At 75.0% G+C, this 44,501-nt stretch carries 47 protein-coding genes and 1 pseudogene; 25 read left to right on the forward strand and 23 right to left on the reverse strand.

Annotated features, from left to right (window positions below):
* Positions 1-71 precede the first annotated feature (71 nt).
* Positions 72-893 carry a sugar phosphate isomerase/epimerase gene (locus tag MN205_RS02660; RefSeq protein WP_242123770.1) on the forward strand — a complete coding sequence of 274 codons (822 nt, stop codon included), beginning with the start codon at positions 72-74 and terminating at the stop codon, positions 891-893.
* A 174-nt stretch (positions 894-1,067) separates the two neighbouring features.
* On the opposite strand, the gene MN205_RS02665 is transcribed toward MN205_RS02660, so the two are convergent.
* Both MN205_RS02665 and MN205_RS02670 read right to left on the reverse strand, forming a co-directional pair.
* The gene (locus tag MN205_RS02665; RefSeq protein WP_242124055.1) at positions 1,068-1,712 is read right to left on the reverse strand and encodes a hypothetical protein; all 645 of its coding nucleotides are present in this window, start codon (positions 1,710-1,712) and stop codon (positions 1,068-1,070) included.
* 255 nt (positions 1,713-1,967) lie between these two features.
* Positions 1,968-2,519, reverse strand: a complete 552-nt coding sequence (locus tag MN205_RS02670) for an HXXEE domain-containing protein (protein WP_242124056.1) — start codon at positions 2,517-2,519, stop codon at positions 1,968-1,970.
* Between the two features lie 335 nt (positions 2,520-2,854).
* Here MN205_RS02670 and MN205_RS02675 point away from each other — a divergent pair, with 335 nt between their 5' ends.
* From MN205_RS02675 to MN205_RS02705, 7 genes and pseudogenes are all read left to right on the forward strand, one after another.
* Positions 2,855-3,124, forward strand: a complete 270-nt coding sequence (locus tag MN205_RS02675; RefSeq protein ID WP_242124058.1) for a hypothetical protein — start codon at positions 2,855-2,857, stop codon at positions 3,122-3,124.
* A 384-nt stretch (positions 3,125-3,508) separates the two neighbouring features.
* On the forward strand, positions 3,509-4,075 hold the full coding sequence (locus MN205_RS02680) for a hypothetical protein (protein ID WP_242124060.1): 567 nt from the start codon (positions 3,509-3,511) through the stop codon (positions 4,073-4,075).
* Positions 4,076-4,246: 171 nt separating this feature from the next.
* Positions 4,247-5,230, forward strand: a complete 984-nt coding sequence (locus MN205_RS02685) for a hypothetical protein (RefSeq protein ID WP_242124062.1) — start codon at positions 4,247-4,249, stop codon at positions 5,228-5,230.
* Positions 5,231-5,674: 444 nt separating this feature from the next.
* Positions 5,675-6,115, forward strand: a complete 441-nt coding sequence (locus MN205_RS02690; protein WP_242124064.1) for a DUF6157 family protein — start codon at positions 5,675-5,677, stop codon at positions 6,113-6,115.
* A gap of 80 nt (positions 6,116-6,195) precedes the next feature.
* Positions 6,196-6,636, forward strand: coding sequence for a hypothetical protein (locus tag MN205_RS02695; protein ID WP_242124066.1), 441 nt, complete (start codon positions 6,196-6,198; stop codon positions 6,634-6,636).
* Between the two features lie 122 nt (positions 6,637-6,758).
* Positions 6,759-7,274: a cold shock domain-containing protein gene (locus MN205_RS02700; protein WP_242124068.1), complete on the forward strand. Its 516-nt coding sequence runs from the start codon at positions 6,759-6,761 to the stop codon at positions 7,272-7,274.
* A 101-nt stretch (positions 7,275-7,375) separates the two neighbouring features.
* Positions 7,376-7,762: pseudogene (locus MN205_RS02705) on the forward strand (DUF664 domain-containing protein); the annotation flags it as partial.
* A 358-nt stretch (positions 7,763-8,120) separates the two neighbouring features.
* Here the strand turns inward: MN205_RS02705 and MN205_RS02710 are convergent.
* The 4 genes from MN205_RS02710 to MN205_RS02725 all read right to left on the reverse strand — a co-directional run bounded on the left by MN205_RS02710 (position 8,121) and on the right by MN205_RS02725 (position 10,604).
* On the reverse strand, positions 8,121-8,546 hold the full coding sequence (locus tag MN205_RS02710) for a hypothetical protein (RefSeq protein ID WP_242124072.1): 426 nt from the start codon (positions 8,544-8,546) through the stop codon (positions 8,121-8,123).
* 261 nt (positions 8,547-8,807) lie between these two features.
* The gene (locus MN205_RS02715) at positions 8,808-9,596 is read right to left on the reverse strand and encodes a cell envelope integrity protein TolA (RefSeq protein WP_242124074.1); all 789 of its coding nucleotides are present in this window, start codon (positions 9,594-9,596) and stop codon (positions 8,808-8,810) included.
* Between the two features lie 388 nt (positions 9,597-9,984).
* Positions 9,985-10,356, reverse strand: coding sequence for a type II toxin-antitoxin system VapC family toxin (locus MN205_RS02720; protein ID WP_242124076.1), 372 nt, complete (start codon positions 10,354-10,356; stop codon positions 9,985-9,987).
* Positions 10,353-10,604, reverse strand: coding sequence for a type II toxin-antitoxin system Phd/YefM family antitoxin (locus MN205_RS02725; RefSeq protein WP_242124078.1), 252 nt, complete (start codon positions 10,602-10,604; stop codon positions 10,353-10,355). The genes MN205_RS02720 and MN205_RS02725 overlap by 4 nt, the downstream gene beginning before the upstream one ends.
* Before the next feature lie 250 nt (positions 10,605-10,854).
* Between MN205_RS02725 and MN205_RS02730 the strand changes: the two genes are divergently transcribed.
* Positions 10,855-11,025 carry a hypothetical protein gene (locus MN205_RS02730; protein WP_242124080.1) on the forward strand — a complete coding sequence of 57 codons (171 nt, stop codon included), beginning with the start codon at positions 10,855-10,857 and terminating at the stop codon, positions 11,023-11,025.
* A gap of 156 nt (positions 11,026-11,181) precedes the next feature.
* On the opposite strand, the gene MN205_RS02735 is transcribed toward MN205_RS02730, so the two are convergent.
* The 3 genes from MN205_RS02735 to MN205_RS02745 all read right to left on the reverse strand — a co-directional run bounded on the left by MN205_RS02735 (position 11,182) and on the right by MN205_RS02745 (position 14,875).
* Positions 11,182-11,595: an ester cyclase gene (locus tag MN205_RS02735; protein WP_242124082.1), complete on the reverse strand. Its 414-nt coding sequence runs from the start codon at positions 11,593-11,595 to the stop codon at positions 11,182-11,184.
* 181 nt (positions 11,596-11,776) lie between these two features.
* Positions 11,777-12,319 carry a hypothetical protein gene (locus MN205_RS02740; protein ID WP_242124084.1) on the reverse strand — a complete coding sequence of 181 codons (543 nt, stop codon included), beginning with the start codon at positions 12,317-12,319 and terminating at the stop codon, positions 11,777-11,779.
* Positions 12,320-13,657: 1,338 nt separating this feature from the next.
* Positions 13,658-14,875 carry an NAD(P)/FAD-dependent oxidoreductase gene (locus tag MN205_RS02745; RefSeq protein WP_242124086.1) on the reverse strand — a complete coding sequence of 406 codons (1,218 nt, stop codon included), beginning with the start codon at positions 14,873-14,875 and terminating at the stop codon, positions 13,658-13,660.
* Positions 14,876-15,009: 134 nt separating this feature from the next.
* Between MN205_RS02745 and MN205_RS02750 the strand changes: the two genes are divergently transcribed.
* Together MN205_RS02750 and MN205_RS02755 are read left to right on the forward strand one after the other, a co-directional pair.
* Positions 15,010-15,630 carry a pyridoxamine 5'-phosphate oxidase family protein gene (locus MN205_RS02750; RefSeq protein WP_242124088.1) on the forward strand — a complete coding sequence of 207 codons (621 nt, stop codon included), beginning with the start codon at positions 15,010-15,012 and terminating at the stop codon, positions 15,628-15,630.
* Positions 15,627-16,898, forward strand: coding sequence for a hypothetical protein (locus MN205_RS02755; RefSeq protein WP_242124090.1), 1,272 nt, complete (start codon positions 15,627-15,629; stop codon positions 16,896-16,898). Before MN205_RS02750 ends, MN205_RS02755 begins: the two co-directional genes overlap by 4 nt.
* A gap of 48 nt (positions 16,899-16,946) precedes the next feature.
* On the opposite strand, the gene MN205_RS02760 is transcribed toward MN205_RS02755, so the two are convergent.
* The 3 genes from MN205_RS02760 to MN205_RS02770 form a co-directional block, all read right to left on the reverse strand.
* A complete protein-coding gene (locus tag MN205_RS02760) occupies positions 16,947-18,017 on the reverse strand; it encodes a winged helix DNA-binding domain-containing protein (RefSeq protein ID WP_242124091.1) in 1,071 nt (356 codons plus the stop codon).
* Positions 18,018-18,021: 4 nt separating this feature from the next.
* Positions 18,022-18,771, reverse strand: coding sequence for a sulfite exporter TauE/SafE family protein (locus MN205_RS02765; RefSeq protein ID WP_242124093.1), 750 nt, complete (start codon positions 18,769-18,771; stop codon positions 18,022-18,024).
* 67 nt (positions 18,772-18,838) lie between these two features.
* Complete coding sequence (locus MN205_RS02770) at positions 18,839-19,762, reverse strand: SigB/SigF/SigG family RNA polymerase sigma factor (RefSeq protein WP_242124095.1); 924 nt, start codon at positions 19,760-19,762, stop codon at positions 18,839-18,841.
* Between the two features lie 189 nt (positions 19,763-19,951).
* Here MN205_RS02770 and MN205_RS02775 point away from each other — a divergent pair, with 189 nt between their 5' ends.
* The 4 genes from MN205_RS02775 to MN205_RS02790 all read left to right on the forward strand — a co-directional run bounded on the left by MN205_RS02775 (position 19,952) and on the right by MN205_RS02790 (position 24,255).
* On the forward strand, positions 19,952-21,373 hold the full coding sequence (locus MN205_RS02775) for a DNA polymerase IV (protein ID WP_242124097.1): 1,422 nt from the start codon (positions 19,952-19,954) through the stop codon (positions 21,371-21,373).
* Between the two features lie 26 nt (positions 21,374-21,399).
* Entirely contained in the window at positions 21,400-22,287 is an 888-nt protein-coding gene (locus MN205_RS02780) for a DNA-3-methyladenine glycosylase 2 (RefSeq protein ID WP_374115818.1), read from the forward strand.
* A gap of 26 nt (positions 22,288-22,313) precedes the next feature.
* Entirely contained in the window at positions 22,314-23,057 is a 744-nt protein-coding gene (locus tag MN205_RS02785; protein ID WP_242124101.1) for an SDR family oxidoreductase, read from the forward strand.
* Positions 23,058-23,196: 139 nt separating this feature from the next.
* Positions 23,197-24,255 carry a GGDEF domain-containing protein gene (locus MN205_RS02790; protein ID WP_242124103.1) on the forward strand — a complete coding sequence of 353 codons (1,059 nt, stop codon included), beginning with the start codon at positions 23,197-23,199 and terminating at the stop codon, positions 24,253-24,255.
* Positions 24,256-24,278: 23 nt separating this feature from the next.
* Here the strand turns inward: MN205_RS02790 and MN205_RS02795 are convergent, their stop codons facing one another.
* Genes MN205_RS02795 through MN205_RS02805 form a run of 3 tightly spaced genes read right to left on the reverse strand, consistent with a single transcriptional unit; the run spans position 24,279 to position 28,023 of the window.
* Positions 24,279-25,157, reverse strand: coding sequence for a GGDEF domain-containing protein (locus tag MN205_RS02795; protein WP_242124105.1), 879 nt, complete (start codon positions 25,155-25,157; stop codon positions 24,279-24,281).
* Positions 25,158-25,186: 29 nt separating this feature from the next.
* A complete protein-coding gene (locus MN205_RS02800) occupies positions 25,187-27,430 on the reverse strand; it encodes a bifunctional diguanylate cyclase/phosphodiesterase (protein ID WP_242124107.1) in 2,244 nt (747 codons plus the stop codon).
* Positions 27,427-28,023: a LysR substrate-binding domain-containing protein gene (locus tag MN205_RS02805; protein ID WP_242124109.1), complete on the reverse strand. Its 597-nt coding sequence runs from the start codon at positions 28,021-28,023 to the stop codon at positions 27,427-27,429. The genes MN205_RS02800 and MN205_RS02805 overlap by 4 nt, the downstream gene beginning before the upstream one ends.
* Before the next feature lie 25 nt (positions 28,024-28,048).
* Here MN205_RS02805 and MN205_RS02810 point away from each other — a divergent pair, with 25 nt between their 5' ends.
* The 3 genes from MN205_RS02810 to MN205_RS02820 are packed head-to-tail and all read left to right on the forward strand — an operon-like array spanning position 28,049 to position 29,665.
* Positions 28,049-28,195 carry a hypothetical protein gene (locus tag MN205_RS02810; protein WP_242124111.1) on the forward strand — a complete coding sequence of 49 codons (147 nt, stop codon included), beginning with the start codon at positions 28,049-28,051 and terminating at the stop codon, positions 28,193-28,195.
* The gene (locus MN205_RS02815; protein ID WP_242124113.1) at positions 28,192-29,040 is read left to right on the forward strand and encodes an NAD-dependent protein deacetylase; all 849 of its coding nucleotides are present in this window, start codon (positions 28,192-28,194) and stop codon (positions 29,038-29,040) included. The genes MN205_RS02810 and MN205_RS02815 overlap by 4 nt, the downstream gene beginning before the upstream one ends.
* A gap of 10 nt (positions 29,041-29,050) precedes the next feature.
* Complete coding sequence (locus MN205_RS02820) at positions 29,051-29,665, forward strand: hypothetical protein (RefSeq protein ID WP_242124116.1); 615 nt, start codon at positions 29,051-29,053, stop codon at positions 29,663-29,665.
* 114 nt (positions 29,666-29,779) lie between these two features.
* On the opposite strand, the gene MN205_RS02825 is transcribed toward MN205_RS02820, so the two are convergent.
* Both MN205_RS02825 and MN205_RS02830 read right to left on the reverse strand, forming a co-directional pair.
* Positions 29,780-30,349 carry a hypothetical protein gene (locus MN205_RS02825; RefSeq protein ID WP_242124118.1) on the reverse strand — a complete coding sequence of 190 codons (570 nt, stop codon included), beginning with the start codon at positions 30,347-30,349 and terminating at the stop codon, positions 29,780-29,782.
* 37 nt (positions 30,350-30,386) lie between these two features.
* Complete coding sequence (locus MN205_RS02830; RefSeq protein WP_242124120.1) at positions 30,387-30,932, reverse strand: DinB family protein; 546 nt, start codon at positions 30,930-30,932, stop codon at positions 30,387-30,389.
* A 76-nt stretch (positions 30,933-31,008) separates the two neighbouring features.
* On the opposite strand from MN205_RS02830, the gene MN205_RS02835 reads away from it, so the two are divergent.
* From MN205_RS02835 to MN205_RS02850, 4 genes are all read left to right on the forward strand, one after another.
* The gene (locus tag MN205_RS02835) at positions 31,009-32,010 is read left to right on the forward strand and encodes a YafY family protein (protein ID WP_242124121.1); all 1,002 of its coding nucleotides are present in this window, start codon (positions 31,009-31,011) and stop codon (positions 32,008-32,010) included.
* Between the two features lie 95 nt (positions 32,011-32,105).
* Positions 32,106-32,681, forward strand: a complete 576-nt coding sequence (locus MN205_RS02840) for an NYN domain-containing protein (RefSeq protein ID WP_242124123.1) — start codon at positions 32,106-32,108, stop codon at positions 32,679-32,681.
* Positions 32,682-32,801: 120 nt separating this feature from the next.
* Positions 32,802-33,830 carry an NAD(P)/FAD-dependent oxidoreductase gene (locus tag MN205_RS02845; protein WP_374115819.1) on the forward strand — a complete coding sequence of 343 codons (1,029 nt, stop codon included), beginning with the start codon at positions 32,802-32,804 and terminating at the stop codon, positions 33,828-33,830.
* A gap of 244 nt (positions 33,831-34,074) precedes the next feature.
* Positions 34,075-35,394, forward strand: a complete 1,320-nt coding sequence (locus MN205_RS02850; protein ID WP_242124128.1) for a reverse transcriptase family protein — start codon at positions 34,075-34,077, stop codon at positions 35,392-35,394.
* On the opposite strand, the gene MN205_RS02855 is transcribed toward MN205_RS02850, so the two are convergent.
* Positions 35,339-35,698, reverse strand: a complete 360-nt coding sequence (locus tag MN205_RS02855; protein ID WP_242124129.1) for a DUF3817 domain-containing protein — start codon at positions 35,696-35,698, stop codon at positions 35,339-35,341. The two genes, MN205_RS02850 and MN205_RS02855, sit on opposite strands and share 56 nt — an antisense overlap.
* A 142-nt stretch (positions 35,699-35,840) precedes the next feature.
* Between MN205_RS02855 and MN205_RS02860 the strand changes: the two genes are divergently transcribed.
* Entirely contained in the window at positions 35,841-36,749 is a 909-nt protein-coding gene (locus MN205_RS02860) for a TIGR03620 family F420-dependent LLM class oxidoreductase (RefSeq protein ID WP_242124131.1), read from the forward strand.
* Positions 36,750-36,768: 19 nt separating this feature from the next.
* On the opposite strand, the gene MN205_RS02865 is transcribed toward MN205_RS02860, so the two are convergent.
* The 5 genes from MN205_RS02865 to MN205_RS02885 form a co-directional block, all read right to left on the reverse strand.
* Positions 36,769-37,692: a cation diffusion facilitator family transporter gene (locus MN205_RS02865; RefSeq protein ID WP_242124133.1), complete on the reverse strand. Its 924-nt coding sequence runs from the start codon at positions 37,690-37,692 to the stop codon at positions 36,769-36,771.
* Complete coding sequence (locus MN205_RS02870; RefSeq protein WP_242124135.1) at positions 37,689-38,075, reverse strand: helix-turn-helix transcriptional regulator; 387 nt, start codon at positions 38,073-38,075, stop codon at positions 37,689-37,691. Before MN205_RS02870 ends, MN205_RS02865 begins: the two co-directional genes overlap by 4 nt.
* 125 nt (positions 38,076-38,200) lie before the next feature.
* Positions 38,201-39,163 (reverse strand): PfkB family carbohydrate kinase, encoded by a 963-nt coding sequence (locus MN205_RS02875; protein WP_242124137.1) that lies wholly within the window; start codon positions 39,161-39,163, stop codon positions 38,201-38,203.
* Between the two features lie 81 nt (positions 39,164-39,244).
* On the reverse strand, positions 39,245-39,625 hold the full coding sequence (locus MN205_RS02880; protein ID WP_255817720.1) for a VOC family protein: 381 nt from the start codon (positions 39,623-39,625) through the stop codon (positions 39,245-39,247).
* A 135-nt stretch (positions 39,626-39,760) separates the two neighbouring features.
* The gene (locus MN205_RS02885) at positions 39,761-41,905 is read right to left on the reverse strand and encodes a RecQ family ATP-dependent DNA helicase (protein ID WP_242124141.1); all 2,145 of its coding nucleotides are present in this window, start codon (positions 41,903-41,905) and stop codon (positions 39,761-39,763) included.
* 98 nt (positions 41,906-42,003) lie between these two features.
* On the opposite strand from MN205_RS02885, the gene MN205_RS02890 reads away from it, so the two are divergent.
* The gene (locus MN205_RS02890; RefSeq protein ID WP_242124143.1) at positions 42,004-42,651 is read left to right on the forward strand and encodes a VOC family protein; all 648 of its coding nucleotides are present in this window, start codon (positions 42,004-42,006) and stop codon (positions 42,649-42,651) included.
* 5 nt (positions 42,652-42,656) lie between these two features.
* Positions 42,657-44,135 (forward strand): cardiolipin synthase, encoded by a 1,479-nt coding sequence (cls, locus tag MN205_RS02895; RefSeq protein WP_242124145.1) that lies wholly within the window; start codon positions 42,657-42,659, stop codon positions 44,133-44,135.
* Positions 44,136-44,501: the final 366 nt, after the last annotated feature.

Raw genomic sequence — 44,501 nt, forward strand, 5'->3', positions numbered from 1 at the left:
CATGACCGCGATGCCCGGGGGCGTGAGGTCCGGCCGAGGGCGGGGAGGTGCGCGTGCGGGATGCTGGGGACATGACGGTCAGCGATGACACCAATCCCGGCCCCGGCCACGACCTGCTGCGGGCCGCGGCGGTCCACGCCTGGTCCCTGGACCGCACCCTGGGCCGCTTCCGGGCCGGAACCACCACCGAACCCGCCGGGCTGCCGCTGCTCGAGCTGCCCGCGGCGCTGCGCGACCACGGCTACCGCACGGTGCAGGTGTGCCACTTCCACCTCCCGCACCGCGACGCCGGCTACCTCGCCGAACTGCGCGCGGCGCTGGCCGAGGCCGGTGTCGTGCTGGACGCGTTGCTGGTGGACGACGGTGACCTGACCCACCCGAGCGAGGCCGCGCGCGAGGAGGCGTGGATCTCCTCCTACCTCGCCGACGCCACCGCTCTGGGAGCCACCCGGATCCGAGTGGTGGCCGGCCAGACCCGCACCGGCACCGCGCAAGCCGACAGCTCCGCGGCGCTGGGGCGCATCGCCGCCCGTGCCGGGGACCTGCGCGTCGTCACCGAGAACTGGGGTGACGTGACGCGCGACGCCGCGGACGTGCGGGCTGTCCTCGACCCCCTCGAGGGGGCGGTGGGACTGCTGGTGGACCTGGGGAACTGGAGCGGTCCGGGCAAGTACGCCGACCTGGCCGAGGTCGCCCCCTACGCGGAGACCTGCCACGCCAAGGCGCACTGGGACGGGGGCGACGTCGACGAGGTGGACTACCGCGAGAGCCTGTCCTCGATCCTCGACGCCGGGTACAGCGGTCCGCTGGCCCTGGTCTACGACGCGGTCGGCGACGACGAGTGGGCGGGGCTGGCCGTCCAGCGCGCGATCGTGGAGGACCTCCTCAGCTGAGCGCTCGACTGAACGGCCGCGTTTCGGACGTGGCCGCTCGGCGACGACCGCGCGGATCGGGGGAGCCGTGACCGCGACGTCGTCGACGTCCACGACAGCGGGATGACCGTGCGTCTGGCGAAGGCGGCTTCAGTGCCCGCTTCGGTGGTTGGAGATGCTGCGCGTGCGTCTGGTTCAGGTCGTCTCGGTGGCCCAGTCCGGCACCGCGGTGGTGAAGGGCACCGTGGCCCAGTACTGCTGCTGCTCGGCGGTCAACTCACCGGTGGTGCCCGGCTCGGCCGGTGGCTTGCGCAGGACCTGGAAAGGGGTGGAGTCCACCTCTCCGCTGCGCACCAGCACCACCGGCGCATCGCCGAGGGCGGCCTGGCACGCGGGCAACTGGTCGGCGCACACGATGACGCCGGAACCGTTCGACATCACATCGAGCACCGGGTGCTCCCACCAGGTGCTGGTGAAGGCCATGGAGATGTCGGCGGGCAGCTGAGAGGGCACCACGAAGGTGCCGGGGTGGCGCTGGATGGACTCGCGCACCTGCCGGCGCCAGTCGACCTGGTCGTCACCGGGGCGGTCCGGGGTGTCGAGCGGCAGTTCGACGAAGGGCGGCTGGACGTAGCCGTCCGCGGTGGCGGGGCCGTCCAGCGCTGCAGGGGTCGTGGTGGTGGCGGTGCTGGGGGACTCAGGGGTGCTGGGGGTGGGGGATGACCCGGCGTCCTGGGTGCCGCAGGCGGTGAGCAGCACCGCGGTGGCGCAGGCGGTGATCACCGGCGCGAGGAGGCGCTGCGGTCGCCGTGCACGGGTGGGGGTACGCGGGGTGTCCACTGCTCGAGCGTGGCGCATCGCGGGGGCGGGTGCGGGGTGATGCGCGTGATCGCCGCTGGGGGCTTCGCTGCGGGTGGGGGGCGACGGGGGCCGGCCCACCGTTTCGCGCTGGTGGCGGAGTTGGCCGTGAGTCCGAACTTCGACAGACGCGCGAAGTCAGCGGGATGACCGTGCGTGTCGGCGAAGCGATCTCCAACGCCCTCCTCCGTAAAGGAGGGGGAATGGCCTTAGCGGCGACGAGATCGAGCTGCACCCTCAATCGGTCGCGGAGTCGACCCTGCGCCTGCTGCGTCGCTGGAGCGCGCGGGCGAGGCCTTGGCAGGCGAAGGTCGCCGGCAGCAGGAGGAGGGCTCCTCGCACGTAGGGCACGGGCCCTTCGATCAGCGTTCCGGTGGACCGTAGCGATTGACGTGCGCGACGCGTGTGGGGAAGCAGGACGGTCACGGCGGTGAGGACTCCCGTGGAGTAGCCCCCCAGCCAGCAGCTGGCGGCGAGGTGGGTGAGGACATGGCCCTGCAGGCCGGCCAGCACGTACTGGTAGAGGGGATCGCCTCCTGCCGAGCGGCGGCCTCGCTCGGTGGCGAAGGCCACCAGCACTCCCATCAGGGCGATGGCCGTGGCGGCTTCGACGGTGCTCACCTCCACCCGCTCGGCGGCGCGGCGGGCGGTCGGTGACGGCGAGCCGCGCAGGCGGGTGGCGAGGCGTCGTGAGGTCGCGGCCATGGTCAGGGCTTCTTCGAGGTCGTGGACGAGCCAGGTGAGGAAGAGTTCCGCGGCCAGCGCACGCTCACGGCTGCTGGGCGTCACCACCGCTGCCAGCGGCCGGCGTCGGTTCGCGCATGGGGAGGGGCGCACCGGGTCAGCATGCCGTTGGTCACCTCGTTGCGTGCGCACGAGCCCACTCGCAGCCGCCCGCACTTCGACAGAAGCGTGAAGTGGATCGGCCATGATCGCGCCCGGAGGGCGGGATGAGCGGATGCCACGCAAGGTGACGAGCAGGACGGATCATGGAAGCTTGTGAGCATGACGGGCGAAGTGGCGCGGCATGAGTCGGTCAATCCGCTGCAGCGCGAGGGCAGCCTGCTGGGACGGCGGAACCGATGGGGGTGGGAGCTGTGAGGCGTTGCGGAGCCCTTGCTGGTGTGGTCCTGGTGGTCGGCCTTGCAGCGTGCAGCGGCTCCGACGTGCCTGACCCGCGCGATGTCGCCCTCGACACCTGTCAGGACATGGCGGTGCGGCAGTACGAGCTGTCCAGTGCTGGAGACGACGTACAGGTGCGCGAGGTATCGGTGGAGGCGGGTGACGCCTTCGAGGTGACGGGCGCGTCTGACGGTGTGGAGTGGATCTGCACCTGGACGTCCACGCGCACCGACGACGGTGCGCGGACCGAGGCCACGCTCGACCGGCGCTGACTCGCCGCTCGTGCGGCGTGCTGGTGCGTGAGGGGCCCTGCTGGTGGGCTCAACGGCTGTGGCGGTCGGCGTGAACGCCTGTGTGGTGTGACACGAGGGTGCGTCTAGACCGCCCGCTTCTCGACACGACCGCGAAGTCGAAGGCGACCCGCCGGCAGTCAGGCACGCCTTCCCACCCGCAGACCCGAAGAGCCGTCAAGTGGGTGGACATCGACGGCGCCTTCCAGCACGAGGGCATCACGTGGCCGGAGTGGCTGGAAGCCATCACCGAAGAGGACTGCCAGCGCAGTGCCCGAGCTCTACGGCGTTCCGGCCGGCGCGGCTTCGAGGCCTACGGCCGGAACGGCACGAGACGCCCCGGGTAGGGCCCCGAGAAGACACGTGATGGCCGTCCTCGACCTCCTTCGCTCCGACGCGCAGAACGAACCACTACGGCGCGTCGCGGGCGAGACCATGCCGATGGCCGAACTCGCGGTCGGGCATCCTGGACGGGTGGGTGAACGCCGCCGCTACCGCCTCCGGAGCCACGGGACACTACGCCCGTGGTGGCGCGCGCAGGTCAACACCACCCCCTTGGCCAGCCGGCGCGAACCCCGTCCAGGCCCCGTCACCGATGCCGACGACGAACGCCTGGCCGAGCTGCGCCGGCGGGTCGTCGAACCGGTGGCCACCAGCGTGCTGGGGTCGACAGAGCTCGAAGCCCTGAGCGTGCACTGGGGCGTCGACGGGCGTGAAGGGGACGTGTGGGTGCGCATCGACGTCCCCGACGAGCGGCACGAGGAGGTGCTGCTGTCGCCCTGGTGGATTCTCGGCCCTGAGGACGGGCACCCGCCCGCATCCGAGACCGAGATCGCCGCCCACCTGGGTGACCGCCTGGAGGACTGGGTGTGTGAGACGGCTTTCGCGTGGGGCCAGCGGCGTCGAGCTCGCTACGAGCTACCCGAGGACTAGGTGTACTGACCACTGAGGTTGGTGACGCGCGAGGCGGGTGGTAGCCCACTGAGAGCGGTGTGGTGCCGTGGCGAAGAGGCGGTGGGTGCCGGCGAAGCCGTGGGAGGTGCTCACCCGCCACCCACCGAGTGCCGCAGGAGTCTCCCGAGGCTCCTCGTGAGACCGTGGGCCGTGGTCAGCGACAACCGCGAGCACGACGCCTTCGGACCGTGGGTCGACGAGGTCCACACCCCGCAAGACGTTCCGCGCCTCTACCGCGACCACCCGCTGAACCTCGACGACACCCGGCTGGTGCTGAAGGTGCCCCGCAACATCACCCGACGCGAGGCCACCGCCGAGACGGACCTCTACGAGCACCTGCTGGTGGTGCAGGCTGAGCTGTTGACCGTGCTGAGTCGCCACCAGAGCGCACACGAGACACCCACGGGCAGGCCCGGTGGGTACCGGACTCGGCAAGTAGCGCTCCACGACATCGTCGCCGTCCGCGACGAGGTGGACCTGCTCGATGGCCACCTCCACGTCCACACCCGGGATGGAGGTGTCTTGTCGTTGAGCTACAACGGTTCAGCTCGAGAACGCGTGCAGCGCCTCATCGACGAGCTGCGCACCGGCCCTCACGGTCATCACGCAGGGGCTCCCCGCCCGATCGCCTCGGCGCAACGCACCGCGCCCGGTGCGGGCGCTGAGGAACTGACGATCGCCGCCCTGAGCCCTGACGACGTCGCAGACGTCGCCGTCGTCGCGGACTACCTCCAGGTGGCTCGCCAGCGCCCTGACCTGATCGCCCTGGCCTGGCACGGACGGCAGGTCCTGCGCCCGCGCCTCACCGGCCTGGTAGGGGCACTGCACCACCTGCCCCACCCGCGGTCACCGGTGACGCTGCAGGCGGCACTCCTCGCCCGCGACGGCACGCACCTGGAGGTGTTCGGACGCCGGGAACGGTTGGTCCGCGGCCAACGACCCGTCCACTCCAGTTCCCGGCTGCTCCTTCCCCTGCGCACCCTCGACCGGGTGCGTGCGCGCCCGAACCCCCGGTACCGACGAGCCACCGACGTCACGTTGCAGGCGGGCGATGCTCACCTGCACCTCACCGTCCCCACGGGGTCCCTAGCGGAGAGACTGTTGAGGGTCAGCGCCACCTGGCCGTCGAGCTGACCGCGCACCCGTTCCCACTCCCCACTGGAGCGCTGGAGCGCTCCGCCGCGCCAGCGAGGACGCCCAGGCCCGACTGGGCGCTGTCCGCGATCGGCTCGCGCACCCGGAGGTGAACAACCGTCTGATCACGAGCGGCGCGCGGTGGGCGACGGCTGCGAGGTGCCCTCACGGCGGGGACGTGGATCGCCGGCACCAGGGCAGGAGAGGCCCCCGGGGCGCGTGGCGCGGCCGCTCGGACGGATCCACGTCCTGGCGAGGTGATCTGCTGCGCTCGTGCGACGAGCGCGCCCGCACCCTCGGCTGCTCGTCGAGTGCGGCACGAACCTGCGGCCCTCCGACCTGGCGGTCACGGCGCTGCGCCTGCCTCGTGGTCTTGACGCTGACTTCACACGTCTGGCGATGTCCGACCTGTCGCGGTGTCGGCGCAGCGCGGTAGGAAGAGGCATGGGCTACCGCGACACCTTCATCTCCGTGGCCGAGGACTGCCGGGCGTCCACCGGCGAAGCACCGCCGGCACGGGCCAAGCCCACGGTGGCCGGTGTGCAGCACGCGATGCTCACCGCACGTCCCGGGCACTACACGCAGGAGGACGTGCTGCTGGCCTCCTCACCCGAGGTGCGCGCCCGCGAAGCCGTCGGCGGCCGACCCGCGGGCCTGGAGCAGCTACCGGCGGAGGAGCTGCAGCAGTTGATGGCCGAGTACTTCGCCTCTCCCCGCGCGTGCCTGCGGGCCTCCCCGCTGCCCAAGACCTACGGCTGGGGCCTGCACCACGACGAGGCCGGCCGCATCACCGCCCACGCGGTGGACTCGCCCGGGTACGCCCGCCTGAGCACCGACCCCTCCTTGACCCAGCTGAAGGCGATGCGCTCACGCCGCGCCGGTTGAGCTCACCGCGACACCAGCACCCGATCCACCAGCCAATTCACCACCGCCGCCACCACCACCGACGCCGATCAGGAGCACCCGTGAGCCCCACCCTGCAGGACCGACGACCACCTCAGTGGCTCGTCGACCGCATCGCCAACCCCGTGGTGCGTCGGCTGGCTCCCGGCCCGCTGGGCCGGCACCTGCCGGTGGCGGTGCTCACGGTCACCGGCCGGCGCAGCGGCCGCCGCTTCGACGTGCCCGTGGGGGTGCACGAGGTCGCCGGGCAGCGCCTGGTCTTCACCAGTGCGCCGTGGCGGGTCAACTTCCGCGGTGGCGCGAGCGCCGAGCTGCTCAGCGCCGGACAGCGCAGCACGGTGCACGGGGAGCTGGTGGAGGGCCCCGAGCAGGTGGGTGCCCTCTTCCGCGGCGCGTTCGCCGCGGGCATCACCCCGGCGCAGATCGCGCTGCGCATCCCCGCCGGCCACGAACCCAGCGACGAGGAGCTCGCCGCGCAGCGCAACGTCCTGCTGCTGCACTGAGGTGCGCCGCTCGCGCCGTCGCAGCCGTGCGCGGTCACGGCTACGGGCTCGTGAGGTCGAAGGGCGGGCGGGTCAGGAGCAGCGATCAGCCGCCACCCCGGCCTGAGCACCATGATGTGATCGTGAACGTGAGGGGGGTCGTCCGGGACTGGCACGACGAGGAAGGGTGGGGCGTGATCGACAGCTCCCACACGCCGGGCGGTTGCTGGGTGCACTCCTCCGCCGCCACGACCACCCAGGACGGGCTTCGCCCCGGCCAGGACGTCGCCTTCACCTACGAGCAGGGCGAGCAGGACGGGTACCAGTACCGCGCCCTGCGCGCCTGGCCCTGGGACGAGCAACCGGCTCAGCGGCCCGGCACCACGGTGTTCAACGACCGCAGCGGAGCCTTCACCAGCAGCCTCATCCTCACCTACGACGACCCCGCAGCCGCCGAGGCTGCAGGAGCGCCACCGGCCGGGACGACGCACTGGCCGCCACCGCCGGCACCGGTCCTGGGCACGGTGACCGTCACCGTCTTCGAGGCGACGCCGGGACGCAACGAGGTCCGCATCCACAGTCGCGGCACGCTGAACGAGCACCTGGTGGACGCAGCCATCGGTGAACTGCAGCGGATCCGCCGACAACTGCCCCGCTGAGCCGACTCCCGCAGGAAGGGATCGGCCGCGGCCGCATCGATGTCACGCTCGTGACGCGATCTGCGCGCTTCTGACGCACCCGCAGTGACAGGGTGACCAGCATGTCGAAACGGCTACCTCTGGCCGGGGACGAGAAGACCAGCTTGCACATCAGCCTGGACCGTCACCGCGACGCCGTCCTGTGGAAGCTGGAAGGCCTCAACGACGAACAACTCCGCCGCCCCATGACGCCGTCAGGGACCAACCTGCTCGGCCTGGTCAAGCACCTCGCCGGCGTGGAGCACGAGTGGCTCCCCAAGACGTACGGCCGGTCGACCGAGCCGCTGGAGACCGACGTCGTCGCCGACATGAACGCTGGGCCGCACGAGTGGACCGCCGGCATCGTCGCCTTCTACGGGCGAGCCCGGGCGGCGTCGGACGCGGTGATCGACGAGCACGGCATCGAGGACCTGGGCACCGCCTGGTGCCACTCGGAGTGGGAGCGCTGGGCTTCGTAGGCCACCAGCGCACCACAGCGCCGACACACCGGAAGCCTGACCCCGCGTGAGCTCTTAGCAAAGCCCTCCAGCACAGGCACTGGATCCACCCTGAAGTGCTTCTGGACTCCTCGCGGCACTCCCATGACCACCACCCTGCCAGTAGCCCAACCACAGGGTCCGCCTCGACCCGCAAGGCCCCCGCCGATCGGCCTGGGACGTTCGACCCCTTCTTCTCAACACGCGCGGTCACGACGCGTCAGGTGCGCGATCACGAGCAGCCGTCGGTGCCCGCTCGTGTCGATGTGTGCGACATCACGAACACCGCCTCGACGCTCCACGTGTGGTTCGACGCGGTCTCCTGCGGCGGTCAGGACGGCATGGTCTCCGGGGCGATCTCGTGCAGGCGGGCGGCCACCGCCGCCTCCAGCCGGTCAAGGGTGGCGATCTCGAAGAACGCCGAGTCGAGCTGGTCCCACAACACGGCGTCCTCGTCGGAGAGCTCCTCCCGGCCGGTGGGTCGGAACCGCAGGTACTCGTCACGGGCGCGGGCGACGAGCGCAGCGACGTCGACCAGACCGAGCCAGCGGTACCCCGCGATGGCGTCATCGACCGACTGCATCCTCTCGCTGAAGAAGATGTTCTCGATGCCTCCGCCGACCAGTCCGCCGTTCTCGGCGATGCCGTGCAGGGCCAGAACCGCTCCCAGGGACCGCAGCCCAGGAAGGACCGTGGTGTCCTCGCGCTCGTAGGCGTCGATGGCGCGGACGTTCAACGCCTCGATCAGCGGGGTCATCGTCTGCGGCCTCCGGTCGCGAGCAGGTCGGGTTCAAACGCTAGTGCTCACCTCAGACGCTTCGGTGGAGGAGGACTGGGCGGGCGGCATCTGCGACCGAGTCCCGACCCTGGGCACCGTCGTGCGCAGAGATCGCCGAGACGCAGACCCTCGCTGCACCTCCACGGTCATGGCGCGTTGTTCGCGGTGCCCCTGTGCGACGGAGCGGATCTCGCAGTGCCTGGCTGCGACACCACCCCGCCCACTGCCGGCGATCAGCGTTCAGGCGAAGCCGCGGAAGACCCCGTCAGGACCGGTGGAGCCCTCGAAGTCCTCCCAGTCCATGTTGGCGATCGACAGGTTGTTCTCCACCGACGCCAGAGCCTGCGGCGCCACGCGCAACTGCTGGGCGTCACCACCGCGCACCTGCAGAACCAGCAGCGGCATCTCCGGCGAGGACAGCGCCGTCGCATCAGCGAGCACGAGCAGCACGTACGGCGGAGCAGCCGCCGCCAGGTCGGCGACGGACGCACCCGCCCACCGCTGGTGCTCGACGGTGCTCAGGGAGGGCGTGAACCCGTCCGGGCCCGGCGTCTGCAGAGCGCTGACCAACGCCCCCCACTGCGGCTGACGGGTGAAGTCGGTGCGGATCAGCAGCGACCCCCGATCCGCAGGCAAGTCCCCGGTCGCCGCCAGCGCCTCGTCCTCAGCAGTCAGCTCGGGGTGCTCGGCCTCGTGCTCGGCCATCACCTGCCGCAGCCGTTCCTCATCGGCCCGCCGGGCGTCCTCCTGCGACCACCCCTGCGCCTCCTGCGCCAGGGCCGCCAGCCGCTCCTGCTCAGCCTGCGGGTCCGGAGCGGTCTGCTCCGCGCACAACCCGATGCCGCCCTCCGCCGCGTCCTGCGGCGGTTCGCACCCCGACCCGGGATCGTCGGCCCAGAAGGAGTCCGAGCTCACCGCCGGGGTCTCAGGCTCACCCTGGTCAGCGGTGGAGGTCCTCACCGGGTCGGTCGGGGAGCTGCAGGCGGTGATGGCCACCAGCAGGGCGCTCAGGAGCGGGACGCGACGCACACCTCGAGTCTGCTCGACGACCGCTGACCGAAGACGACGAACCCTCAGGCTCGCCCCGCTCGGAGCAGCGGGCGCCCATCGCGGGGCCACCTCGATCAGGGCCGCTGACGATCTCGCGGTCACGGCGCACTGGTGTGCGTCCCCGGTGCCGCACCGCACCGCCACACTCGTGGTCCGCGGGTTCGTGCGGTCGAAGCCGCCGGACCGCACCAGCACCCCGAGAGCGCGGAGGCCGTAGCGCACCCGATCGCGACCCCGTCCACCCCTCGCACGGGTCCTCGACCGGTCGCCACGCTGCCCGCCGTCACCGCCGCGCTGCCCGCGACGGCCGTGGCGACAGTGCGCGGCGCAGGCACCCCCTCTCGGCGGGTGCGTGCTTCGCGACCGGCTACAGGAGCCGGACGTCGTAGTCGCTGAACCGTCGATCGACGGTGAGCAGCTGCAGCCCCCGCCGAACCGCCTGCGCGATGAGCATCCGGTCGAAGGGGTCGTCGTGGTGACGCGGCAGGGCGCCGGCGACCAGACCGTCTTCCACGGTGACCGGCAGCTCGGTGAACCCCTGCTGCTGCAACTCCGCACGCAGGCCGTCCGGCACGGTCAGCTCGCCCGGCGCCGCCTCGATCGACATCTCCCACGCCGAGGCCGCCGAGACGAGCACCTCGTTCTCGTCGTCGGCCACGGCGTCGCGCATGCGCTCCGGCAGGCGCTCGTCGTCGGTCAGCCACCACAGCAGCACGTGGGTGTCGAGCAGGAGGCTCACCGGACGTGCGGCTCGACGTCGTCGTGGAAGGCCGCCACCAGCTCGTCGGGGATCTGGTCGAAGTCGGCGGCGACGGCCACCTGCCCCTTCCAGGACCCGGGACGGCGCGCTCCGCGGGAGCGGGCCGGCACCAGGCGGGCGACGGGCTTGCCCGAGCGGGCGATCACCACGTCCTCGCCCCGCTCGACCGCTTCGAGCAGTCGCGACAGGTGCGTCTTCACCTCGTGCACGTTCACCGTCTGCGTCACAGCTCCACGGTGTGGACTAAGTCGGACCGAGTTCATGCAGAAGCCACCGTCCTCGTCGGCTGCCACGACTTCACGCACACGGCGCCGATCACGTGAACTGCGCCAGTGCAGTCGACGCCTGCGCGCCCGGGCAGGTCCCCGCCGCGACTGCCACCCTGGCCCCACGGCCGACCGTGACGACACCCGGCCGCTGCGACGGCGGCACCTGCTGCGCTCCCGGCGCGGCACCGCCCCCGAGCACCCGGCCCCGGTGGCTCTGGACTGCCTCGTGGCGCTGGCGGCCCTGCACCTGGCCTTCACCGCCCTCGTCGGCTTTCCCGTGTGGTCGGCGGCAGCGTTCGTGCTGCTGGCCGGCGCTGCCGCCTTCTGCGACACCCGGGAGCTGTACCTGTGGTGGCAGCGCCTGGGGCTGAGCCGCTGAGGGCTCGACTTCACGGCCTCGCCGTTGGACGCGCGCTCTTGTCGATGTCGTGGCGTTCGGCGTGACCACTGGGGATGACCAGCGACTGCCCACGGCGTGCAGGATCGATGCACTCCTCCCCGAGCACTTCGAGGACCAGGCGCAGACCCCTCCGCCTCAGGCCGTGACGTGGGCGGAGGCCGTCAAGGCGTCGCGGACCACGGGAAAGAGGTCTCCCCAGCACTGGACGATCCTGCCGTCGGCGACTCGGTACATGACCAACTCCTGGGTGCTGATCCTGCGGCCGGTGGGAGCGATGCCGCTGAAGGCTCCGGTGTGCGTACCCCGACCGATCAACCGTGCGGCGATCGTGTCCTGCTCGACGACCAGGTGCTGCACCTCCCAGCGGTAGTCGGGGAAGGCGACGCACACCGCTTCGACCCCGTCGATGTAGGCGGCCAGGCCATCGACGGGCCCGGACCCGCTCACCTGCTCGGAGACGAACTCGCCCAACTGGTCGAAGCGGTGCTCGTTGCAGCAGGTGAGGTAGCGCTCGTACAGGGCGACGACATCAGCGCGTTCGAGTCCCATGAGGCCATGCTCACACTGCGCAGTGCTGGTGCACCACGCCCGCGGCCTGTGATCACGGAGGTGTCGATCGCGTGGTCACGACGCTGTCGTGGACGTCGTCGACCGTCCGGATCTGTCGATCTACGCGCAGCGTCCACAGCGGCTCCCGGTGCGATGGCGCTCGAGTGGAGGCCCAGCCTGCCTACTCGGTCTTCGATGCCGCCGGTCGCCAGTGCGCGGTACCGGAGGCCACGTCCACGACCACGGCCCCCACCGGCCGCGACGAGGCCCACACTCGGCTGCCCTGCGCATCCAGCACCGCGAACAGCTCGAAGGACACCTGCTCGGCCTCCGGCGGCAGCGGGTACGGCCCGCACTGCCCGATGGCCTTGACCTGCCCGGGCGGTGTCTCGAAGCTGGCCATGCCGCCGTGCTCACCGCCGGTGCTCCAGGCCAGGGGCGCGTCGGTGCGGTAGACGGCATCGACGATCGGCACGTTCTCCCAGGGGGCGGCGTCGATCTGCTCGTCGGTGAAGCCGGGCACCAGCTCGTACTCCAGGCTGACCATCTGCCACGTGCCTCCTGCTTCGGCCGGTGGCTCGTTGCCCAGCGCGTCGGGCCAGGTGCCCTCGTCGGTCAGGCCACGGGCGATGACGCGCTGGCCGGGGACGAGTTCACCGCAGTCGACGTCGAAGCTGGCCAGGAGCTGAGCGGACAGCCGCTCGGAGCGAGGTGGCAAGGTCACCTCATCGATCATGCCGACCCAGCGGGTCCTGTGGAAGTGCTCGACGCATCCGCTCACGGCGCTGACCAGGACGTCCGCAATCGCGACGTGTCGATGGTCGAATGCACGCTGAACACCTACATGCTCGTTGGGCCTCTTCCGACCTTCTCCGCTCACCGCGCACGGCTGGGCCAGCACCTCCCAGACGGCAAGCAGGTCATTGGGTGACTATGAGTCACCAACGTCCGTCTCGGAGGCCACCACGCGGCAGTACGAGTCCTACTCGGAGCGGCGTCGGCTCGAGCAGTACGAAGATGATCTAGCCGCATGGGCGGCCGACGTGGCCGCGCTCCGTCACGAAAGAGCTGACTACCGCGCTAGGCGGTCCCACTGGCGGCGCACCTCGCTCGCCTCCTACCTGGTCCACCGAGTCCTTCCACTCGTGGCGGTAGTCGTGCTCACTGTCGTGCTGGCTGCGGGCCTGCTGCTGTTCGCCATCACTGCTGCCATCTCTGGCGGATACGGCTTCACGGTCGGCTGCACCGTGCTCCTCGTTGGCATCCTCGTAGGCGGAGCTGTCGTCCACGTACGTCTTGAGCGCACCCGGCCCGACTTCGAGCGTCCGGTCGCTCCTCCGAGGGTATCCCCGCCCATGAAGCCGGTGCGGCCTCTGACGGACCGGGAACAGCGACAGGTGAGGGCTCAAGAAGCAGCTGCGGCTCGTGCTCATGCCAAGCACATGAACCGAGTGGCTGGCGAGACGGCCCTTCGAGCGCAGAAGGGACACTGAAGCCGCCGCTGCGCAACGGATCGGACGGACGACCGCTCCACTGCGTGGCTTCCTGCTCCCGCCAGCGCGGGGGGTGGAGCTTTCTGCCGTCAGGTGTTCCTCCACACCGCCCGGGCTTCGACTGCGCTCCCCGGGTAGTGAGTGCACTAGCAGCGTGCGAGGCGCTGCAAAGCGCCTCAACCACTTCGCGGTCACGACGCCCTCGGCGCGCGATCACGGACGGCTGCTGTCGTCCGCTCGTGCCGACGAGCGAGGACCGACTGCGCCAGGCACCCTGGCTCGCACGGCCGCCCAGCACCTCACCGTCGAAGGGCACCAGCGGGTGGTGCGGTAGCCCTGTCGTCGTCCCCACCACCGTCGCCACCCACCCGGGCTCCGGCTGCCTCTCCGCCGTCCTCCGTGCCGTGCTCTCGCTGCCGTCCTCGGCCCACCTCGCCCATCGCCAGCCTCCATCCGGGTCCTGTCCGCGCTGAGGGGCCCGTGCTGCCGTCAGGGACGTGACGGTGCCCGACTGCCGGGTCGTGCCGCGGTGTCCGCGACCCGTCGAGCGGCGCGTGCGAGTCCGGTCCTCAGACCTTGCCGCGCAGCAGACGACGGAAGTAGATGCGCGGGAGGACGTGGCGGTCGAACCACCACGTCGATCGGCGAGGCGCGAAGGGATCCAGCAGGGGCAGCGGGCGGGGGCCGTTCCGGTCGGCCTGCACCAGCATCAGCTGGTTCCGGGAGGTGGTCACCGGCATCACGGTGTACCCGTCGTAGGAGCGCATCCTCCTGCCGGAGGAGGCGGCGGCGATGTTGTGGGCCAAGACCTCGACCTGCTTGCGCAGCGCCCCGCCGGAGGAGCGGGTGGCGATCGCGGCGGCATCACCGATCGCCCAGACGTCGTCGTGGCGCCTGGACCGCAGCGTGGCCGGGTCGATGTCGACGAGCCCAGCGGGCGGTGCACCGCCCAGCCCGCTGCGGGTGATCCACTCCGGGGCGCGGTAGTGGGGCACGGCGTGCGCGTAGGCGACCTGGTCCAGTCGCCGGGTACCGGTGGGGGTGGCGATGTCCACGGAGCGCAGCACCGGGTCCACGCTTCCCAACCGGGACTCGCGCACCACCGTGACGCCGTAGGAGGCGAAGACGGCCTCCAGGTGCTCGTCGGCACCTGCCACGCCCAGCGGCTGGGCCTCGGGGAGCACCACGGTGACGTCGAGGTCGCTCAGCACCCCGCTGCGGCGCCAGTGGTCGCACGCCATCAGGGCCGGCTTCAGCGCTGTGGGACCGCACGGCGCCGGCTCAGGGGGGACGGTGAAGACCACCGAACCCTCACGGACCCCCTTCAGGGCGGGCCACACCAGCGGCGCCGAGCCCGGGACGTACGTCGAACCCGCCCAGCCGGCGCTGTAGGCGTCCTGCAACCCCGGGGTCGCCGCCCAGTCCTCGCGCATGCCGGGGCACAGCACCAGCGTGGTGTAGCCGATGCTCGCTCCCCGCCGGGTGCGCACGGTGCGGGCCTCGGCGTCGACCGACTCGACGGCGTCCTGCACCCAGCGGCACCCCGCAGGGATCACCGAGCTCGTGGGCCGTTCCACCTCGGCGGGTGTGGCTCGGCCGGCGCCGACGTAGTTCAGCAGTGGGCGGTAGCGGTGCACAGGGGACGGCTCGATGATCGCGACGTCGGGAGCGCCGTCCCGCAGGAGCTTGGCGGCCAGGGAGGTCCCTGCGTTGCCGGCACCGACGACGAGGACCTCGGCGTGGGTGACCGACGTGCCGGGACGGGGAGCGCGGAGGGGGGTGGGCACCAGGCAACCCTCACCGCCGGACCCCGCGCACGCCAGTCGGTGGCAGCGCGGCTGCGGGGGTCCTGCGGCCGTGGCCCCGGCGGGTGCGCGGCGAACCCGTCGCGCCGGTGCCCGCCGGTCGGCAGACTCCGGGTGTGCGTCGCATCACCTCGGAGGCCGAGCTGCGTGAACTCGTCGGGGAGCCGCTGCCGCAGGCGCTCGCCAAGGAGCGCACCCGCCTGCACGAGCTGGACCGGCAGTGGCTGGCCGCCTCCCCGTTCTGCCTGATCGCCACCTCCGGCGCCGACGGCAGCTGCGACGTCTCCCCGAAGGGCGACCCGCCCGGGTTCACGCTCGTCCTCGACGACACGACGATCGCGATCCCGGAGCGGCCCGGCAACCGCCGCGTCGACGGCTTGCGCAACGTCCTCGCCAACCCGCACGTCGGCCTGGTGCACCTCGTGCCCGGCCGCGGGGACACGCTGCGCATCAACGGCCGCGCCCACCTCGTGCGCGACGCGCCGTTCTTCGACCGGATGGTGGTGCGCGGCCACCGGCCGGTCCTGGCGCTCGTGGTGGAGGTCGAGCAGGTCTTCCACCACTGCTCGAAGGCGTTCCTGCGCTCGCGGTTGTGGGAGGAGGAGGCCTGGACGCCGGACGCGGTGCCGTCCCGGGCCGTGCACGCCCGGACGCTGGAGCGGCCGGACGAGGCGCTGGAGGACCTGGAGCGCTACTACGGCCCGGACTACGCCGCCGGTCTCTACCGCGCCCGGTGAGCGTGCCGGCGCCCCGCGCACCCGACGCGGCGCCCGGCGGCAGCAGGGGCGGTGCCGTCCTGGTCGCGGCGCTCGCCGTGGACTCGCTGGGCAACGGGTTGTTCCTGCCGCTGTCGCTGGTGTTCTTCCTCGAGCTGACCGACGTGCCGCTGTCGCTGCTGGGCGTGCTGCTGACGGTCGCGAACGCGGTGGCGCTGCCGGTGCCGCTGTGGGCGGGGGTGCTCGCCGACCGCGTCGGCGCCCTGCCGGTGGTCGTCGGCGCGCAGCTGCTGCAGGCCGCCGGGTTCCTCGCCCACGCGCACGTGGGCGGCCCGGTGGGGGTCTTCTGCGCGGCCGCGCTCGTGGCGGTGGGGGTGCGGTTCTTCTGGTCGGCGGTGTTCACCGCGCTCGCCGACCACGCCGACGGGGGCGGCCGGTGGACGGCCGACACGTGGTTCTCGGTCGCCAACGGCGCCCGCACCGCCGGGCTGGCCGGCGGTGGGCTCGTCACCGGTGCCGTGGTCGCCGACGGCCGGGCGGGCACCTACGTCGCGGTCGCCCACGCGGCCGCGGGCTGCTTCGCCGCGGCGGCGGTGCTCATCGCCGTCTTCGTGCGCGCCCCCCGCCCGGCCGGCGCCGCACCGGCGGGCGGCGCCGAGGGGGCGGGCGGTGGTTACGGGGTGGTGCTGCGCGACCGGCCGTTCCTGGTGCTGGTGGGGCTGAACACGGTGTTCGCCCTGGTCAGCGTGCTGCTCGCCCTGGCGCTGCCGATCGTGGTGCGCGAGGACCTGCGCGCCGCGCCGTGGCTGACCGGGGCGGTGCTGGCCGGCAACGCCCTGCTGGTGGCGGTGCTGTCCGCGCCCGTGGGTGCCCGCCTGCCCCGGTACCGCCGCACGAGGGTGCTGGCGCTGGCCGCGGTGCTGTGGACGGCGTGGGCGCTGGCGCTGGCGGTGCTCGGCCCGGGCGGCGCCGGCGTCGCCGTCGCCCTGGCCGCGGTGACCCTGCTGTTCACCGCCGCCGAGCTGCTGCACGCGCCCGCCTCCACCGCGCTGGCCGCCGCCACGGCCCCGCCGCACGCGCGCGGCCGGTACCTGGCGAGCTTCCAGTACTCCTTCGCGCTCGCCTCGATCGCGGCGCCGGCGTTCTTCACGAGCCTCTTCGCCGTCGGCACCGCCGCGCCCTGGCTGGTCCTGGCCGCCCTCGCCGCCGCCGCCGGCGGCGGGGTGCTCCTCCTGGAGCGGGCCCTGCCGCGCGGGGCCGTGCGCCCCGTCGCGGCAGCGCAGCGGTAGGGGCCGCCGCGCCGGAAGGGGGGCGCCACCGCGGGGTGGCCCGCGGCGTCAGCCGAGTCGGCCGTCGGGCAGTGACCCGGCGCACCGCTGCACCCCGCGGTGCTGGGCCGGGGTGAACGCGCCGAACGGCTCGGCCGCCACCCCGTCGCGGTCCCGTGCCCACGTGCCGACGACGGTGCCGCCGTGCACGACGGTGCCGCGGAAGACGCCGTTGCCGCCGGGCACGACCCGTCCGGCGTGCTCGGGCGGCAGGACGTGGGAGCGGTCGGCGTAGCCGAGGAGGAACTCGTCGAAACCCGGCAGCAGGTGCACGCCGGCGGCCTCGCGGCCGTGCGCGGCGACGAGGTCGCCCAGGGCGGGGTCGTGCAGCAGCTCCACCCCGTCGACGTCGGCGGCGGCCAGTTCACCGCGCACGGCGGCGGCGCCGCGTCGTGCCGCCGTCACCGGCAGCCCCGCCCAGCGGGCGAGGTCGGCCGCGCTCGCGGGGCCGTGGGAGAGGAGGAACCGGCGGGCCAGCTCGGCGAGCGCCTCGTCGCCGTCGAGGACGCGCGGTGCGCTCACGTGCTCGGCGAGCAGCACGAACTCCTGCTCGCCGCCGCGCAGCGGCCCCAGGCACAGCACGCCGGTCAGCGACAGGTGCAGCAGCAGGTGGTAGCCGCGCCCGGCGGCGGTGGCCTGCCCCGCGGCCTCGAACGCGGCGAGCAGCTCCGCGCGGGAGGCGCCGCGGCCGCCGCCGAGCAGCTCCTCGGCGGCGGTGCGGGCGGCGCGCACGTCGTCGTCGCCGATGCCGAGGGCGGCGCGGCGGGTCGCGGTGGAGCGCAGCACGCGCGGCGCGCACAGCGCCAGCACCCACGGCAGGTCGGCGGCGGGCAGCAGGTGCAGGGTGCCGCGCAGAGGCCAGGACCGCACGACCCGCCCGTCGTCCAGGGCGGCGGCCAGGCCCGGCGAGCCGGGGGCGGTGCGCAGCGCGACGGCGGTGGCGGCGGCGCGCAGGTCCTGCGCCTGCAGGCACGTCAGGTGCTCGACGACCTGCGCCGAGCCCGGCAGCGGCGGTACGACCCGCTGGGCGACGAGCCGCCAGGTCCCCACCTCGCGCGCGGTGAGCGCCACTGTGACCACCCCTTCAGTGCAGCAGGTTGAGCGCGGACAGCGCCGAGGCGCCCAGCACGACGTTCTCGAACCGGTCGCGGTTCAGCCTCCCGACGACCCACCGGCCGAGGAGGGCGCCGGCGACGACCGCGGGCACCAGCAGCAGGTCCAGGCGCAGGGACTCGGCGGTGATGAGCCCGAGCCCGGCGCTGAACGGCAGCTTGAACACGTTGAGGATGAAGAAGAACCAGGCACCGGTGCCCAGGAACGACATCACCCCCAGCCCCATCGTGAACAGGTAGATCGACATGGGGGCGCCGCCGGCGTTGGCGACCATGGTGCAGAAACCCGCCAGCGACCCGAAGGTCGCGGCCACCAGGTGGCGCCGGCCGGGGGAGGCGGGCACGAGGTCGCCACCGCTGCGGCGCAGGCGGTGCCGCCGCAGCAGGTGCAGGCCGACGAGCAACAGGATCACCGCACCGATGGACCGGCGCATCAGGGTGTCGCCGACGACGTCGATGAACCACGCGCCGAGCAGGACCCCGACCACGACGCTGGGCAGCAGCCGCAGCAGCAGCGACCAGTCGGCGTGCCGGCGGTAGGCGGCGAGCGCGAACAGGTCGCCGACGATGAGCAGCGGCAGGATCGCGCCGGTGGACTCCTTCGCCGGCAGCACCGTCGCGAAGATCGCGACCGCGACGGTGGCGGCCCCGCCGACGGCCGTCTTGGCGAACCCGACGACGAGGGCGGCGACCAGGAGGAGGACGAGGCCGGTGGTGCTCACGTCCACGGGGCGCCCCGGCGCTGGTGCGGTGTCACCGCGCGAGGCTAGGTCATCCGCGCGTGCCGGGTCAGGCGGCCGGCTCCATGGCGGTGCGCAGCCGCTTCAGGATGCCCTGCAGCAGCCGGGAGACCTGCATCTGGCTGACCCCGATCTCCTCGGCGATCCGGTTCTGCGTCCAGCCCTGCTCGAAGCGCAGCGACAGCACGCGCGCGTCGCGCTCGGGCAGGGAGGCCAGCAGCGGGGCCAGGGTGAGGCGGTCCACGGTGGACTCCAGGGCGGCGTCGACGTCGCCGAGGGTGTCCAGGACGCTCGTGCGGGAGTCGTCGCCGCCGGCGACGAGCTCGTCCAGGGAGTGCAGGCGGTACTGCTCGGTGGCGGCGAGGCACTCGCTGACCTCGTCGACGTCGACGCCGAGCCGCTGGGCGACCTGCGAGATCGTGGGGGCGCGCCCGGACTCCTGCTCCAGCTCGCGCCGGGCGGCGCTGACGCGCGGGCTGAGCTCCTGCAGCCGCCGCGGCGGGCGGATGCTCCAGCCCTTGTCGCGGAAGTGGCGCTTGACCTCCCCGGAGATCGTGGGCACCGCGAAGACGGCGAAGTCGCGCCCCAGGGAGGGGTCGTAGCTCTGGACGGCCTTCATCAGCCCCACCGCGGCCACCTGCTGCAGGTCCTCCAGCTCCTCGCCGCGGCCGCGGTAGCGGCGCGCGATGTGCAGGGCCATCGGCAGGTTCAGGGTGGCGATGCGCTCGTGCAGGCGGGCCCGCTCGTCGGGGCTCTCCTCCCCGGCCAGCGCGGTGAACAGCTCGGCGGTCCGCTGCTGCACGGCGACGTGCTCGTGCTGCGCCGCACCGCGGGCGGCCGGGACCACCTGCTCCCGGGCCACCTGTTCCGGGAGCGTCGCGCCGGCCCCCGCGGGCAGGTCCACGACCGGAGCCACGGCACCCGTGGCCGGTGCGGTGACCTCCTCGGCGACGCCGTGCGGGTCGTTCGTCATGCTCGTGGCCGTCCTCGTTCCCTCTGGCTGCGCACCGCCCCTCCGGGACGGAGGGGCGGTGTGCATGCCAGCAGTGCGCGGGCCGGTCGGCAACCGGAAGCGGGCAGCGGCGGGCGCGCGGGTGAGCCCGCCGTGCGCGCCCGTGCGCCGTCCCGCCGCGCTGTCGGTGCCGGGGTGCAGACTCGTCGCGTGCTGCCCCCCGGTGCGTCCGCGGTGCGCTCGCGCCCGGACCCGACCCGCCCGGCCGTGCTGCACCTGGACCTGGACGCCTTCTTCGCCGCGGTGGAGCAGCGCGACAAGCCGTCGCTGCGCGGGCGGCCGGTGGTGGTGGGCGGCACGGGCGGTCGCGGGGTGGTGGCCACCGCCAGCTACGAGGCGCGCGTGTTCGGGGTCGGCTCGGCGGTGCCGACGGCGTGGGCGCGGCGGCTGTGCCCGAACGCCGCCTACCTGGCGGGCCGCTTCAGCGCCTACCGCGTCGTCTCCGAGCAGGTGATGGCGCTGGCGCGGGAGCTGTCGCCGCTGGTGGAGCCGGTCTCGCTGGACGAGGCGTACGTGGACCTCTCCGCCGCCCGCGAGGGCCTGGACGCGGCGGCGGTGACGGCGATCGCGCAGGGGTTCCGGGAGCGGGTGCTGGCGGCGACGGGCCTGACGGTGTCGGTGGGTGCCGGCCCCAGCAAGCTGGTCGCGAAGATCGCCTCGGACCTGCGCAAACCGGACGGCCTGGTCGTGGTGCCGCCGGCCGAGCAGCACGACCTGCTGGCCTCCATGAGCGTGCGCCGCGTCCCCGGTGTCGGCGCCGTCACCGGCGACCGGCTGGTGCGCAGCGGCCTGCGCACGATCGGCGACCTCGCCGCCGCCGACGAGGGCGAGCTGGTGCGGATGCTCGGACGCGCCCACGGCACCGGCCTGCTGGCGTTCGCGCGCGGCGTGGACCCGCGCCCGGTGGTGCCGGAGCGGGAGGCGAAGTCGGTGTCGGCGGAGCAGACGTTCAGCACCGACCTCACCGACCGGCGCGACCTGGCCGAGCGCACCCGGCGGGCGGCGGAACGCGTCGCCGGCCGGCTGGTGGCGGCGGGGGTGTCGGGCCGCACCGTGACGCTGAAGGTGCGCCGCTACGACTTCTCGACCCTGAACCGCTCGCGCACCCTGCCGCACGCGACGAGCTCGGCGCGGGAGATCGCCGCGCACGCCGTCGAGCTGCTCGACGGCGTCGACGTCGCCGACGGCGTGCGGCTGCTGGGCGTGGGCGTCTCGGGGCTGTCGGAGTTCGCGCAGACCGACCTGCTGGCGGACCTGCTCGGCCCGGTCGACGAGCCCGAGCGGGAGGAGCCGGCCGGGGACGGTCTGCTGCCGGGCGGGTCCGCCCACCCGTACGGCGCGCCCGCGCGGCCCGGGTGGCTGCCGGGCCAGGACGTCCACCACGCCGAGCACGGTCCCGGCTGGGTGCAGGGCTCGGGGGTGGGGCGGGTGACGGTGCGCTTCGAGGGCCCGCACACCCCGCCGGGGCGGGTGCGCACCCTGCGCGAGGACGACCCGGACCTGCAGCCCGCCCCGCCGCCGGTGTTCGACCCGCAGCGGTGGGCGGACGCGCGCGCCCGGGCCGCGTCGTGACGGCTGCGCCGGCAGCGGTCGAGGGGCTGGTGCTGGACGTGCCCGGCGGGTTGCCGGCGGACCCGCTGCGCCGGTTCCTCGCCGCGCACGCGGTGCCCGGCGCGGAGCGCCACGACGCGGCCACCGGCACCCACGAGCGGCTGGTGCCCACCAGCGCCGGGCCCGCCCCGGTCGCGGTGGTGCTGGGCGCCGCTCAGCGGTGCGAGCGGGTCCCGGTGCGGGTGCTGGAGCCGGTGCCGGGTGAGGTGGTGGGCGAGGTGGTGGGCGAGGTGCGCCGCTGGCTGGACCTGGACGGCGCCGTCGCCGCGGCCGAGGAGCACCTGCGCACCGACCCGGAGCTGGCGCCGCTGGTGGCGGCCCGGCCGGGGCTGCGGGTGCCGCGGACGGTGTCGGGCGCGGAGACGGCGCTGCTGACGGTGCTGGGCCAGCAGGTGTCGCTGGCGGCGGCGCGCACGTTCGCCGGTCGGCTCGCCGCCGCGTTCGGGCGGCCGGCGGGTGCGGGGCTGACGGCGTTCCCGGCACCGGCGGTGCTGGCCGCGGCCGGGCCGGACGCGCTGCGGGCGGCGACCGGGGTGACGGGGGCGCGGGCGCGGGCCCTGCACGCCCTGGCGGAGCTGCTGGCGGGCGGGCTGGACCTGGACGCCGCCCGGGCGGCCGGGGAGGGCGCGGCGGCGCGGGCGCGGCTGCTGGCGGTGCCGGGCGTGGGGCCGTGGACGGCGGACCTCGTGGCGCTGCGCGCGCTGGGCGACGACGACGCGTTCCTGCCGGGCGACCTCGTGCTGCGCCGGGCGATGGGCTCGCCCCCGCCGGCCGGGGCGCTGGCGCGGGCGGAGGGCTGGCGGCCGTGGCGCGGGTACGCGCTGCTGCACCTGTGGACGCGAGCGGTGTTCACGGACCCCGCCCCCTCACGCTGAGTTCGGGTGTGAGTACGGTGCGGAACGTGCAAGCAGCGCAGGGGACCGTGGTCGTGACGGGCGGCAGCCGGGGCATCGGCGCGGCCGTCGTGCAGGCGCTCGCCGCCCGCGGGGTGCCGGTCTGCTTCAGCTACGCCACGAACCGCGAGGCCGCCCAGGTCGTCGCCGAGCAGGCCACCGACCTCGGCACCCCGGTCAGGGCGGTCCGCGCCGACGTCTCCTCCGAGGCGGACGTGCGGCAGCTGTTCAAGGAGGCCGAGCAGCTCGGTCCCGTCACCGGCCTGGTCAACAACGCCGGCGTCAACGCGCCCGCGGCCCGGGTGGCGGACATCGACGCCGACCGCGTGCGCCGCCTGCTGGAGGTCAACGTCGTCGGCGCGTTCCTGTGCGCGCGCGAGGCGGTGACCCGCATGGCGCGCGGCGGCGGCGGCACCGTCGTCAACGTCTCCTCCCGCGCCGCGGTCCTCGGCAGCCCCGGCGAGTACGTGGACTACGCCGCCTCCAAGGCCGCCGTGGACACCCTCACCGTGGGCCTGGCGCAGGAGGTCGCCGCCGACGGCATCCGCGTCGTGGGCGTGCGCCCGGGCCTGATCCGCACCGAGATCCACGCCTCCGCCGGCGACCCGGGCCGGGTGGAGCGGCTGCAGCGCAGCGTCCCGATGGGCCGCGGCGGGGACGCCTCCGAGGTGGCCGAGGCCGTGGTGTGGTTGCTGTCCGACGCCGCCTCGTACGTCACCGGCACCACCCTGGACGTCAGCGGCGGTCGCTGACCCGACCGGGTGCCCCCCCGTCCGGCGCCTTGGCGGGGGAGCGTCCCGGCGGGCACCATCGGGACCGGTCGCGGCACGAGCCCGGCGCGCGCCCCCCGGGGGGTGCGGGACGCACGGACGGCGGGAGGCGGTTTCTCCAGTGGCGGGACACGAGGTGCCGGAGCACCGGGAACCGGTGGGCACCCCGCCGCCGCGGCCCTTCACGCTGCACCCGGTGGCGTCGGCGGTGCCCGCCGCGGGCGGGAGCGCGAGCGGTCCCGGCGACGGTGACCGCACCTGCGCGGACCCCTGCGCGCACTGCGGGGAGCTCGCCGGTGCGGCCCTGGACGCCGACGTGGTGCGGGCCGTGCTGAGCAACACGACGGCGCTGGTGTGCATCCTCGACGCCGAGGGGCGCCTGGAGCTCTTCAACCGCGCCTGCGAGCAGCTGACCGGCTTCGCGGCCGCGGACGTCCTCGGGCACGGGGTGTGGGAGACCCTCGTGGTCGCCGACGAGCGGGCCGTGGCCCGCTCGGACATCGAGGTGATGGCCGCCGGGCCGGCCGGGGCGGTGGCCGAGGGCACCTGGCGGGACCGCTGGGGCGGCACCCACCTGATCGCCTGGCACAACACCCCCCTGCCCGACCGCGACGGCCGCCCGCACCGCATGGTCTGCGTGGGCGTCGACATCACCGAGCAGCGCCGGGCCGAGCTGCGCCTGCACGAGATGGCCCGCACCGACGTGCTCACCGGGGCGCTGAACCGGCGGGCGATGTTCGACGAGCTGCGCACCGCGCTCGAGCCGGGCAGCGACGGGTGCGGGCTGCTGTACTGCGACCTGGACGGCTTCAAGCGGGTCAACGACGAGCTGGGCCACGCCTCGGGCGACCGGTTGCTGACCGAGGTGGCGCACCGCGTGCGCGCGGTGCTGCGGCCCGGTGACCTGCTGGCCCGGCCCGGCGGCGACGAGTTCGTCGTGCTGCGCCCCGGTGCCGGGGCAGAGGCGCTGCCGGAGCTGCGGGAGCTGGCGGGCCTGGTGCGGCGGGCCGTGGGGGAGCCGTACGCGCTGCCCGGCGGCCGCGGCCGCGTGGGCGTCAGCGTCGGCGTGCACCTCGCCGCCCCCGGCGAGGGCCCCGACGAGGCGCTCGGTGCCGCCGACCGCCGCATGTACGGGATCAAGCGGGACGGGCGCACGGAGCGCGTGCGGGCCGGGCGCTGAGGCCCACCGGTCCCGTCCCGGGCTCAAGCGGGGGGCACCTGCCCCAGCCGGTCCCGCCCGGCGCGCTCGGCGGCCTGGAGGGCGCTGTCGGCGCTGGCGTACAGGTCGCGGGCGCTGCCGGCGTGCCGTGGCCCGCGGGCCAGCCCGGCGCTGACGGACAGCGGCACGCGCAGCCCGCCCGGCAGCACGTGGGGCTGCCCGCGCACGGCCTCGACGAGCGCCTCGGCGCGCTGCGCCGCCACCTCCTCGGGGCAGCCGGGCATGAGGACGGCGAGCTCGTCGCCGCCCATCCGGGCCACGACGTCCCCGGGGCGGCAGCGGGCGGTCAGGAGCGCGGCGACGTGGGCGAGGGCGGCGTCCCCGCCGAGGTGGCCGTGGGTGTCGTCGACCGCCTTGAACCGGTCGACGTCCACGACGACGAGCGCCACGCCGGCGCCGGGTGCGCCCACGGCCCGCTCCGCCGCGGCGTCCAGCACACGGCGGGTCACCAGGCCGGTGAGGGGGTCCACGTCGACCTGGTGCCGCAGCCGCTCCACCAGCCGCTCCTGGGTGACCGCGCCGTGCGCGAGGACCCCGGCGACGAGCAGCAGCAGCGTGGTCACGTACGCCAGGTCGGCGAGGGCGCGCTCGCGCGGCAGCAGCGTCAGGACGACGAGGGCCTCGGCGGCGACGGTGGCGGCGGTCACCAGGGCGGGGCCGCCCAGCCGCAGCTGGCCGGCCGCCCAGATGACGGGCACGCAGGAGAAGACCTGCCCGGTCAGCCCGGCGTCGGCGCTGAGGAGGTCCAGCCACACGACCGTGCCGGTGCCGGCCAGCGGGGCCAGCACCACCAGGTGCCCGGCGCGGCGCACCGGCAGCAGCAGCGCGCGGGGCCGCGGGGCCGGTCGCGGAGCCTGGTGCACGTCCCCGTACCGGCACCGCGGCGCCGACCTCAAGCTCCCTCGCCGGGACGGGGCCCGGTCAGGGCCGCCGGGTGCTCGGGTGCGGGGTCGCGGGCGAGCAGGCCGGCGAAGGCGTCCGCCTCCAGGGGGCGGGCGAAGTGGTAGCCCTGCCCGAAGCGCACCCCGAGCCGGCGGGCCTCCTCGGCCTGCGCGGCGGTCTCGATGCCCTCGGCGACGACGGCGAGGCCGAGGCTGGTCGCCAGCGCGGTGATGCCGGCGCGCAGGGAGCGGGCGGTGGCGTCGTCCGGCTCGACGAGCGAGCGGTCCAGCTTGAGCACCCCCACGGGGTAGCGGCGCAGGTAGCTCAGGGAGGTGTAGCCGACGCCGAAGTCGTCCAGGCTCACGCTCACCCCGGCGTCGACGAGGCGGTGCAGGCTGGTGCGGATCTCCTCGTCGTCGGGCAGCGCGTCGTGCTCGGTGATCTCCAGGTGCAGCTGCTGCGCGGGCACGCGGTGGGTGGTCAGCGCGTCCAGCACGCGCTCGGCCAGCTGCGGGTCGCACATGCTGCTGCGCCCCAGGTTCACGCTGACGCTCAGCCCGCGGTGGCCGGTCTCCTCCCAGCGCCGCAGCTGCGCCAGGGCCCGGTGCAGGACCAGTTCGTCGACGACGGCGCCCAGGCCCTCGTGCTCGGCCAGCCCGAGGAAGTCGTCCGGGGGGACGACCCCGCGCAGCGGGTGCCGCCAGCGGGCGAGGGCCTCGGCTCCGCTGACGCTCCCGTCGGCCAGGTCGACGACGGGCTGGTAGACGACGAACAGCTCACCGGCGGAGGCGTCGCCCTCGCGGAGCAGGGCCCGCAGGTCCTCGACGAGGGCGACGGCCGTCAGCGCCTCCTCGCGCAGGTCCGGCTGGAACAGCTGGGTGGTCGACTTGCCCGAGCGCTTGGCGGCGTACATGGCGATGTCGGCGTCGGCGAGCACGCGTTCGAGGTCGTCGCCGGGGGCGGCCTCGACGACGCCGATGCTGGCAGTGACGCTCAGCGCGCGGCCGCCGACGTCGACCGGGTCGCCGAGGACGCGCAGCGCAGCGCGCCCGACGGCCTCGACGTCGGGGAAGGAGTCCAGCAGGACGATGAACTCGTCGCCGCCGTGGCGGGCGACGACCCCGCGGTCCCCGACGGCCTCGCGCAGCCGGGTGGCGGTGGTGATCAGGAGGGTGTCGCCGCTGCTGTGCCCGTACCGGTCGTTGACGTGCTTGAAGTCGTCCAGGTCGATCCACACGACCATCCGCGACCCCGTCCCCGTCGCGCCGCTGCTCCCCGCGGTGCGGGCGTAGGCGCGGGTCAGGCCGCGGCGGTTGAGCAGGCCGGTCAGCGGGTCGTGCTCGGCGCCGCGCTCGGTCTCGCGCAGCACGGCGAGCGCGCGCAGCAGCACCGCGAGCGTCACCAGCGCGCTGACCGCCGTGAGCACCGCGACGTGCAGGCGCAGGCCCGCACCGAGCGCGTGCGCGCCGAGGAGCAGGACGGGCACCAGCGCGGTCGGCACGAGCAGCAGGAGCTGGTTGGAGGGCCGGCGCACGTGCCGCAGGGCGCGGGCCCCGCCCAGCGCGGTCATCGACGGGTGCAGCGCGGCGAGGCCGAACAGGAGCATGTTCGCCACGCCCAGCGCCTGGACGGGGTCGCCGCCCAGGGCGACCCGGTCGCCGGAGAGGGTGACCACCAGGTCGTAGGTCAGGCAGCCGAGGCCGCCGGCCACGATCAGGGCCATCGCGGGCAGGAGCCGGCTGCGCGAGTGCAGGACCCACAGCAGCGCCCCCAGCAGGAGCGCGTCGATGCCCGGTGCCAGCGCCAGCGACCACGGCATGGCCTCCTCCCGGTGGCGGTCCACGCCCTGCAGGAGGAGCTCGGCGCAGACCAGGCCGACGACCAGCGCGTGGACGGTCAGCTCCAGCGCGCCGCCGCGCTCGCGGGACCGGCGGGGGCCCGGGCGCCCGCCGCCGAGGAGCAGCGGCAGCGCGGCGGCGGCCACCAGCTGGGAGGCGAAGGTGGCGGTGGAGGTGACCGGGTCGTCGCCGCCGGTCAGCGCCGTGCCGGTGTTGCCTACGGCGACCAGCACGGCGAAGACGGTCACGAGCGCCCAGAGGAGCCGGCGCGCCGGCCGGCGGTGCAGGACGCCGGCGACGACGAGGGCGACGGCCAGCCAGTTCGTCACCAGCAGCAGCGGGAGGCGCGCTGCTGGTACGGCCAACGAGGTCAGGGTCGCGAGACCCAGCACTACCAGTTGAGTCTTCAACTTCATGGGTGCGCCGTCCCTCCCGTGCGGGCGGCGGCTCCGCGCGCCCGCGTCCCCCCGGGCCGGCCGGGCGTCTCCTGAGGGCATCGGTCCCGTGGTCGGCCGCCTTGACGGGCCGTCCGGGTGAGTCCGTCCCGGCCCGTCTCAGCCGCCCCGCCCAGCAGGTCCGGGTGCGCCACCACCACGTCCCGGAACGCCGCCGCCACCCGCGGCAGGTCCCCCTCGCGCCACACCAGCCCCACGGTGCGCGACGTGGACGGCCCGGTCAGGGGCAGCTCGACCCCGTCCGGGCGAGGGCTGGCGGGTGCGGGCGGCAGCGCGACCCCCGGCCCGGCGGCGACCAGCCCGCGCACGGTGTCGGCGTCCTGCCCCTCGAACGCCACCCGCGGCACGATCCCCGCCTCGGCGGCCTCCCGCAGCCCGTAGCCGTGCTCGAACAGCACGAGGTCCTCGCCGGCGACGTCGCCCAGGGCCAGTCGCTCGCGCCCCGCCAGCCGGTGGTCGGCGGGCACCGCCGGCACGAGGGGTTGCTCCAGCAGCGGGCGGGTGGGGGTGTGCGCCCGCCCGGGTGCGCGAGCGCAGACCTCGGCCCTCTGCACGTTCGGCTGCTACGCCGGCTCCAGCGTGCTGGGCTGGTTCGGTGGCGTGGTCCCGGGTGCCGACGGCTGGGCCGCCGTGGTGGCCGGGGTCCTCGCGCTGGCGGCCGCGGCGGCGCTGGTGGCCGTCCTGCTCCTGCGCCGGGGCGGCGCGGCGGGCAGCATGGGCGCGTGAGCGACGAGCGCGAACTGCGGCGGCTGCGGGACCTCGTGGCCGGCGGCGGCGTCGCGGTCCTGGCCGGTGCGGGCATGTCCACCGACTCCGGCATCCCCGACTACCGCGGCCCCGGCGGCTCCCTGAAGCGGCACACCCCCATGACGTACCAGGAGTTCACCGGGTCCGCGGAGGGCCGGCGCCGCTACTGGGGGCGCAGCCACGTCGGCTGGGAGCACTTCCGGCGCGCGCAGCCCAACGCCGGGCACCGTGCCGTGGCCGCCCTGGAGGCCGCCGGCCTGGTGGACGGCACGATCACCCAGAACGTCGACGGCCTCGACCTGGCCGCCGGCAGCCGGGACGTCGTGGAGATCCACGGCAACCTGGACCGCGTGGTGTGCCTGGAGTGCCGCGAGGTCACCGACCGCGCCGAGCTGGCGGTGCGGATGCGGGAGGCGAACCCCGGCTTCGACGCGCGCGTGCACGAGTTCCGCGCCCTGAACCCCGACGGCGACGCCGACCTCACCGACGAGCAGCTCCAGGGCTTCCGCACCGTGCCGTGCCGGCGCTGCGGTGCCGACGCCCTCAAGGCCGACGTCGTCTTCTTCGGCGAGACCGTGCCGCGCGAGCGGGTCGACGCGTCCTTCGCGCTGGTCGACGCCGCCCGCTCCCTGCTGGTGCTGGGTTCCTCCCTGACGGTGATGTCCGGCTACCGGTTCGTCCTGCACGCCGCGAAGCGCGGGATCCCCGTGGCGATCGTGAACTCCGGTCCCACCCGCGGCGACGCCAAGGCGGACGTGCGCGTCGACGCCCCGCTGGGCGAGGTGCTGCCGGCGCTGGCCGCCGAGCTGACCCCCGTGCGCTGAGGGGGCGGCGGTGCGCTGGTACGCGGACCTGCCCGCGGTGCGCGCCCGCCAGGTCACCGCCGACGCGGTGTGGCTGGTGCTCGTGGCCGCCTCGGTGCTGCTGGGCCGTGCCGTGGCCGCCGCCGTCTCCGCCCTCGCCGAACCCGCGCGGGGCTTCACCGGTGGGGCGCGCGACCTCGCCCGCCAGCTCGACGGGGCGGGGGAGAGCGCCGCGGACGTGCCGCTCGTCGGTGACGAGCTGGCTGGGCCGCTGCAGCGCGCCGCCGAGGGCGCCACGTCCCTGGCCGAGGCCGGCCAGCAGCAGGTGGACGCCGTGACCCAGCTGGCGACGGTGCTGGGCGTGGCGACCGCTGCGGTGCCGATCGTGCTGGTGACGCTGCTGCGCCTGGTGCCCCGCCGGCGCTGGCAGCGCCGCGCCGACGAGACCCGGCGCCTGGCCGCCACCGCGGGCGGGGAGCGGCTGCTGGCCCTGCGTGCCCTGCACACCCGCTCGGCGGCCGAGCTGCTGGACGTGCACCCGGACCCGGCGGGCGGGTGGGCGCGCGAGGACCCCGTCGCGGTGCGCGCCCTGGCGGACCTGCAGCTGCGCGCCGCCGGCCTGCGCCCCCGCGGCACCCCCCGCTGACGCCCGCTCACCCCTGCGTCGTCGACGACCGCACCCCGCCCTCCCCACGGTGATCATGCACGGTTGAACCCTCAACCATGCATGGTCACCGCGAGGGAGGGGGCGGGGTTGCCGTCAGAGCTGGTCGCGGCGCCTGTCGATGGCCTCCAGGACCGTCTTGCGGCCCTTCCCGAGCTCCTGCTCGGCCCTCTCGGCGCGGTCCAGCGCGTCGGCGCCGTCCATGCCCCGCACCCGCTGCGCGGCCTCGGCGGCGGTGAGGTCGATGAGCTCGGCGGCCGCGCGGGCGTGCTTCGCCGCGTCGGTGTTCGCGACGTGCTGCTCCTGCCCGCCGCGCTTGCGCTCGTCGGTGGCCCGCCTCTCCTCCTCGCTGAGCAGTTCCCACGCGGCGTCCGGCAGGTAGCGCTTCGTGCCGTCGCCGGTGCGGGCGTCCGCCGAGCCGTCGGCGGTGCGCCAGTCCTGCTCCGTCCACTCGCGCAGGTGCTGCTGCGACTCGCTGCGCTCGCCGGGGTGGCGGTACCCGCCGCCGTGCTCCTCGTACTCGTGCTTGAGCAGCTGGCTCTTGCGCGCGCTCCACCGCCCCGGCTCGCCGCCCTTGTCGCCGGCCTTGATCTCCTCCTTGAGCCGCTCGCGCAGCTCGGGTTCCGTGTAGTCCTCGCCGTAGTCCTCCGCCGACTTCCCGCTCATGCCCACCGGGTACCCATCGCGGGGGCCGGTGACGCGCTCAGCCCATCGTCTTCTGCCCGTCGAGGGACTCGCGCAGCACGTCGGCGTGCCCGGAGTGCTGCGCCGTCTCCGCCAGCACGTGCAGCAGCACCTGCCGCACCGTCCAGCGCGCGCCCGGCTCGAACCACGGCGCCGGCGGCAGCTCGTGCTCGGCGTCCAGGTCCGGCAGGGCGCGCACGACCTGCTCGGTGCGCCGGGCGACGGCCTCGTACGCGTCGAGCAGGTCGGCCAGGTGTTCGCCGGGTTCCATGCGGAACGCGCCGGCCCAGGAGTCCCCGTCGTCGCCGGCGACGGCGCGCGGGCCCTCCGTGATGAACCCGATCCAGCCCGCCTCGCACCCGGAGACGTGCTTGATCAACCCGCCCAGGCACAGCTCGCTGACGGTGGTGCGCCGGGCGGCCTGCTCGTCGGTGAGCCCGCGCACGGTGAAGCGCAGGAACTGCCGCTGCACCTCCAGGCCGCGCAGCAGGTCCTCGACCTCGCGGGCCGGGCCGGTGGATCCGGTGGTGGGGGTGGTCCCGGGGCTGTTCGTCGTCGTGGTCATGCCTCCACACTCGCGGTCGAAGGTGCCAGTTCCTGACCGCTTCCCGGACGAGTTCGGGCGGATCCCCGGAGGGCCCGTGTCCACCAGCGCCCGCACCCTGCAGCTGCTGTCCCTGCTGCAGTCGCACCGCCTCGTCGCCGGCGCCGAGCTGGCTGCCCGGCTGGAGGTGTCGCTGCGCACCCTGCGCCGCGACGTGGACCGCCTGCGCGAGCTGGGCTACCCCGTGCAGGCGCACCGCGGCGGCGCGGGCGGGTACCGGCTGCTGCCGGGGGCGAGCCTGCCGCCGCTCGTGCTGGACGACGACGAGGCCGTCGCCCTGGTGGTGGGCCTGCAGGCGGCCGCGGACAGCGCCGTGGCCGGCACCGCGGAGGCGTCGGTGCGGGCGCTGGCGAAGGTCACCGCCGTGCTGCCGGCCCGGTTGCGCCGCCGCACCGACGCGCTGGGGGAGGCGAGCGTGCCGGTGCGCTGGGGCGAACAGGTCGCCGGCGTGGACCCGGGCGTCCTCACGGCGCTCGCGCAGGCGTGCCGGGCCCGTGAGCGCGTGGGGTTCGAGCACACCGGGGCGTCCGGCACCCCGGCGCGGCGCTGCGCCGACCCGCACCGCCTCGTGCGCACCGACCCGCACTGGTACCTGCTGGCGCACGACGTGGACCGCCACGACTGGCGGGTCTTCCGCCTGGACCGGGTGCGCGACGTGCGGCCCACCGGGCGCGCGTTCGCCCCGCGCGAGGTCCCGGGCGGGGACGCGGCGGAGTTCGTGCGCCGCCGCTTCAGCGGCGCCTCGCCCCACCACGAGGTGCACGCGCTCGTCGACGCCCCGGCCGCCGCGGTCCGCCGGGCCGTCGGGCGGTGGGGGCGCGTCGAGGAGATCGGCCTGGACCGCTGCGAGCTGCGGGTGGCGACGGGGTCGCTGGACTGGGCGGCGTTCGCGCTGCTGCGCACCGGTGCGTCGTTCGAGGTCCTGGACCCGCCGGAGCTGCGCGAGCACCTCGCCGCCTGGGCCGCCCGCCTCACCCCTCGCGCGCCTGACCCCCCGCACGCCTCCCCACCACCACCCGCGGTGATCCTGCACGGTTGAGCGTTCACGAGCGCGGGATCACCGCGGGGATGGGGGACCTGTGGGCGACGGCGCGCTGGCGTCGGAGCGCGGGCGCCGGGCGCTAGCCTCGGGGCGTGACGAGCGCGACGATCGGCAGCACCACCACCTACGTGGTGGTCGACGGGGAGAACATCGACGCCACCCTGGGTGCGTCGATCCTGGAGGGGCGCCCCGCCCCCGAGCAGCGCCCCCGCTGGGAGCGCCTGCTGGACTTCGCCCGCACCACCCACCAGCAGCCCGCCAAGGGCCTGTTCTTCCTCAACGCCTCCTCCGGGTACCTGCCGATGTCGTTCGTGCAGGCCCTGCTGGCGCTGGGGTACCAGCCGATCCCGCTCTCCGGTGGCCCGGGCGAGAAGGTCGTCGACATCGGCATCCAGCGCACGCTGGAGGCGCTGGCCGGCCGCGAGGGCGACGTCCTCCTCGCCAGCCACGACGGCGACTTCCTGCCGCAGGTCGACGCCCTGCTGGACGGCACCCGCCGCGTGGGCCTGTTCGCGTTCCGCGAGTTCGTCAACAACCAGTACGCCGCCCTGTCCGAGCGCGGGCTGAAGGTCTACGACCTCGAGGACGACGTCCGCGCCTTCAACGTGGTCCTGCCGCGGGTGCGGATCATCTCCCTCGCCGACTTCGACCCGTTGCGCTACCTCTGACCCCTCCCGCTTGCCGTTCCGGCACGAGCGCTCGACCCCGCGGCCACCCCGGGGCGAACGTTCACGGCGGAGGTGGTCCGAGTGGACGAGCAGGTGGACGAGCAGGTGGACGAGCAGGTGCTGGAGCAGGACGGACGGGTCCTGGACGTGGTGGTCGTCGGCGGTGGCCCCGCCGGCCTGAGCGGGGCGGTGGCGCTGGCGCGCTCGCGCCGGCGGGTGGTCGTGGTGGACGCGGGGGAACCGCGCAACGCGCCCGCCGAGGGGGCGCACAACTACCTCAGCCGCGACGGCGTCGCGCCGCGCGAGCTGCTGGCGATCGGCCGGCGCGAGCTCGCCGGCTACGGCGGTGAGGTCGTCGACGGTGAGGTCGTCGCCGCCCGCCGGCTGGACGGCGGGGGGACGGAGCGCTTCGAGGTGGTCCTCGCCGACGGGCGCGCCCTGCGCTCGCGGGCGCTGCTGGTGACCACCGGCGTCACCGACGAGCTGCCGGACGTGCCGGGCCTGCGTCAGCGGTGGGGCCGCGACGTCCTGCACTGCCCGTACTGCCACGGCTGGGAGGTGCGCGAGCAGCCGATCGCCGTCCTCGCCACCAGCCCGCTGTCCTTCCACCAGGTGCTCCTGTGGCGCCAGCTCAGCGACGACGTCACCGTCGTCCTGCACGGCGCCGAGCCGTCCGATGAGCAGCGGGAGCGGCTCGCCGCGCGGGGGATCGCCGTCGTCGAGGGGCCGGCCACCGGCCTGCGCGTGGAGGGCGGCGCGCTCACCGGCGTGGAGCTGGCCGACGGCCACGTCGTGCCCGCCCGGGCGCTCGCCGTGGCCTCCCGACCCCTCGTGCGCGAGGGGTTCCTCACCGGCCTGGGCCTGGTGCCGGCGCCGGTGGAGGCGATGGGTGTCGTGATCGGCACCGCACTGCCGGCCGGGCCCGCCGGGGCGACGGACGTGCCCGGCCTGCGGGTGGCGGGCAACGTCGCCGAGCCGATGGCGCAGGTCGGTTCCTCCGCCGCGGCGGGCACGATGGCCGGCGCCGCCCTCAACGCCGAGCTCGCCGCCGAGGACGCCGACCGCGCCGTGGCCGCCCGCCGCGCCGGTCCCGCGGTCGTCGTCCCGCGCGCCGAGGCGGCCGGGGCGGAGCGGGTGCCCGGCCGCTGAACCCGGCCCGGGTGAACCCCTCCCGCCGGCGCGGGCCCGCCCGTACGGTGGCGGGTGTGCGGTGGTGGACCGGGCGAGAGGGCCGAGCCGGTACGCCGGTGACGCCGCTCCGGGGTTCCCCCGGGGACAGCACGACGACCACGGCAGGGCGCCGCAGGGACGTCGCTGCGCTGCGCGCAGGACGGTCCCCGCACGACGGGACGGGTCGCCCGGCACCACCGCACGCCCCCGCCGGGGCGGCCGCGTGAGCGCGGCCGTCGCCGCCGCCCTGGCGGCCGCCTTCCTCGACGCCCCGTGGGAGGCGCCGCAGCTGGCCGCCGCGGGACGGTGGGCGCTGGGCCTGCGCCGCGCCGCGTGGCTGGACCGGCTGGCCGCGGACGTCGTGGCGCAGCACCCCCGCCCGCCGTGCGACGCGCCGCGCGCCCTCACCGCGCTGCTGGTCGCGCACCCGGAGCTGGCCTCCGCGCAGGCGGTGGCCCGGCGGCGCGGCCGTCCGCTGCGGGTGCGGCACCTGGTGGCGGTGCCGGCGGCGATGGGCCGGGCCCGCTGGCCGGTGCCGCCCCTGGGCGGCGCCGCCGACCTGGCCGCCCTGCTGGAGGTGTCCCCGGGGGAGCTGGACTGGTTCGCGGACGTGCGCGGCTGGCAGCGGCGCGCCGAGGGCACCGCCCTGCACCACTACCGCGCGTCGTGGGTCGCCAAGCGCGGCGCCCCCCGGTTGCTGGAGGCGCCCAAGCCGCGCCTGCGCGCCCTGCAGCGCCGCCTGCTGCGCGAGGTGCTCGGCGCGGTGCCCGCCCCGCCGGTGGTGCACGGGTTCGTGCCGGGCCGCTCGGCGGTCACCGGCGCGCGCGAGCACTGCGGCGCGGCCGTCGTGGTGCGCGTGGACCTGACGGCCTTCTTCGCCTCCGTGGACGCCGCCCGCACCTACCGCGCGTTCCGCTCCCTGGGGTACCCGGAAGCCGTGGCGCACCTGCTGACGGGACTGACCACGCACGCCACCCCCGCCCGCGACCTGCGCGGCATGCCACCGGGCGGCGACGCCGACGAGCGGTTCGCGCTGCGGCACCGGCTGGCCGCCGCGCACCTGCCGCAGGGGGCGCCGACGTCACCGGCGCTGGCGAACCTGTGCGCGCGCTCCCTGGACCGGCGCCTGGCCGGCCTGGCCGCCGCGCTGGGCGCCCGCGTGACCCGCTACGCCGACGACGTGACGTTCAGCGGCGGTGAGGAGCTGGCCGCGGGGGCGCAGCGGCTGGTGCGGTGCGTCACCCGCGTCGCCGCCGACGAGGGCTTCACCGTGAACCCGGCGAAGACGACGGTGCGCGGGCGCGGTGAGCGCCAGCTCGTCACCGGCGTCGTCGTCAACGAGCGCCCGAACCCGGTGCGCTCGGAGTTCGACCGGCTCAAGGCGGTGCTGCACCGCTGCGCGGTCCACGGCCCGGCGTCGGTGGAGGCGCCCGGCGGGGTGGACCTGCGCTCGCACCTGGCCGGGCGCGTCGGCTGGGTGGAGGCGCTCAGCCCTTCGAGGGGGCGGCGGCTGCGGGAGTCGTTCGACGCGATCGCGTGGTGACGCCGAGGCGGCCGGTGCGGTGGGCCCAGCGCTCGAAGACGACGGTGAACAGCGGCGGGACCGAGGCGGCGAGCGCCAGCACGACCGTGCCGGGCCGCCACTTCAGCGTCCGCGCCGCCCAGAGGGCCGACAGGAGGTAGACGACGAAGGCGGCGCCGTGGATCGCGCCGGCGATCGGCACGCCTCCCTCGTGGGGGGTCTCGACCTTCAGGACCCGCTTGAGGAACATGGCGATCAGGAGCAGCGTCCAGGACACCGCCTCCACGAAGGCGATGACGCGGAACCAGCGGGCGGCGACGGGCACGGGTCTCCTCCTGGGCGACGGGGTCCTCGCTCAAGTCTGACGCGTCGTAGGAGGTGCCGGTGCCACCCGGGCCGTGGCATCGGTCACCCCGTCCCTCCCCGCGCGGGGTGCGGTCCGCCGGGCGCCTGCCTAGCGTGAGGGCGTGACGGACCTCTCCCTGCCCCCCGACAGCACCCTGCCCGCCGCCCGGGCCCGCATCAGCCTGTGGGGCGGTGGTCCCTGGGCGGACCCCGCCCGCCGCGACGAGGCGCGCGAGGCCGCCCGCGAGGTGGAGGCGCTGGGGTACTCCCGCATCTGGCTGTCCGGCGGCTTCGACCCCGGCCTGCACCCCGTCTTCGGCGAGCTGCTGGACGCGACCGAGGAGATCGGCGTGGCCAGCGGCATCGTCAGCGTCTACGCCGCCACCCCGGAGCAGACGGGGCAGGGCTTCGCCGACCTGGAGCGCCGCCACCCCGGCCGGTTCCTGCTGGGACTGGGCAACAGCCACGCCGTGGTCGTGGAGGGATCCGGCCAGGACTACTCGAAGCCGTACTCGCGCACGGTGGAGCACCTCGACGCCCTGGACGCCACCGGCTCGGTGCCGCGCGAGCGGCGGGCGCTGGCCGCGCTGGGCCCGCGGATGCTGCGCCTGGCCCGCGACCGCTCCCTGGGCGCCCACCCGTACTTCACCACCCCCGCGCACACCACGTACGCGCGCGAGGTCGTCGGCGACGGCGTGCTGCTGGCGCCGGAGGTCGCGGTCGTACTGGAGGACGACCCGGCGAAGGCGCGGGAGATCGCCCGCCGCTACGCCACCGGCTACCTGGCGCTGCCGAACTACACGAACAACCTGCGCCGCTTCGGCTACGGCGACGAGGACTTCGCCGACGGCGGCAGCGAGCGCCTGATCGACGAGCTGATCCCCTGGGGCGACACGGCCACGGTCGTCGCCGGTCTCGCCCGGCACGTGGACGCGGGCGCGGACGAGATCGCCGTGCAGGTGCTGACGGCCTCCGGCGACGAGTTCCCGCTGGGGCAGTGGGAGGAGCTGGCGCGCGCGCTCATCGGCTGAGGGGCGGCGGGGCCGCCGCTCAGTCGTGGGTGGCGGTCTCGTGGCCGCCGTGGCCGACGGGTTCGAGCTGGAACGTGGAGTGCTCCACGGCGATCGGGAAGTGCTCGGCCAGGCACGCCTGCAGCTGGTCGAGGATCGCCGGGGCGTGCCCGTCGTGGAAGCAGGTGTCGTCCAGGACGACGTGGGCGGACAGCACGGGCAGCCCGGAGGTGATCTGGCTGGCGTGCAGGTCGTGCACCGCCCGCACGTGCGGCAGCTCCAGCAGGTGCCGACGCACGTCGTCGAGGTCCAGGCCGGGGGGCGCGGCCTCCAGCAGCACGCCGGTGGTCTCGCGCAGCAGCTTCAGCGTGCGCGGCACGATGAGCAGGCCGATGAGCACCGAGACCACCGCGTCGGCGCGGGTCCACCCGGTGAGGGCGATGACGGCGGCGGCGACGAGGACGGCGACGGAGCCGAGCGCGTCGTTGACGACCTCCAGGACGGCCGCGCGCACGTTGACGTTCCCGGCGCCCTCGCCGCGCAGCAGGAGCGCGAGGGCGGCGAGGTTGCCGAGCAGGCCGACGGCGCCGAAGACGAGCATCGCGGTGGAGGAGACCTGCGGCGGTTCCACCAGCCGCTGCACGCCCTCGACGAGCACGAAGGTGCCGACGGCCAGCAGCGCCGCGGCCTGCAGCGTGGCGGCGAGGACCTCGGCGCGCCGGTAGCCCCAGGTGCGGCGCGGGCTCGCCGGGCGGGTGGCGAGGGTCGCGGCGATGAGCGCGATGACGAGGCCGGCGACGTCGGTGAGCACGTGCCCGGCGTCGGCCAGCAGCGCGAGGCTGCCGGAGACCCAGGCGCCGACGGCCTCGGCGACGAGGACCGCGCTGGTGATCGCCAGGGCCCCGGCGAGCCGGCGGCGGTTCTGCTCCGCGTGTCCGTGTCCGTGTCCGTGGCCCGCGCTCACGGGGTGACCTCGCGGGTGGCCGGGCCCGTGGTGGCGGTCTCGCCCGGGTCCGCGCACAGCGTCCCCTGCACGGCGAGCACGACCCCGACGAGGTCGTCCAGGGCGTGGCGCAGGCGCGGGTCGGCCAGCTCGTAGCGCACCCGGCGCCCCTCGGGCTCGGAGACGACCAGGCCGCAGCCGCGCAGGCACGCGAGGTGGTTGGACAGGCTCTGCCGGGACACGCCCAGGGTCCCGGCGAGCTCCGCCGGGTAGCCGGGGGCCTCGCGCAGGGCGAGGAGCAGCCGCGCCCGGGTCGGGTCCGACAGCGCGTGGCCGAAGCGGGAGAGCACCTGCGCGTGTGTGCTGGTCACGCCCTGACGATACAGACGTCGATGTACCGACATGGTGCCTGTGCCTGGGTCCCTCGACCCGCTCCGGGACGTGGCCGGTGCCCGGCTGCGGCCCCGCGGCACCCCCACCCGCCCGGGCGCCTCCCGGGCCGCGACCTTCCCTGACCGAGCGGCCGGGTTCAGTCGAGACTGTCGGCCTGCTCGTCCAGCTCGTCCGGGGACAGGGCCGGGCGGCCACCGAGCCGCTGCACCGTGGACCCCGCGGCGGCCGTCGCCCACCGCACCGCCCGTTCGACCTCCTCACCGCGCAGCAGCGCCACCGCCAGCGCGGCGGTGAAGGAGTCGCCGCCGCCGGTGGGGTCGGCCACGTCGACGTCGGTCAGCGGCACCAGTTCCCCCCCGCCCTCCCACGCCGCGGCGTTGCCGGCGGAGCCGGCCTCCAGCACCACCAAGCGCGGGCCGCGCCCCACGAGCTCGCTCGCGGCCGCGAGCACGTCGTCCGGCCCGTCGAGCGAGCGCCCCAGGAACAGCTCGGCCTCCTGCGCGTCGGCGCGCAGCACGGTCGCGGTGGACAGCACCTGCTCGCGCAGCGCGGTGTCCTGCGCGGCCCCGTCGACGACGACGAACCGACCGGCTCCGCGGGCGATCCGCAGCGCCGCGGCGACCGCCTCCGCCGGTTGCTGCAGCTGCACCAGCACCGCCGCCGACCGCCGCAGCAGCCCCGAGGCGGCCTCCACGTCGGCTGCCGTCAGCAGCACATCAGGGGGCACGTCCTCCAGCAGCCGCCGTTCACCACCGGCGACGACGTCCACCAGCAGCGCCGTCGCGGCCCCCTCGCGCCGCACCACGGCCCGCACGTCCAGCCCGTCGCGGCGCGCCTGCGCCAGGACCTCCTCGCCGGCGGCGTCGTCGCCGACGACCCCGACGAGGGCGGCGGGCATCCCCAGCTGTGCGGCGGCCACGGCCTGGTTCGCACCCTTGCCGCCGAGGACCTCGCGGCGCTCGCGGACGTGCGTGGATCCGCCGGCACCGGGCACCCTGTCCACGGCCAGCGCCAGGTCGCGGCCCACCTGGCCCACGACGACCACGACCCCCTCGACGACGCCCGTGGTGGTTCCTGCGCTGGTGCGTCCGGGGGTCACGGCCCGAGCGTCGCAGCGCCGGTGGCGCCCCGCACCCCGTAGCCGGCTTCCCCCAGCCCTGCGAACCGCCCCGCGGCCCGCTCAGCCGGCCGGCTGGGCTCCGTCCTCGTCCGGCGCCTGCCGGCACAGGCAGAACGGGTGCCCGCTGGGGTCGGCGTACACCCGGAACCCCAGGTGGTCGCGGCCGGCGTCCAGCACGGTGGCCCCCAGGGCGAGGGCCCGCGCCTCCGGCTCGTCGTAGTCGTCGACGTCCAGGTCGAGGTGCAGCTGCTGGTGCACGCCGCCGCCGGGCCAGGTCGGGCGCGGCACCCCCGGGGCGCGCTGGAAGCCCAGCGCCGTCCCGCCCTCACCGCGCACGGTCACCCAGTCGTCGGAGGTGTCCTCCGGGTCCAGCCGCCAGCCCAGCAGCTGCGCGTAGAAGTCCGCCAGCGCTCGCGGGTCGGGGGTGTCGAGCACCACCATCCCCAGCCGCACCGCCGGGCGCGGCCCGCCACCGCCGGTCCCGTTCCCCGTCCGGCTCGTCCCGGTCGCGCTCACGGTTCCCTCCTCGTCGTCGTCCCCACGTCCCGTCCTGGCCCCTCGGTCCCGGCGCCCCGGTCACTCGCCGTCGGCGAGGACGAAGGGGTGCACCCGCGCGGCCCCGGCCAGGCGCAGCTCGCGCGCCGCGACGGCGAGCGTCCACCCGGTGCGGGTGCGGTCGTCGACGAGCAGCACGGCGCGGCCCTCCACCGGTGCGCCCGGCGGCAGCCGGAACCGGCCGGTCACCTGCGCCAGCCGGTGCGCGGAGTTCACGTCGCTGCGGGTGGGACCGGCTCCGGGGTGCAGCTCGAACGTCGCCAGCAGCGGCAGCCCCGTGTAGCGCGCCAGCCCCTCGGCGAGGTGGGCCACCAGGTGCGGCCGCGACGCCGAGCTCATCGCCACCACGCCGTCCAGGCCCAGCTCGCGGGCCCAGTCGTCGAGCACGGCGGCGGCGGCGCGGCGCAGCGGCACGGGCGTCTCCTGGTCCGGTGCCGCGGCGGCGAACAGCTCACGCACGGCGCCCCCCCAGCCGAGGTCGGTGGTGCGCGCCACCGCGCGGCCCACCTCGGGACGCTCCTCCGCCGCGATCTTCCCGGACAGCGGCACCCCGAGCGCGGCCATGCCGCTGGGCCACAGCTTCTTCGGCTCCAGCGGCACACCCGGCCGGGTCAGGTCCTCCCCGGCGGCCCGGACGGCGTCCTCGTCGAGGTCCCGCGGCACGTCGAAGCCGCCGCAGTTGTCGCAGCGCCCGCACGGAGCGGCCTCCGCGTCGTCCAGCGCCCGCCGCAGGAACTCCAGCCGGCACCCGCCGGTGGCCTCGTAGTCGAGCATCGCCTGCTGCTCCACGGCTCGCGTCTCCGACACCCGCGCGTACCGCTCCGCGTCGTAGGCCCACTCGCGGCCGGTGGCCTCCCAGCCCCCGCGCACCCGGCGCACCGCGCCGTCCACGTCGAGGACCTTGAGCATCATCTCCAGGCGGTTGCGCCGCAGGTCCACCTGCGCCTCCAGCGCCTGGGTGGACAGCGGCCGGCCCGCCTCGGCGAGCGCGGCCAGCGCCCGGCGCACGTCCTGCTCACCCGGGAAGCCCAGTGAGGCGAAGTGGCGCCACACGTCGCGGTCCTCCGCCCCCGGCAGCAGGACCACCCGGGCGTCGGCGATGCCGCGTCCCGCGCGCCCCACCTGCTGGTAGTAGGCGATGGGCGAGGAGGGGGCGCCCAGGTGCACGACGAAGCCGAGGTCGGGCTTGTCGAAGCCCATGCCCAGCGCGCTGGTCGCCACGAGCACCTTGACGCGGTCGTTGACCAGGTCGTCCTCGGCCCGCAGCCGCTCCGCCGGGTCGGTCTGCCCCGTGTAGGCGACCGCCTCCAGGCCGTGCGCGCGCAGGTGGTTCGCGACGTCGGCGGCGGCGGCGACCGTGAGCACGTAGACGATGCCGGAGCCGGGCAGCTGCGGCAGGTGCTGCACCAGCCACGCCAGCCGGTGCGCGTGGCCGGGCAGGCGCAGCACCGCCAGCCGCAGCGACTCCCGGTCCAGGGAGCCGCGCAGCACCAGCACGTCCTCGAGCGTGCGGGTGCCGCTGACCGACAGCTGCTCGGCGACGTCGGCGGTGACGCGCGCGTTGGCGGTCGCCGTGGTCGCCAGCACGGGGATGCCCTCCGGCAGGTCCGCCAGCAGCGTGCGGATGCGGCGGTAGTCGGGCCGGAAGTCGTGGCCCCAGTCGGACACGCAGTGCGCCTCGTCGACGACCAGCAGGCCGGTCGTGGCGGCCAGCGGCGGCAGCACCTCGTCGCGGAAGCCGGGGTTGTTCAGCCGTTCGGGGGAGACCAGCAGCACGTCGACAGCGCCGGCGCGCACGTCCTCGAAGACGCGGCCCCACTCCTCGCCGTTCGTGGAGTTCACCGTGACCGCCCGCACCCCGGCCCGCTCGGCGGCCGCGATCTGGTTGCGCATCAGCGCCAGCAGCGGCGAGACGATCACCGTCGGCCCGGCACCGCGCGCCCGCAGCAGGGCGGTGGCCACGAAGTACACCGCGGACTTGCCCCAGCCGGTGCGCTGCACCACCAGCGCGCGCCGCCGCCCGGCGACGAGCGCCTCGATCGCCGTCCACTGGTCCTCGCGCAACCGCGCGTCCGGGTCGCCGACGAGGCGGCGCAGGACGTCCTCCGCCTCCTCGCGCAGGTCCAGGGTGTCGGGGGCGGTGGTGTCCGGGGCTGCTGCTGGCACGGGCGGGATGCTGCCAGCCCCCTCCGACACGGTGCTCCGGGCGCCCGCGCGGCGGCCCTGCGCCGCGCGGGCGCCGCGCGTACTGAGAAGCTGTGGCCATGCGCGTCGACCACGTCGGCTACGCCGCCGGTCCCGAGGGTCTGCAGGGAACGGCCCGGCGGCTCGCGGCCCTGCTCGGGGTGCGCGTGGTCGACGGCGGCCCGCACCCCCGCTTCGGCACGCGCAACGTGGTCCTGCCGCTGTCGGAGGGCGCGTACGTCGAGGTGGTCGAGGTGCTGGACCACCCGGTGGCGGAGAAGGCCGTCTTCGGCCAGGCCGTGCGCAGCCGATCGGAGGCGGGTGGCGGCTGGTTCACGTGGGCGGTCACGGTGGACGACCTGGACGCCTACGAGCGGCGGCTGGGCGAGCGGGCCGAGGAGGGGGCGCGGCGCCGGCCCGACGGGGTGGAGCTGCGCTGGCGGCAGATCGGCGCGCCGGGCCTGCGCGAGGACCCGCAGCTCCCGCTGCTCATCGAGTGGGACGGCCCCCTCACGCAGCACCCCTCCGCCATCGCCCTGGCGGGCGGTACGCGCCTGGCCGGCCTGACCATCGCCGGCGACCCCGCGCACGTGCGCCGCTGGATGGGCCTGACGCCGGAGTACGTGAGCGGGCGGATCGCCTTCGAGTGGCTCGACGCGGACTCCCCCGGACAGCCGGGCCTGCGCTCGGTCACCTTCGAGACGCCCCGCGGGGCGGTGCGGATCTGAGCACCGTGGCCGACTGGTTGCCCGAGTGGGCGCCCTCGCTGACGGCGTCCGCGATCGTCCTGCTCGTCGTGGACCTGATCGTCCGCCTGACCGCGATCGCGGTCGTCCCCGTCAACCGCCGGCCGAGCTCGGCGCTGGCGTGGCTGCTCGCGATCTTCTTCATCCCCTACCTGGGGGTGCTCGCCTTCCTGGTCATCGGCAACCCGAAGCTGCCGCGGGCCCGGCGTCGCAAGCAGCGCGAGATCAACCAGCTGATCCTGGACTCCACGCGCGGCATGGATCTGGTGAGCACCGAGCCCCCGTGGCCGCCGTGGCTGAGCGGGATCGTGGAGCTGAACCGCAACCTGGGGTCGATGCCGCTGGTCGGGGGCAACACCGCCGAGCTGGTCGGGGAGTACGAGGAGTCGATCCGCGCGATGGCCCGCTCCGTCGACGCGGCCACCCGCTACGTCCACGTCGAGTTCTACATCATGACCCTGGACCCCACGAGCGAGCCGCTCTTCGAGGCGTTGAGGCGGGCGGCCGAGCGCGGTGTCCGGGTGCGGGTGCTCATCGACCACCTCGGCGCCATCCGCTACCCGGGGTACCGGCGCACCGCGCGCTTCCTGGAGCGGTGCGGCATCGAGTGGCACCCGATGCTGCCGGTGCAGCTGCACAAGCTGAAGTACCAGCGCCCGGACCTGCGAAACCACCGCAAGCTGCTGGTGGTGGACGGTGACGTCGCCTGGCTCGGCTCGCAGAACGTGCTGGACCGCAGCTACAACAAGCGCGGCAACATCCGGCGGGGGCTGCAGTGGCAGGACCTCATGGTCCGGTTGGAGGGTCCCGTCGTCTCCGGCGTCGACGCGATCTTCATCACCGACTGGTACTCCGAGACCGACGAGCTGCTGGACACGGAGATCTCGGAGGTGTCCCCGCAGGAGATGCCCGGCCGGCTGGAGTGCCAGGTCGTCCCCAGCGGGCCGGGCTTCGAGGGGGAGAACAACCTCAAGCTGTTCAACGCGCTGCTGTACTCGGCGCAGCGGCGCATCTCGATCACGAGCCCGTACTTCGTGCCGGACGAGTCGATGCTCAACGCCATCACCACGGCCGCCGAGCGCGGGGTGGACGTGGAGCTGTTCGTCTCCGAGCACGGCGACCAGGCGCTGGTGCACTACGCGGAGTGCTCGTACTACGAGAACCTGCTGCGCGCCGGCGTGCGCATCCACCGCTACCCCGCGCCGTACGTGCTGCACGCGAAGCACATGACCGTGGACGAGGACGTGGCCGTGATCGGCTCCTCCAACATGGACATGCGCTCGTTCCTGCTGGACCTGGAGCTCACGCTCATGGTCTGCGGACGCACCTTCGCCGACGACCTGCGCCGGGTCGAGGACGCGTACCGGGAGCGCTGCACCGAGCTGACGCTGCAGCAGTGGCTGGCCCGCTCACGCGGTCACGTGATCAAGGAGAACCTGGCGCGGCTCACGTCCGCCCTCCAGTGATCACGGTCGCCGGTGCGCGGCGCCACCGGACGTGCTGGTCGCGATTTGACCGGTTGGTGGGGTGTCGTTAACGTGGTGGTCACACCGCGCGGCGGGGAGGAACGGACGGGTGACCGGCCGGTTCTCGTGGCGGGTGTCACTCCCTTCTTGTTGATGATCTTCTGCTGGGTGCTCAGGTGTGCCTGGTGGTGGTCGATGGGTGGGGGTTGCTCGCTTCGGCCGGTCGGATCGCTCCGGGGGCTGGGGTAGGGTGGTGAAGCCGAAAAGCGCAGGTGGTGCCGCTCCTGGTGGGGTGGTGTTCCTGGTGCGTCCGGTTCTTGAGAACTCAACAGTGTGCCAAGTGTTGATGCCAAATCAATCAACCCC

Origin of the sequence: Kineococcus sp. TRM81007 (genome assembly GCF_022669155.1) — a bacterium.
Lineage (GTDB): Bacteria > Actinomycetota > Actinomycetes > Actinomycetales > Kineococcaceae > Kineococcus.

Coding starts and splice junctions, on each gene's coding strand:
- MN205_RS02660 (WP_242123770.1), top strand. CDS start 72: ATGACGGTCAGCGATGACACCAATCCCGGCCCCGGCCACGACCTGCTG.
- MN205_RS02680 (WP_242124060.1), top strand. CDS start 3,509: ATGGCCGTCCTCGACCTCCTTCGCTCCGACGCGCAGAACGAACCACTA.
- MN205_RS02690 (WP_242124064.1), top strand. CDS start 5,675: ATGGGCTACCGCGACACCTTCATCTCCGTGGCCGAGGACTGCCGGGCG.
- MN205_RS02710 (WP_242124072.1), bottom strand. CDS start 8,546: ATGACCCCGCTGATCGAGGCGTTGAACGTCCGCGCCATCGACGCCTAC.
- MN205_RS02735 (WP_242124082.1), bottom strand. CDS start 11,595: ATGGGACTCGAACGCGCTGATGTCGTCGCCCTGTACGAGCGCTACCTC.
- MN205_RS02770 (WP_242124095.1), bottom strand. CDS start 19,762: ATGACGAACGACCCGCACGGCGTCGCCGAGGAGGTCACCGCACCGGCC.
- MN205_RS02800 (WP_242124107.1), bottom strand. CDS start 27,430: ATGAAGTTGAAGACTCAACTGGTAGTGCTGGGTCTCGCGACCCTGACC.
- MN205_RS02825 (WP_242124118.1), bottom strand. CDS start 30,349: ATGAGCGGGAAGTCGGCGGAGGACTACGGCGAGGACTACACGGAACCC.
- MN205_RS02830 (WP_242124120.1), bottom strand. CDS start 30,932: ATGACCACGACGACGAACAGCCCCGGGACCACCCCCACCACCGGATCC.
- MN205_RS02870 (WP_242124135.1), bottom strand. CDS start 38,075: ATGTCGGTACATCGACGTCTGTATCGTCAGGGCGTGACCAGCACACAC.
- MN205_RS02880 (WP_255817720.1), bottom strand. CDS start 39,625: ATGGTGGTGCTCGACACCCCCGACCCGCGAGCGCTGGCGGACTTCTAC.
- MN205_RS02890 (WP_242124143.1), top strand. CDS start 42,004: ATGCGCGTCGACCACGTCGGCTACGCCGCCGGTCCCGAGGGTCTGCAG.